This is a genomic window from Acidocella aromatica (assembly GCF_014201825.1).
GTDB lineage: Bacteria > Pseudomonadota > Alphaproteobacteria > Acetobacterales > Acetobacteraceae > Acidocella > Acidocella aromatica.
The window spans coordinates 1-56365 of record NZ_JACHFJ010000001.1; the positions used below are offsets into that span (position 1 = coordinate 1).

At 64.6% G+C, this 56365-nt stretch carries 55 protein-coding genes and 1 pseudogene (1 of these 56 cut by a window edge); 18 read left to right on the forward strand and 38 right to left on the reverse strand.

The annotated features are described in order from the left end of the window. Both HNP71_RS00005 and HNP71_RS00010 read left to right on the forward strand, forming a co-directional pair. A partial coding sequence (locus tag HNP71_RS00005; protein WP_221246548.1) for a magnesium transporter CorA family protein occupies positions 1-1055 on the forward strand: 1055 nt, incomplete at its 5' end. Then, positions 1052-1489 (forward strand): SufE family protein, encoded by a 438-nt coding sequence (locus HNP71_RS00010; RefSeq protein ID WP_183264812.1) that lies wholly within the window; start codon positions 1052-1054, stop codon positions 1487-1489. The genes HNP71_RS00005 and HNP71_RS00010, both read left to right, overlap by 4 nt. Before the next feature lie 4 nt (positions 1490-1493). Here the strand turns inward: HNP71_RS00010 and HNP71_RS00015 are convergent, their stop codons facing one another. The 6 genes from HNP71_RS00015 to ubiG all read right to left on the reverse strand — a co-directional run bounded on the left by HNP71_RS00015 (position 1494) and on the right by ubiG (position 8130). After that, entirely contained in the window at positions 1494-1817 is a 324-nt protein-coding gene (locus HNP71_RS00015) for a YXWGXW repeat-containing protein (RefSeq protein WP_183264813.1), read from the reverse strand. Positions 1818-1883: 66 nt separating this feature from the next. Further along, positions 1884-4103 (reverse strand): DNA topoisomerase IV subunit A, encoded by a 2220-nt coding sequence (gene parC / locus HNP71_RS00020; RefSeq protein WP_183264814.1) that lies wholly within the window; start codon positions 4101-4103, stop codon positions 1884-1886. Next, entirely contained in the window at positions 4093-4830 is a 738-nt protein-coding gene (gene recO, locus HNP71_RS00025; protein WP_183264815.1) for a DNA repair protein RecO, read from the reverse strand. Before recO ends, parC begins: the two co-directional genes overlap by 11 nt. Positions 4831-4833: 3 nt before the next feature. Next, positions 4834-5997, reverse strand: a complete 1164-nt coding sequence (locus tag HNP71_RS00030) for a class I SAM-dependent methyltransferase (RefSeq protein ID WP_183264816.1) — start codon at positions 5995-5997, stop codon at positions 4834-4836. Then, positions 5994-7127, reverse strand: coding sequence for an amidohydrolase (locus HNP71_RS00035; protein ID WP_246344001.1), 1134 nt, complete (start codon positions 7125-7127; stop codon positions 5994-5996). The genes HNP71_RS00030 and HNP71_RS00035 overlap by 4 nt, the downstream gene beginning before the upstream one ends. Before the next feature lie 295 nt (positions 7128-7422). After that, positions 7423-8130, reverse strand: coding sequence for a bifunctional 2-polyprenyl-6-hydroxyphenol methylase/3-demethylubiquinol 3-O-methyltransferase UbiG (gene ubiG, locus HNP71_RS00040; protein WP_183264817.1), 708 nt, complete (start codon positions 8128-8130; stop codon positions 7423-7425). A gap of 62 nt (positions 8131-8192) precedes the next feature. Here ubiG and HNP71_RS00045 point away from each other — a divergent pair, with 62 nt between their 5' ends. The 9 genes from HNP71_RS00045 (at position 8193) to HNP71_RS14385 (ending at position 18953) form a co-directional block, all read left to right on the forward strand. Further along, positions 8193-9407, forward strand: coding sequence for an aspartate kinase (locus tag HNP71_RS00045; RefSeq protein WP_183264818.1), 1215 nt, complete (start codon positions 8193-8195; stop codon positions 9405-9407). Further along, complete coding sequence (locus HNP71_RS00050; protein WP_183264819.1) at positions 9400-10434, forward strand: NAD(P)H-dependent flavin oxidoreductase; 1035 nt, start codon at positions 9400-9402, stop codon at positions 10432-10434. Before HNP71_RS00045 ends, HNP71_RS00050 begins: the two co-directional genes overlap by 8 nt. Beyond that, the gene (locus HNP71_RS00055; RefSeq protein WP_183264820.1) at positions 10418-12685 is read left to right on the forward strand and encodes a putative PEP-binding protein; all 2268 of its coding nucleotides are present in this window, start codon (positions 10418-10420) and stop codon (positions 12683-12685) included. The genes HNP71_RS00050 and HNP71_RS00055 overlap by 17 nt, the downstream gene beginning before the upstream one ends. Positions 12686-12719: 34 nt before the next feature. Next, positions 12720-13655, forward strand: a complete 936-nt coding sequence (locus HNP71_RS00060; protein WP_183264821.1) for a helix-turn-helix domain-containing protein — start codon at positions 12720-12722, stop codon at positions 13653-13655. A 10-nt stretch (positions 13656-13665) separates the two neighbouring features. After that, on the forward strand, positions 13666-14790 hold the full coding sequence (ispG, locus tag HNP71_RS00065; protein ID WP_183264822.1) for a flavodoxin-dependent (E)-4-hydroxy-3-methylbut-2-enyl-diphosphate synthase: 1125 nt from the start codon (positions 13666-13668) through the stop codon (positions 14788-14790). 70 nt (positions 14791-14860) lie between these two features. Continuing rightward, positions 14861-16084 carry a histidine--tRNA ligase gene (gene hisS / locus HNP71_RS00070; protein WP_183264823.1) on the forward strand — a complete coding sequence of 408 codons (1224 nt, stop codon included), beginning with the start codon at positions 14861-14863 and terminating at the stop codon, positions 16082-16084. Continuing rightward, positions 16081-17142: a peptide chain release factor 1 gene (gene prfA / locus HNP71_RS00075; RefSeq protein WP_183264824.1), complete on the forward strand. Its 1062-nt coding sequence runs from the start codon at positions 16081-16083 to the stop codon at positions 17140-17142. The genes hisS and prfA overlap by 4 nt, the downstream gene beginning before the upstream one ends. After that, positions 17139-17963 (forward strand): peptide chain release factor N(5)-glutamine methyltransferase, encoded by an 825-nt coding sequence (gene prmC, locus HNP71_RS00080; protein ID WP_183264825.1) that lies wholly within the window; start codon positions 17139-17141, stop codon positions 17961-17963. Before prfA ends, prmC begins: the two co-directional genes overlap by 4 nt. A gap of 150 nt (positions 17964-18113) precedes the next feature. Continuing rightward, entirely contained in the window at positions 18114-18953 is an 840-nt protein-coding gene (locus HNP71_RS14385) for a DUF4167 domain-containing protein (protein WP_408840358.1), read from the forward strand. A gap of 57 nt (positions 18954-19010) precedes the next feature. Here the strand turns inward: HNP71_RS14385 and infC are convergent, their stop codons facing one another. Continuing rightward, positions 19011-19550 carry a translation initiation factor IF-3 gene (infC, locus tag HNP71_RS00090; protein WP_183265246.1) on the reverse strand — a complete coding sequence of 180 codons (540 nt, stop codon included), beginning with the start codon at positions 19548-19550 and terminating at the stop codon, positions 19011-19013. A 223-nt stretch (positions 19551-19773) separates the two neighbouring features. On the opposite strand from infC, the gene HNP71_RS00095 reads away from it, so the two are divergent. Further along, positions 19774-20643: a DUF2189 domain-containing protein gene (locus tag HNP71_RS00095; RefSeq protein ID WP_183264826.1), complete on the forward strand. Its 870-nt coding sequence runs from the start codon at positions 19774-19776 to the stop codon at positions 20641-20643. Here HNP71_RS00095 and HNP71_RS00100 read toward each other — a convergent pair. Next, complete coding sequence (locus HNP71_RS00100; protein WP_183264827.1) at positions 20640-21602, reverse strand: glycosyltransferase family 2 protein; 963 nt, start codon at positions 21600-21602, stop codon at positions 20640-20642. The genes HNP71_RS00095 and HNP71_RS00100 overlap by 4 nt on opposite strands. Positions 21603-21867: 265 nt before the next feature. Between HNP71_RS00100 and HNP71_RS00105 the strand changes: the two genes are divergently transcribed. Further along, positions 21868-22128: a GlsB/YeaQ/YmgE family stress response membrane protein gene (locus HNP71_RS00105; RefSeq protein ID WP_183264828.1), complete on the forward strand. Its 261-nt coding sequence runs from the start codon at positions 21868-21870 to the stop codon at positions 22126-22128. Positions 22129-22202: 74 nt separating this feature from the next. Here HNP71_RS00105 and guaA read toward each other — a convergent pair whose 3' ends face one another. The 20 genes and pseudogenes from guaA to HNP71_RS00205 form a co-directional block, all read right to left on the reverse strand. Then, positions 22203-23753 (reverse strand): glutamine-hydrolyzing GMP synthase, encoded by a 1551-nt coding sequence (gene guaA / locus HNP71_RS00110; protein ID WP_183264829.1) that lies wholly within the window; start codon positions 23751-23753, stop codon positions 22203-22205. Positions 23754-23769: 16 nt separating this feature from the next. Then, positions 23770-24303: a GNAT family N-acetyltransferase gene (locus tag HNP71_RS00115; protein WP_183264830.1), complete on the reverse strand. Its 534-nt coding sequence runs from the start codon at positions 24301-24303 to the stop codon at positions 23770-23772. Next, positions 24300-25577: an RsmB/NOP family class I SAM-dependent RNA methyltransferase gene (locus HNP71_RS00120; protein ID WP_183264831.1), complete on the reverse strand. Its 1278-nt coding sequence runs from the start codon at positions 25575-25577 to the stop codon at positions 24300-24302. Before HNP71_RS00120 ends, HNP71_RS00115 begins: the two co-directional genes overlap by 4 nt. A gap of 30 nt (positions 25578-25607) precedes the next feature. Then, positions 25608-26051: a BLUF domain-containing protein gene (locus tag HNP71_RS00125; RefSeq protein WP_183264832.1), complete on the reverse strand. Its 444-nt coding sequence runs from the start codon at positions 26049-26051 to the stop codon at positions 25608-25610. 145 nt (positions 26052-26196) lie between these two features. Continuing rightward, a complete protein-coding gene (locus tag HNP71_RS00130; RefSeq protein WP_183264833.1) occupies positions 26197-26403 on the reverse strand; it encodes a cold-shock protein in 207 nt (68 codons plus the stop codon). 165 nt (positions 26404-26568) lie between these two features. Then, complete coding sequence (locus HNP71_RS00135) at positions 26569-27990, reverse strand: efflux transporter outer membrane subunit (protein ID WP_183264834.1); 1422 nt, start codon at positions 27988-27990, stop codon at positions 26569-26571. Then, positions 27987-31272 (reverse strand): annotated as a pseudogene (locus HNP71_RS14390) (efflux RND transporter permease subunit). Before HNP71_RS14390 ends, HNP71_RS00135 begins: the two are co-directional and overlap by 4 nt. Next, positions 31269-34364, reverse strand: coding sequence for an efflux RND transporter permease subunit (locus HNP71_RS00145; RefSeq protein WP_183264835.1), 3096 nt, complete (start codon positions 34362-34364; stop codon positions 31269-31271). The pseudogene HNP71_RS14390 and the gene HNP71_RS00145 overlap by 4 nt, the downstream one beginning before the upstream one ends. Further along, the gene (locus HNP71_RS00150; protein ID WP_343062168.1) at positions 34361-35512 is read right to left on the reverse strand and encodes an efflux RND transporter periplasmic adaptor subunit; all 1152 of its coding nucleotides are present in this window, start codon (positions 35510-35512) and stop codon (positions 34361-34363) included. Before HNP71_RS00150 ends, HNP71_RS00145 begins: the two co-directional genes overlap by 4 nt. A gap of 155 nt (positions 35513-35667) precedes the next feature. Continuing rightward, positions 35668-36939, reverse strand: coding sequence for a serine--tRNA ligase (gene serS / locus HNP71_RS00155; RefSeq protein WP_183264836.1), 1272 nt, complete (start codon positions 36937-36939; stop codon positions 35668-35670). Further along, positions 36932-37717, reverse strand: coding sequence for a twin-arginine translocase subunit TatC (gene tatC, locus HNP71_RS00160; protein ID WP_246344002.1), 786 nt, complete (start codon positions 37715-37717; stop codon positions 36932-36934). Before tatC ends, serS begins: the two co-directional genes overlap by 8 nt. 3 nt (positions 37718-37720) lie before the next feature. Then, positions 37721-38170, reverse strand: a complete 450-nt coding sequence (gene tatB / locus HNP71_RS00165; protein WP_183264837.1) for a Sec-independent protein translocase protein TatB — start codon at positions 38168-38170, stop codon at positions 37721-37723. Between the two features lie 19 nt (positions 38171-38189). Further along, complete coding sequence (locus HNP71_RS00170; RefSeq protein ID WP_183264838.1) at positions 38190-38858, reverse strand: gamma-glutamylcyclotransferase; 669 nt, start codon at positions 38856-38858, stop codon at positions 38190-38192. Next, positions 38855-39439: an SMC-Scp complex subunit ScpB gene (gene scpB / locus HNP71_RS00175; RefSeq protein WP_183264839.1), complete on the reverse strand. Its 585-nt coding sequence runs from the start codon at positions 39437-39439 to the stop codon at positions 38855-38857. The genes HNP71_RS00170 and scpB overlap by 4 nt, the downstream gene beginning before the upstream one ends. Continuing rightward, positions 39432-40181, reverse strand: a complete 750-nt coding sequence (locus tag HNP71_RS00180; protein WP_183264840.1) for a segregation and condensation protein A — start codon at positions 40179-40181, stop codon at positions 39432-39434. The genes scpB and HNP71_RS00180 overlap by 8 nt, the downstream gene beginning before the upstream one ends. Then, a complete protein-coding gene (locus HNP71_RS00185) occupies positions 40171-40854 on the reverse strand; it encodes a site-2 protease family protein (protein WP_183264841.1) in 684 nt (227 codons plus the stop codon). Before HNP71_RS00185 ends, HNP71_RS00180 begins: the two co-directional genes overlap by 11 nt. Next, complete coding sequence (gene nagZ / locus HNP71_RS00190) at positions 40851-41702, reverse strand: beta-N-acetylhexosaminidase (RefSeq protein WP_183264842.1); 852 nt, start codon at positions 41700-41702, stop codon at positions 40851-40853. The genes HNP71_RS00185 and nagZ overlap by 4 nt, the downstream gene beginning before the upstream one ends. Further along, positions 41702-42406 carry an SPOR domain-containing protein gene (locus HNP71_RS00195; RefSeq protein ID WP_183264843.1) on the reverse strand — a complete coding sequence of 235 codons (705 nt, stop codon included), beginning with the start codon at positions 42404-42406 and terminating at the stop codon, positions 41702-41704. The genes nagZ and HNP71_RS00195 overlap by 1 nt, the downstream gene beginning before the upstream one ends. Positions 42407-42408: 2 nt before the next feature. Next, the gene (gene argS / locus HNP71_RS00200) at positions 42409-44148 is read right to left on the reverse strand and encodes an arginine--tRNA ligase (RefSeq protein WP_183264844.1); all 1740 of its coding nucleotides are present in this window, start codon (positions 44146-44148) and stop codon (positions 42409-42411) included. A gap of 10 nt (positions 44149-44158) precedes the next feature. After that, positions 44159-45301, reverse strand: coding sequence for a deoxyguanosinetriphosphate triphosphohydrolase (locus HNP71_RS00205; RefSeq protein WP_183264845.1), 1143 nt, complete (start codon positions 45299-45301; stop codon positions 44159-44161). Between the two features lie 62 nt (positions 45302-45363). Between HNP71_RS00205 and erpA the strand changes: the two genes are divergently transcribed. Both erpA and HNP71_RS00215 read left to right on the forward strand, forming a co-directional pair. After that, entirely contained in the window at positions 45364-45690 is a 327-nt protein-coding gene (gene erpA, locus HNP71_RS00210; RefSeq protein ID WP_183264846.1) for an iron-sulfur cluster insertion protein ErpA, read from the forward strand. Continuing rightward, on the forward strand, positions 45686-46459 hold the full coding sequence (locus HNP71_RS00215) for an exodeoxyribonuclease III (RefSeq protein ID WP_183265249.1): 774 nt from the start codon (positions 45686-45688) through the stop codon (positions 46457-46459). The genes erpA and HNP71_RS00215 overlap by 5 nt, the downstream gene beginning before the upstream one ends. Positions 46460-46483: 24 nt before the next feature. Here the strand turns inward: HNP71_RS00215 and HNP71_RS00220 are convergent, their stop codons facing one another. The 9 genes from HNP71_RS00220 to HNP71_RS00260 form a co-directional block, all read right to left on the reverse strand. Further along, positions 46484-46852, reverse strand: coding sequence for a HesB/IscA family protein (locus HNP71_RS00220; RefSeq protein WP_183264847.1), 369 nt, complete (start codon positions 46850-46852; stop codon positions 46484-46486). Between the two features lie 10 nt (positions 46853-46862). After that, positions 46863-47228 carry an SUF system Fe-S cluster assembly protein gene (locus HNP71_RS00225; RefSeq protein ID WP_408840364.1) on the reverse strand — a complete coding sequence of 122 codons (366 nt, stop codon included), beginning with the start codon at positions 47226-47228 and terminating at the stop codon, positions 46863-46865. Further along, entirely contained in the window at positions 47221-47622 is a 402-nt protein-coding gene (gene sufU, locus HNP71_RS00230; RefSeq protein ID WP_183264848.1) for a Fe-S cluster assembly sulfur transfer protein SufU, read from the reverse strand. The genes HNP71_RS00225 and sufU overlap by 8 nt, the downstream gene beginning before the upstream one ends. After that, positions 47619-48857: a cysteine desulfurase gene (locus tag HNP71_RS00235; RefSeq protein ID WP_183264849.1), complete on the reverse strand. Its 1239-nt coding sequence runs from the start codon at positions 48855-48857 to the stop codon at positions 47619-47621. The genes sufU and HNP71_RS00235 overlap by 4 nt, the downstream gene beginning before the upstream one ends. Further along, positions 48854-49951, reverse strand: a complete 1098-nt coding sequence (gene sufD, locus HNP71_RS00240) for a Fe-S cluster assembly protein SufD (protein ID WP_183264850.1) — start codon at positions 49949-49951, stop codon at positions 48854-48856. The genes HNP71_RS00235 and sufD overlap by 4 nt, the downstream gene beginning before the upstream one ends. Positions 49952-49954: 3 nt before the next feature. Continuing rightward, positions 49955-50698, reverse strand: coding sequence for a Fe-S cluster assembly ATPase SufC (gene sufC, locus HNP71_RS00245; protein WP_183264851.1), 744 nt, complete (start codon positions 50696-50698; stop codon positions 49955-49957). Then, the gene (gene sufB, locus HNP71_RS00250; protein WP_183264852.1) at positions 50698-52134 is read right to left on the reverse strand and encodes a Fe-S cluster assembly protein SufB; all 1437 of its coding nucleotides are present in this window, start codon (positions 52132-52134) and stop codon (positions 50698-50700) included. The genes sufC and sufB overlap by 1 nt, the downstream gene beginning before the upstream one ends. Next, positions 52135-52584 carry an RrF2 family transcriptional regulator gene (locus tag HNP71_RS00255; RefSeq protein ID WP_183264853.1) on the reverse strand — a complete coding sequence of 150 codons (450 nt, stop codon included), beginning with the start codon at positions 52582-52584 and terminating at the stop codon, positions 52135-52137. An 83-nt stretch (positions 52585-52667) separates the two neighbouring features. Continuing rightward, complete coding sequence (locus HNP71_RS00260) at positions 52668-53297, reverse strand: HAD-IA family hydrolase (RefSeq protein ID WP_183264854.1); 630 nt, start codon at positions 53295-53297, stop codon at positions 52668-52670. Between the two features lie 94 nt (positions 53298-53391). Between HNP71_RS00260 and glmS the strand changes: the two genes are divergently transcribed. Both glmS and HNP71_RS00270 read left to right on the forward strand, forming a co-directional pair. Further along, the gene (gene glmS, locus HNP71_RS00265) at positions 53392-55209 is read left to right on the forward strand and encodes a glutamine--fructose-6-phosphate transaminase (isomerizing) (protein ID WP_183264855.1); all 1818 of its coding nucleotides are present in this window, start codon (positions 53392-53394) and stop codon (positions 55207-55209) included. Between the two features lie 193 nt (positions 55210-55402). Continuing rightward, positions 55403-55615, forward strand: coding sequence for a hypothetical protein (locus HNP71_RS00270; RefSeq protein WP_183264856.1), 213 nt, complete (start codon positions 55403-55405; stop codon positions 55613-55615). A gap of 54 nt (positions 55616-55669) precedes the next feature. Here HNP71_RS00270 and HNP71_RS00275 read toward each other — a convergent pair whose 3' ends face one another. After that, the gene (locus HNP71_RS00275) at positions 55670-56011 is read right to left on the reverse strand and encodes a hypothetical protein (RefSeq protein ID WP_183264857.1); all 342 of its coding nucleotides are present in this window, start codon (positions 56009-56011) and stop codon (positions 55670-55672) included. A gap of 280 nt (positions 56012-56291) precedes the next feature. Here HNP71_RS00275 and kdpF point away from each other — a divergent pair, with 280 nt between their 5' ends. Then, positions 56292-56365 carry the 5' portion of a K(+)-transporting ATPase subunit F gene (gene kdpF, locus HNP71_RS00280; protein ID WP_183265251.1) on the forward strand. The gene runs 13 nt beyond the window's last position, so the window shows 74 of its 87 coding nt (coding positions 1-74); the start codon lies at positions 56292-56294; its stop codon lies beyond the right edge, outside the window.

Below are 56365 nucleotides of genomic sequence, written 5' to 3' on the forward strand. Positions count from 1 at the left end.
TAATCTGCTCTTCAGAAAATCGGCTGCCCTTCATCGGTCTATCCCCCAGGAACAGACTCTACACAAAAACGGTCACATTCCAGGGGAGCACGTCAAACGCCTATGCCTGCGAAAATGGCAGGATTGTAAGCCTCGGCACCGAGGCGGCGCAACGCGCCGTGTGGTTCGACCTGGAAACTCCCGCGGCTGAGGAGCGCGCCTTTGTCACGCGCATTACGGGCCTGTCCCTCCCCGACAAAGCGGCGCTGACCGAGATCGAGGCTTCCTCCCGCCTCTCCGCCAGCGGGCAGGTGCTTACCATGTCTCTGCCTATCGTTACCCGCGACACCGAGGGCGTGCTGCAAGCCAGCGTCTGCGGCTTTGTACTCGGCCCCGACTATCTGGTCACGCTGCGCTTCTCCCCCAGCATCGTGTTCAGCCAATTCTGCGCCCAGCCGCATAATGTCTCCGACATCGCCTCCGCGCATATCTTCGCCGGGCTGCTGGAGGCGATCGTGGACCGCCAGGCCGATGCGCTGGAGCGGCTGCGTGACGAGCTGGACCATCTGAGCCACCGCGTGTTCCAGCGCCGGCTGAAAACCGAGCAGCGTATCCGCAACACCGAGGCCGAGCTGAAAGCCGCACTCGTGCTGCTTGGGCGCGATTACGACACCATTTCCTTCCTGCGCGACAGCCTTCTCGGCGTGGCGCGCATCGCGCCCTACGCCATTGCCTCGGCCGACTGGCTGCCCGCCACCGTGCGCCAGAGGCTGAAATCCGTGCAGAAGGATATTTCCTCGCTCAACGAATACAGCGTGCATCTGACCGACAAGGTGCAATTCCTGCTGGATTCCACGCTGGGGCTGATCAATATCGCGCAGAACACGCTCATCAAGGTGCTCACCATTGTCAGCATAGCGGGCATTCCGCCAACTCTCATTGCCGGGATCTATGGAATGAACTTCCATGTCATCCCGGAGTTGAGCTGGACCTATGGCTACGCCTATGCCTGGGTGGTCATGATCCTCTCCGCCGTGCTGCCTCTACTTTGGTTTCGTAAAAAAGGCTGGATATGACAGAGTATTTTCAACCCCAGGAGGATACGCCCGGGGCCGCTATCGAGGCGATCGGCGAAGATCTGGCGATGTTCGACGACTGGATGGACCGCTACGAATTCATCATCGAGCTGGGCCGCAAACTGCCCGCCTACCCCGCCGAATGGCAGAACGAGGCACATCGTGTGCAAGGCTGCCAATCGCAGGTCTGGCTGGCGGCGCATGAGGATGGCGGAAAGCTGTATTTTACCGGCGCGTCGGATGCCGCCATCGTCTCCGGCCTGGTGGCGCTGGTGCTGCGGGTTTATTCCGGGCGCACGCGGCAGGAGATCCTGGCCACCCCGGCGCAGTTTCTGCGAGATCTGGGGCTGATCGGCGCGCTCTCCACCAACCGGGGCAATGGCGTGGCCGCGATGGTGGAGCGCATTCAGGGAATGGCGCGCGCCGCCGCCTGAGGCATCACATCCAGTGGCCGGGGATCCATACCCAGATGCCACCACGCACGGCCCAATGGCCATCCACCCAGCGGTGCCAATGCGGGCCACGATGCACGTAATGGCCCGGCTCCCAGTGGTAGTTATAGCCGTCCCATGCCCAATGGCCGGGGCGCCAGATATAACCACGGCCCGGCGGCGGGGGCGGCATGGGTTCGCCGTGTAGAGGCGGGACCGGCCGGTAGCCGGGCGGATAAGGCGGAACCGGCTGGGCGCTGGCTCCAGCACCTGCCGCCAGGGAGGCGGCCGCGCCAAAAACCAGAGAGGCGAGAGAGAGACGTGTCGTCATGGCAATCTTTCCCCTAAGTGCTGAGCTGCGACCCTGCCCCTGAAATAGGGCAAATTTTTGCCTGTCTCAGTCGCCGAACTTATTGGAACGCGGGAAACCGTTGGGCGGCATCTTGCCCACGGAAGCACGAGCGCCCAGCCATTCGGTCAACTTCTGCTCCACGCGCAGCTTGTCGCCAATGCGCCAAGTAAGGCCCGCGGCTAGGCTGAAGGTCTTCACATCGGCCAGCCCGCCATCCTTATATTTTTGCAGCTGCACGCCAGTGCCCTTCGGCATTTCGGGGAGCTGGTCCAGCGGGAACACCAGCATTTTGCGGTTCTGGCCAATGACGGCGACATGATCGCCCCTCACCGGCACGCAGGCATGCCATTCCTCGCCGGGTTTGAGCACCAATATGGTCTTGCCCGCACGGCGCTCGGAGGCCAGCTCGGCACCGGGGAGCAGGAAACCACGCCCAGCCGAGGACGCCACCAGATATTTCTGCGCGGCATCGGGCACGAACAGCGCCAGCACGCCGTCTTCATTGGCCAGTTCCACCAGCAGTCGGATCGCCTGGCCATCGCCACGCCCGCGCGGAACATCCGAGGCCTTGATGGTGTAAACGCGGCCATTGGTGCCGAGCAGGGCGATCTTGTCCGTCGACTCGCAACGCAGCAGGAAGCCGAGCTTGTCGCCCTCCTTGAATTTCAGCTCCACATCGTCGGCCAGATGCCCCTTCTGCGCGCGGATCCAACCCTTTTCCGAAAGGATGACAGTGATCGGCTCGCGCTCCACCAGCGCCTCGGCGACGATCTCCACCACCGGGGCGGCGGCGGAGATGAGCGTGCGGCGCGCGCCCAGCGGGCCGGAGCCGAATTTCTCGCGCACCTCGGCGATCTCTTTGCCGATCTTCTTCCAGCGCTTGCCCTCATCGGCCAGCAGCGCGCGCAGATCAGCCTGCTCCGCCGAGAGCTTCTTGTGCTCGTTGCGGATTTCCATCTCTTCGAGCTTGCGCAAGGCGCGCAGCCGCATGTTCAGGATCGCCTCAGCCTGCACCTCGGTCAGCTCGAAGGTGCGGATCAGCACCGCTTTCGGCTCATCCTCGGTGCGGATGATGCGGATCACCTCGTCGAGATTGAGGAAAACCTTGATATAGCCCTCAAGAATCTCCAGCCGGCGGGCAATGGCGTCTAGCCTGTGGTTGGAGCGGCGCACCAGCACCTCGTGCCGGTGGTCGAGCCACGCGCGCAGAATGGCCTTCAGCCCCATCACGCGCGGGGTGCGCCCGGCATCCAGCACGTTCATGTTCAGGGCGAAGCGGGATTCGAGCTGCGTGGCGCGGAAGAGCGAGGCCATCAGCATCTCGGGGTCCACGGTGCGGCTCTTGGGCTCCAGCACCAGGCGGATGGTCTCGGCGGATTCGTCGCGGATATCGCCCAGCAGCGGCAGCTTCTTGTCGGTCAGCAGAATGGCGATCTGCTCGACGAGACGGGATTTCTGCACCTGATACGGGATCTCCGTAACTACGATGTTCCAGGTGCCGTGCTTACCCTCTTCCTTAGCCCATTTGGCGCGCGTGCGCAGGCTGCCGCGCCCGGTCTCATAGGCGGCGCAGATCGTCGCCTCATCCTCCACCAGCTCGCCGCCAGTGGGGAAATCGGGGCCGCGCATATGGGTCAGCAGCTCGGCGGTGGTGGCGTTAGGGTTGCCGATGAGATGGATGGCAGCGGCGCAGACCTCGCCCGCGTTATGCGGCGGGATGGAGGTGGCCATGCCCACCGCGATCCCCGCCGCGCCATTGGCCAGCAGATTCGGGAACGCGCCCGGCAGCACAACCGGTTCCTGCTCCTCGCCATCGTAGGTCGGGCGGAAATCCACGGCGTTTTCGTCGATGCCGCGCAGCAGCAGCTCGGCGATCTCGGTGAGGCGCGATTCGGTGTAGCGCATGGCGGCGGCGTTATCGCCATCGATATTGCCGAAATTGCCCTGGCCCTCGATGAGCGGGAAGCGGGAGGAAAATTCCTGCGCCAGACGCACCAGCGCCTCGTAGATCGAGCTGTCGCCATGCGGGTGGAACTTACCCATCACGTCGCCCACCACGCGGGCGCATTTCTTGAAGCCCGAGCGCGGGTCCAGCTTGAGCTGGTGCATGGCGTAGATCAGCCGTCGATGCACCGGCTTCAGCCCGTCGCGCACATCGGGCAACGAGCGGGACATGATGGTGGAGAGCGCATAGGCGAGGTAACGCTCGGAGAGCGCGTTGCTCAGGGGCAGGTCTTCGATCTGTCCGCCCAAATCATCCGGCATGGTTCTGCTTCTCCTCCAGGCTGCGCGAGAGACGCTCATAAAGACCGGCCCGCGCCGGTGGAAGGGGGCGGTGGCGGCCGCCGAACACGTCGCGCTCCAGGAAATGGCCGGTGATGCGCAGGGCCGCCACGCAATCGGCCAGGGTGGAGGGTGCGTCGCCGAGCAAGAAATCCGGCAGCGGGAGCAGCTTGGGGGCCCAGTCCCCGGCCTCGGAAAGTGTCACCGCCCTGCCGGTACGGGGCGAAACGTAAGCCAGCCGGTCATTGCTCCCGGCCGAGGTGGTGAAATCCAGCCCAAAACCTAGTTCGCGCAGCAGCGTGACTTCCCAGCGGGCGAGTTCGGGCAGCGGGAAACCGGGGATGTCGATGCCCGCGAACAGCCTTACCAGCCCGGCGAAGCTTTCGGGTGCGGCCTCCCGCTCGGGCAGCGCGCCCACCGCCAGGGCGCAGGCGGCGTTCAATATCTCCAGCGCCTCGGGCGAGGGCATGGCTAGGGCCGCTACCGGGCGCACCAGTTCGGCGGTGAAGGCGCCCAACTGCTCGGCCACCCGCGCCACCCAACGCACCGAGAGAATATTGCCCCGCTGCCATGTGGCCACCTGCCGCCGCGAGGCACCGCCCTTGGCCAGCCCCCGCCACAGTCCACGCGGGGTGAGCAGCGTGGCGACAAGATCGCCCTCGCCATGCAAGGCGGTCTCAAGAACGATGCCTGGCTCCTGCCACTCCACCGCTTACACGAAGGTCGCGGAGATGAACTCGGCCCAGGCGGCGTGATTGGAGGCGCCGTGCTCGGCCATCTGCGTGGAGAAGGCGATGCTGCACGGCCCCCGATACTCAGGCAGTTGCAGCACCACGCCGCGGGCCTTGCCGCCGGGCACCACCTCCATGGCCGAGGCCAGGATCGTCCCGGTCTCGCCGAGCATCTCAACCTTGAAACGCACCGAGGCGGATTCCTCACGCACCACACGCATGGAAACCTGCAATTCCGCGAAATCCAGATTGCGCTGTGTCATGGTAACGCGCGCCAGAGGGGCGCCATACGGGTTGGGGTGCAGGCGGAAGCCCTCACGCCCCACCTGGAAGAAACCCGGCGGATCGGCGCTGACATTCTCCAGCGTCAGGCGCTGGAGCGGGCCATCGGGCATATAAACAGGTGTGGCGCGCGGCGGTTCCGGCAGGACTTTTTGCAGCGCCCGGCGGTAGAACAGCACGTAATCGCCGGAGATCATGGTCAGGAATTCCGCCATCGGCAGCTTCGCCATGGTCTCGGGCGGCAGCGTGGCGCCGCCCGTCTCCACCGCCAACAGCCGCACACGGCGCGGCAAGGGCTGGTCCAGAATGCCGATCGAGGCGGCATCGGGGGTGAGAATAATGGTATCCACATCGTTCCAGCGCCGGTGGTTGAGCAGATGCGCCAGAGGCGTGGCGGTGATCTGTCCGGCCTCGTGGCGCATCAGCGCGGGGTATCCGGCCTCGCCCTCGCGGCCGAAGAAATCGTGGCGCGCGTTATCCGTGCCAATGGCGAGGTTGAGTACCGTGACGTTGCCATAAGGGACGGTGTTGAGCACCGCCACGCGCTGAAAGGCGGCATTGGGCTCGGTGGCGATGATCTCGGCCCCCGGATAGGCATGGGCCAGCGCCACGCTGCGATACCCCGCCCTGGCGCCAATCTCCAAGACACGGCGCGGCTCATGCACGAATTTGAGCCCGTTCATCTGCGGGTCGAAAGAGGCGGTGGCGGCGTCGGCATCGCCGGTGCCCGCGCGCAGCCAGAGCGGAAACGGCCTCTGCGCCACTGGTACCACCACAAGGCCTGACTTGCCAGCAACAGCGGAAGCGAAACGCTCTTCCAGCAGATCCGGCAATTCGGCGGACCAGGCTGTGCAGTGCGTCATGCCAAAGCAGCCTTGGCCACGGTGGCCATATACCGCGCCGCGAGTGGTAGGATGACATCGTTATAGTCATAACCCGGATTATGCAGCGGCGCGGTGGTGCCGTTGCCGATCCATGCATAGGCGCCCGGTAGAACCTCCAGGAACCGGCCGAAATCCTCCGCCGCCATGGAGCCACGCTGGGCCAGTTCCACATTCAGCCCCGCCTGCCGCGCCGCGCCAAGCGCCAGAGCCACCTCCGCCTCGCTGTTGATGGTCGGCGGCAGGTTGCTGAAGATATCGACATCCGCCGCCAGCTCATGCGCCTGCGCCGTATGGCGGGCGACATCGGCGAGCCGGGCCTGCAGCAATCGCATGGTCTGGGGTGTGAGGGCGCGGATGGTGCCCCCCAGCGTCGCCGAGCTCGGGATCTGGTTGCGCGCCTCGCCAGCCGAGAGCGTACAGGTGGAGATCACCCCGGCATCTTGCGGATCCTTGTTGCGGGAGGTGATGCTGTTGATCGCGATGATGAGATACGCGAGGCCCTGCACCGGGTCGGCGCAGTCATGCGGCATGGCTGCATGGCCCGCTCGGCCGTGCAGGGTGATGGAGAAATTCGCCGCCCCGGCCATCACCGGGCCTTCGTGCAGCAGCACCTTGCCTGCTTCCAGGCCCGGCCAGTTATGGTAGCCGTAGATGCTCTGCATCGGGAAGCGTTCCAGCAGACCGTCGGCCAGCATGGCCTCGGCACCGCCGAAGCCTTCTTCGGCCGGCTGGAAAACGAGGTAGATTTTACCCGACCAGCTATGGTCATGGCGCAGCAGCGCCGCGGCACCCAACAGCGAGGCCGTGTGCCCATCATGCCCGCAGGCATGCATCACCCCCACATGGCGCGAGGCATAGGCAAGCCCCGTGGTTTCGTGGATCGGCAACGCATCCATATCCGCCCGCAGCCCCACCGCACGGTCGCCGCCCCGCGAAAGCACGCCCACCACGCCGTGCCCGCCCACACCGGCGACATGGGGAATTTCCAGTTCGGTCAGCCGGGCGCAGACGTAAGCCGCCGTTCCCGACTCCTTGAGCGACAGCTCCGGATGCGCATGCAGATGATGCCGCCATAAAGTCAGTTGCAGGGCCAGATCGTCAGGCATCATGCGTCCCTTCCATTATTGCAGGGCGAGAGGAGGGAATCTCCCGCCGCATTCTTGCGCAAAATCAATTACAAAATCCCGGGCAACCGGAACATCCTCATCCCGATTCATTGCGACGATTCAGTAGGTTACAGTTACAACAGCACCCATGCCGGAAACCCAGATTTATGTCACGTTAATTGTCGCAAGGTATTTCTACCTATGATTGCGGAATTTCCGCCAACACAGCCCGGCGTGGCGTCAGAGAAATGGCGTAACATATTGTTGCCGCGAGCATTATCGGCTCTGGCGGAAGGCTTCAGCCCGCCACCGCCATCGCCAGATAATTCACCGACAGATCCCGGCTGACCTCGAAACGCCGGCGCGCGGGCGAGAAGGAAAGCCCTGCCGTATCGGCCAAGCGCAGCCCCGCCTCGCGGCAGTAATGGCCCAACTCCACCGGGGTGACGAATTTCTTCCAGTCATGCGTGCCCACCGGCAGCAGGCGCAGAATGTACTCCGCGCCGAGCTTCGCCGTGAGGAAGGATTTGGGGGTGCGGTTGAGGGTGGAGAGGAACAATACCCCATCCGGCTCCAGCAGGGCGGCGAGGCTGCGCAGGAACGCCACCGGGTCGGCCACGTGCTCGACGATCTCCAGCGCGGTGACGACCGGGAAGGTCCGCCCCTCGGCCACCAGCTCCTCGGCGGTGGCGTTGCGGTATTCCAGGTTCAGCTCCTGGCCCTGGGCGTGGCTGCGGGCGGCCTCGACCACCTCGGCCCCGGCGTCGATTCCCAGCACATCGAACCCCTGTTTCGCCAGCGCCTCGGAAAGCAGGCCTGCCCCGCAGCCCACATCCAGGATCTCCACCCCCGGCCCCACGAGGTTGCGCACACGCTCCCCCACCCAGGCGGCGCGGGGGCCGTTCATCATGTGCAGGGGGCGCATCGGGCCGGTCTCGTCCCACCACTGGGCGGCCAGGGCGTTAAATTGGGCGATTTCTTGAGGGATGACGGAAGGGTGCTGCATTGCCGAAACTTTTCTCCGCCGCTATGTGACGCCCCCGGCGGTTTTCCACAAGGGTTCATAGTATGGCGCGTATCGTTATGAAGTTTGGCGGCACCTCGGTGGCCGATCTCGACCGCATCCGCAATGTGGCGAAGCGGGTAAAGGCCGAAGTGGACAAGGGCAACGAGGTGGCCGTGGTCGTCTCCGCCATGTCCGGCACAACGAACCAGCTGGTCGCTTGGTGCCAGCAGCTCTCCCCGCTGTTCGACGCGCGGGAATACGATGCCGTGGTCGCCACCGGTGAACAAGTGACCGCCGGGCTGCTCGCCATCGCCCTGCAGGAGCTGGGCCAGGAAGCGCGCAGCTGGCAGGGCTGGCAGATCGCCGTGGAGACCGACGGCGCGCACGGCAAGGCGCGAATCCAGTCGATCGAGGGTGAGGAGCTGATCTCCCGCATGAAGCAGGGCCAGGTGCCCGTGGTCGCCGGATTCCAGGGCATCGGCCCGGATAACCGCGTCACCACGCTCGGGCGCGGCGGGTCGGACACCTCGGCCGTGGCGCTGGCCGCGGCGCTGAAGGCCGACCAGTGCGATATCTACACCGACGTGGACGGGGTTTATACAACCGATCCGCGAATCGTCCCTGGCGCGCGTAAGCTGAATAAGATTACCTATGAGGAGATGCTGGAACTCGCCTCCGTGGGGGCGAAAGTCCTGCAAACCCGCTCGGTGGAGCTGGCCATGAAGGAGCATGTGCGCGTGCAGGTGCTCTCCAGCTTCGCCGATATCCCGGGTACATTGGTTGTTGATGAGGAAGAAGTCGTGGAACAGGAAATCGTCGCAGGCATCGCGTATTCGCGGGATGAAGCCAAAGTCACCGTCCGCCGCGTGCCGGACCGTCCCGGCATCGCCGCCGCCGTGTTCGTGCCGCTGGCCGATGCGGGCATCAATGTCGATATGATCGTGCAGAACGTCTCCGCCGACGGCACGACCGACGTGACCTTCACCGTCGGTAAGACCGACTTCCTGCGCGCCAAGGCCGTGCTGGACGGCGTGCAGAAGGAGATCGGCTTCGCCGAGATCGTCTCCGACCAGAACGTGGCGAAGATCTCCGTCGTCGGCGTTGGCATGCGCTCCCACGCGGGTGTGGCGGGCACGATGTTCAAAACCCTGGCCGACCGCGGCATCAACATCCAGGTCATCTCCACCTCCGAGATCAAGGTGAGCGTGCTGGTGGCCGCCGAGTACACCGAGCTGGCCGTCCGCGCCCTGCACACGGCCTATAAGCTCGATGCTTGACGTGAACGCCTCCGCCACCGCCGAGTTCGAGGCGCTGACGCAACGGGGCCGGGAGTTTCTCGGCACCGAATACGCCATCATGGCTGGCGCGATGAGCTGGGTGAGCGAGCGCCATCTGGTCTCCGCCATCTCCAATGCCGGCGGGTTCGGCGTGCTCGCCTGCGGGGCGATGCCGCCCGAGTTGCTGGAGAAGGAGATCGAGGCCACCAAAGCGCTGACGGATAAGCCCTTCGGCGTGAACCTCATCACCATGCACCCGCAGCTAGCGGATCTGATCCAGGTCTGCGTGCGGCAGAAAGTCAGCCATGTGGTATTCGCGGGCGGCATTCCCTCCTCCGCACATATCAAGGCCGCCAAGGAAGGTGGTGCCAAGGTTATCGCCTTCGCCCCGGCCCTAGTGCTGGCCAAGCGGCTGGTGAAGTCCGGCGTGGATGCGCTGGTGATCGAGGGCTCCGAGGCGGGCGGGCATATCGGCCCAGTCTCGCTGACCGTGCTGGCGCAGGAGATCCTACCACATATCCGCGAGGTGCCGGTATTCGTGGCCGGTGGCTTGGGACGTGGCGAGGCCATTCTGGGGTATCTGGAGATGGGTGCGGCTGGCGCGCAGCTTGGCACGCTGTTCGCGGCGTCCAAGGAAAGCATCGCGCACGAGAACTTCAAGAAGGCGTTCCTGAAGGCCGCGGCGCGCGACGCGCTGCCGAGCGTGCAACTCGACGATCGCTTCCCCGTCATCCCCGTGCGCGGGCTGATGAACGAGGGCACCAAGCGCTTCATGCGGCATCAGGCCGAGGTGGTGCAGAAATTCCAGGAGGGCAAGCTGGACAAGACCGCCGCACAGCTGGAAATCGAGCATTTCTGGGCGGGCGCGCTGCGCCGTGCGGTCATCGAGGGCGATGTGGAACACGGCTCGGTCATGGCCGGGCAGTCCGTTGGTATGGTCACAGAGATCCTGCCGGTGGCCGAGATTCTGGCGGCGTTGAAGGCCCAGGCCATCGCCGCCCTGGCCGCGCGTGCCGCCCGAAGCTGAAACCACGCCCAAGCGGCGCAAACGCAAGCCGAAACTCGGCGATACGCGGCATCTTTTTGCTGCACTGCGGGAGCATCTTGCCTCCGGCACCGCCAGCCTGGCCGATTTTGCCAAGCTGGTGGCCGAGGGGCTGGCGACCGATTCCAGCGTCATCTACGTCACCCGGCCGGGCGAACAGCTTGAACTCGCGGCTACCTTTGGCCTGAACGTCAGTGCCGTGGGGCATACAAGGCTGCGGGTGGGCGAAGGCATCATCGGCATGACCGCCGCCTCCGGCGACATCATGAACCTCGCCGACGCGCAAAACCATCCGCGCTACGCCTACCGCCCCGAGCTTGGCGAAGAGAACATGGCCTCGACACTCGCCGTGCCGGTGAAGCGCGCCGGGCGCACGCTCGGAGTGATCGCCGTGATGTCGCGCGAGGCGCGCGTCTACACGCCGCTGGAGGTGGAGGCGCTGGCCACCGTGGCCATGCTGCTAGCCGAGATCCTGGCCAAGGCCGGGGCCACCGATGTCGGCGAGGAAGGCTTCTCCGAGACCCTGCCCCGGCGCTATCCGGGCTATGTACTGTCCTCCGGCATCGCGCGCGGCAAGATATTACCCTATGGCGCCGCCGCTCCCATCGCCCGCCTGCTCACCGACGACCCGGAAGCCGAGCTGAAACGCCTCGATAAGGCCGTGGAGGAGGCAAACAAGAGCCTCGATGGGCTGATCGCCGGTACCCTGCCCGGCGGCGGCACCCCGCGCGACGTGCTGGACGCCTACCGCATGGTGGCGCAGTCCTCTGGCTGGCTGACCCAGGTGCGCGACGCGATCAATGACGGCCTGACCGCCGAAACCGCCGTGGACAAGGTGGCGCGCAACCTGCGCGAGCGCATGCGCCGCATTGCCGACCCGTATTTGCGCGAGCGCCTTGCCGATATCGAGGACATGGTCGGGCGGCTGATGGTGGCCCTTGGTGGTATGGCGCCCAAGCCCGAGCGGGCGGATGGCTACATCCTGTTGGTGCGCCGCCTAGGCCCTGCCGATCTGCTAGACTGGCATTCGCGCGGCATCGCCGGTGTGGCGATCGAGGAAGCCAGCCCCTCCGGCCATGCTGCCATCCTGGCCCGCGCGCTGGGGCTGCCCGCGCTGCAGGTGGACCGTGGCGCCGTGGAAATCGCGCAGGAGGACGACCCGGCCCTGCTGGATGCCGAGGGCGGCACGCTGATCCTACGCCCGGAGCCGGAGGTGGTGCAGGTTTATGACCGCGCGCTGGAAGCCCGCACGGTACGCGCCGCGGCACTGGCGGCGTACCGGGATCTTCCGGCCATCACCAAGGATGGCACCGAATTCACGCTGATGCTGAATGTCGGGCTGGCTATGGAGTTGGACCAGCTGGACAAGACCGGCGCGGATGGCATCGGGCTGTATCGTACCGAGATCGCGGCGCTGGCGGCGGGGGGCATCCCCGATGTAGCGGGCCAGGCGGCGGAATATGGCCGGGTGCTGGACCGCGCGAACGGTAAGAAGGTGCAGTTCCGCACGCTCGACCTCGGCGCCGACAAACTGCTGCCAGGCGAAGCCTCCATGGGCGAGGAAAACCCGGCCATGGGCTGGCGGTCGTTGCGCGTGGCGCTGGACCGCCCAGCCATTCTGCGCCGCCAGCTCCGCGCTCTGCTGCTCGGCGCACAGGGGCGGCCGCTCTCCATAATGTTCCCCATGGTGGCCACGGTGGAAGAATTCCGTACCGCCCGCGACCTGCTGGAAGCCGAGGCGGCGCGTATCCGCCCCGCGCCTGAGCGGCTTGAGGCGGGCACCATGCTGGAAGTTCCCGCTTTGCTGTTCCAGCTCCCCGGCCTGCTGGCCGAGGCGGATTTCATCTCGGTGGGCACCAACGACCTGATGCAGTTCCTCTTCGCCGCTGATCGCGGCACGCCGGAACTGGTCGACCGTTACGACACGCTCTCCGCCCCGGTGCTGGAGTTGCTGGAAAAGCTGGTCACCTATTGCCAGGAAGCAGGGGTGCCGCTTTCCGTCTGCGGCGAGGCCGCCGGGCGGCCGCTCGACGCGCTGGCGTTCGCGGCGCTGGGAATCACCACGCTGTCGATGTCCGGCAACGCCATTCTGCCGGTGAAAGCCGTGCTGGTGGAGGCGGATTTGACCAAGCTGCGCCCGGTTCTGCGCGAGTTGCGCCGGGCGGGGGCAGCGGGTGGAAGCATCAGGGAACCGCTCGCGGCCTGGGCGCGAGAGCATAATCTGGCGATTTGAGAGTTGTGTTATTCAGGTATAGAAGCTGCACCACATGGCAGATGATCCGACCGATGTGATGGACCACGACCCGGGCGCCAGCGTGGCGCGCGTGGGGGCTGGCCTGCGCGAAGTGCGCGAGCGCCTGGGCTGGAAACTGCCCGATGTGGCGGAAGCCCTGCGCATCCGGCTTGAATATCTCGTGGCCATCGAGGAGGGCGACCTTACCCCCCTGCCCGGCCCGGCGTATCGCGTGGGGTTCGTCCGCGCTTATGCGCAGATTTTGGGGCTGGACGCCGAGGAAATCCTGCGCCGCTTCCGCCAAGCTGGCGGCCTGGGCGAGACGCAGAATGTGAGCCTGAAAGTGCTGGCCCCGGTGCCGGACCGAGGCGTGCCGCGCGGGGCTATCGCCCTGGTGGGCGTGGTGGCTGTGCTGGCCGGGTACGGCCTCTGGTACCATTTCACCGCCGATAACCAGCACCTGGCCTCCAAAGTGCCGCCCGTGCCCGCCGAACTCGCCCCCCTGGCCCTACCGCCCGAGGTGAAGCCCCCGGTCGCCGATACTCCCCCACCGACTACCGACAAGCCGGAAACCACTCCGGCCGCGCCTCAGACCGCAACCGCGCCCGCCCCCGAATCACCGGCAACGCCGCCTCCTGCCGCAACGCCCGCCTCCCCGGCTCTCCTCGTTGCCCAACCCGCTGCGCCAGGCGCTGGCATGGTAATCACCGCCACGCAGGATGCCTGGGTGCAGGTGCAGGATTCCACCGGCAACATCCTGTTCAGCAAGGTGCTGCACGCGGGCGATAGCTGGCCCGTGCCGCAGGAATCCGGCCTGACCATGACCACCGGCAATGCCGGCGGCACCGAGATCGTCACCAACGGCACCGCCGGTGCGCCTTTGGGCGCCGTGGGCGTGGTGCTGCATAATTACGCGCTGACACCGCCAGCCGCGACCGCCAGCGCGCCCGCCTCTGGCACAACAAAATGATGGAGTGTGCATGAACTACCGCGAATACCAGCAGATCGACCGCCGCAAGTCGCGCCAGATCAGCGTGGGCAATGTGAAGGTCGGTGGCGATGCGCCGATCTCCGTGCAGACCATGACCAACACGCTCACCACGGACGTGGAAGCCACGGTGGCGCAGATCCTGCGCGCCGAGAAGGCGGGCGTGGATATCGTGCGCGTCTCCTGCCCGGATGAAGAGAGCACCGCGGCACTCAAGCACATCATCAAGCGCGTGAACGTGCCGGTGGTGGCGGACATTCACTTCCACTACAAGCGTGGGATCGAGGCCGCCGAGGCCGGTGCGGCCTGCCTGCGCATCAATCCGGGCAATATCGGCTCACCGGAGCGTGTCCGGGAAGTCATCAAGGCCGCGCGCGACCATAACTGCTCCATGCGTATCGGCGTGAACGCGGGCAGCCTGGAGAAGCATCTGCTGGAGAAATACGGCGAGCCCAACCCCGACGCGCTGGTGGAATCCGCGTTGGAGCACGCCAAGCTCCTACAGGACCACGACTTCCACGAGTTCAAGATCTCGGTGAAGGCGTCGGACGTGTTCATGGCCGTGGCGGCGTATCAGCAACTCGCCGAGCAATGCGACCACCCGCTGCATATCGGCATCACCGAGGCTGGCGGCAAGCGCGCGGGTACGGTGAAGTCCTCCATCGGCCTGGGCTCGCTGCTCTGGGCCGGTATTGGCGACACGATGCGCGTCTCCCTCTCCGCCGAGCCGGAAGAGGAAGTGCATGTCGGCTGGGACATCCTGAAATCGCTCGGCCTGCGTCATCGCGGCGTGCGTATCATCTCCTGCCCCTCCTGCGCGCGCCAGGGCTTCAACGTCATCAAGACCGTTGAAACGCTGGAGGAGCGCCTCGCGCATCTCGAGACGCCGATCACCCTCTCCATCATCGGCTGCGTGGTGAACGGCCCCGGCGAAGCGCTGATGACCGATATCGGCCTGACGGGCGGCGGTGGCGGACGCCACATGGTGTATGCCGCGGGCAAGACCGACCACACCATCCCCGAGGAACAGATGATCGACCATCTGGTGGAGCTGGTGGAGACCAAAGCCGCGCAAATCGAGGCTGAAAAGGCCGCGGCCAAGCAAGCCGCGGAATAGTCCTCCCTTTTGCGTTTCATATCTTCCGGAGCGGGATGCCGCTCCGGATTTTTATTTTGATGGTGAACCTATGGCGAATATCCTGCAACCTGTCCGTGGCACGCGCGATCTGATCGGCGAGGATGCCGCGCGGCATTTCCATGTCGTGGAGACGGCGCGGCGGATCACCTCGCTATACGGCTTCTCCGAGTGGCAGACGCCGATCTTCGAGGATACTAAGGTGTTCTCCCGCACGCTGGGCGAGACCTCGGACGTGGTGACCAAGGAGATGTACACCTTCGAGGATCGCGGCGGCGATTCCGTCACGTTGCGGCCAGAGGGCACGGCTGGGGTGTGCCGCGCTCTCATCACCAACGGCCTGACGCAGACCCTGCCGCAGAAAGTGTTCTACGCGGGCCCGATGTTCCGCTACGAGCGCCCGCAGAAGGGCCGCTACCGCCAGTTCCACCAGATCGGCGTGGAGCTGCTTGGCCCGGCCACGCCGCTGGCCGACGCCGAAATCATCTCCATGGGCTGGCGCATCTTGCAGGAGCTGGGCATCGCCAAGGATGTGGTGCTGCACATCAACACGCTGGGCGACACCGAATCCCGCGCCGCCTACCGGGCCAAGCTCGTCGAGTATTTCAGCAAGTTCCTGGGCGACCTCTCGGAAGACAGCAAGCTGCGCCTGGAGAAGAACCCGCTGCGCATCCTCGATTCCAAGGATGAGGGGGATAAGAAGATCGTCGCCGATGCGCCGCAGATGCAGGATTGCATGACGGACGAGGCCAAGGCGTTCTACGAAACGCTGCTAGGCTACCTCACCGCCTTCGGCGTGCCACACCAGCACAACCCGCACATCGTGCGCGGGCTGGATTACTATAACCACACCGCCTTCGAGTTCGTGACCACGGCGCTCGGCGCCCAGGGCACCGTGCTGGCTGGCGGGCGCTATGACGGTCTCGTGGAACAAATGGGCGGCCCCGCCGTACCGGGCGTGGGCTGGGCGGCGGGCATCGAGCGCCTCTCCATGCTCATCGACGCCCCTGCCCGCGCGGCCCTGCCGGTGGCGGTGATCCCGATGGCAGGCGATTGCGAGGCCAAGGCGCTGGAGATTCTTACGCAGCTCCGCGCCCATAACATCGCCGCCGAGATCGCCTATTCAGGCAACGCCAAGAAGCGCCTGGAGCGCGCCAACAAGTCCGGCTCCGTGTTCGCCGTGCTGGTGGGCGAGGACATCAAGCTCAAGAACCTCGCCAGCGGCGAGCAGCAGGATGTGACGTCCGAGGCGCTGCCCGGCCTTTTGCGCGCATGAACGCCAATCTGGAGCAGAAACTCGACCGCATTCTCGCCCGGGCCGAGGAGCTGCGCTTCATGCTCTCCGGCACGCTGGCGGGCGATGCGTTCGTGAAGGCGTCGAAGGAGTTGGCCGAGCTGGAGCCTGTGGAGGAGAAGATCACCGAACTGCGCGGTGCCGAGAAGCAGATGAAGGAGGCCGAAGCGCTGCTGGCCGACCCGGAGATGAAGGATCTGGCCGAAGCCGAATACCATGAGCTGAAGGCCCGGCTGCCGGAGATGGAAATGGCCGTGCGCCTCGCGCTCTTGCCCAAGGATGAAGCCGATGACCGCGCCGGCATCCTGGAAATCCGCCCCGCCGCCGGTGGCGATGAGGCCGGGCTGTTCGCGGGCGAACTGTTCGCGGCTTACCAGAAATACGCGCAATCCCAGGGCTGGCGCTTCGAGGTGCTGGAATACGACGAGAACGAGCTGGGCGGCGTGAAGAGCGCCATGGCCGAGATCACCGGCAAATCCGTGTTCGCCAAGTTGAAATTCGAATCAGGCGTGCACCGGGTGCAGCGCGTGCCCGCCACCGAGACCCAAGGACGCATCCACACCTCCACCGTGACCGTGGCCGTGCTGCCGGAGGCCGAAGAGGTGGATGTGGATATCAACGAATCCGACCTGCGCATCGATGTCTACCGCGCCTCCGGCGCTGGCGGCCAACATGTGAACAAGACCGAGTCGGCGGTGCGAATCACTCATATCCCCACCGGTATCGTGGTGGCGATGCAGGAAGAGCGCAGCCAGCACAAGAACCGCGCCAAGGCGATGAAGATCCTGCGCTCGCGCATGTTCGAGCAGCAGCGCGCCAGCGTGGATGCCAGCCGCGCCGCCGACCGTAAGGGCCAAGTGGGCACCGGCGACCGCTCGGAGCGCATCCGCACCTACAACTTTCCGCAAGGACGCGTGACCGACCACCGCATCAACCTGACCCTGCACAAGATCGACCGGGTGATGCTGGGCGAGTTCGACGACATCATCGACGCGCTGATCGCCGAGGACCAGGCGGCCCGGCTGGCGGCGGAGAATTGATCCGCACCGCCGACGCGCTGGCCCAGATCACTGCCCGCCTGAAAGACGCCGGCATCGAGGAACCGCGCCGCGAGGCGAGGCTGTTGCTGGCCGCCGCCCTTGGCACCAGCGCTGGCGGACTGCTGGCTCGCGATGAGGTGGACGAAACCGCCTACGAGCCTTTGCTCGCCCGGCGCGTGGCGCGTGAGCCGCTGGCCTATATCACCGGGCACAGGGAGTTCTGGGGGCTGGATTTCCTCGTCTCCCCGGCAACCCTCATCCCCCGCCCGGATACGGAGACGCTGATCGAGGCCGTCCTCGATTCGGGACTGCAACCGCGCACAGTGCTGGACCTCGGCACCGGCACGGGCTGCCTGCTTCTGGCAACACTGCATGAATTCCGCGCCGCTTTCGGCGTGGGCGTGGATTTGAACCCGGAAGCTGCCGCCCTGGCCCGGCGCAATGCCGAGCACCTGGGGCTTGGCACTCGCGCGGTGTTCCTGGCCGGAAGCTGGGCTGACGCGCTGGATACGAAATTTGACCTTGTGCTTTCCAACCCGCCTTACATCGAAAGCGCTGATATCCCTGAGTTAATGCCAGAAGTAGCAGGTTACGAACCGGGCCGTGCCCTGGATGGCGGCGCGGATGGGCTGGATGCCTACAAGGCGATTATTGCCGTCCTGCCCCAGATTTTATCGGAAAATGGCATGGCGGTGCTTGAACTCGGGGCGGGACAGGCACCATCTGTAACCCTGCTATCCGAGGCGGCGGGGTTCACCTGCGCCACGAAGCAGGATCTGGCCGGTATCGAGCGCGCTGCATTGCTCAGATTTCGCAAATAAACAATTGGCAGAACGTCATAATACGGCTAAGCACAAGCTTGCGCGGGCTGTTTTGCCTCGAGTCTCCAAAAATCAAGGGGACGGCCACGAGTGGCGTATGACGCCGCAGCGCGCAAGTCAGCATACGAGGATAGACAAGAGCCTATGAATATGAAGCGCATGCGTGGCCGCGGGCATCGCCAGGGGGGCGGTGGCGGAAGCGGGTTTCGCAACCAGCAGAACGGCATTCCGCTCAACCGCAACCATGTGTTCGATAGCTCCGGCCCGGAAATGCGGGTACGTGGCACGGCGCAGCAACTCTACGACAAATACACCCAACTGGCGCGCGATGCCGCCAGCGGGGGCGACCGTGTGCTGGGCGAAGCCTATTACCAGCATGCCGAGCATTATTTCCGCATCATCAGCGCCATCAACCAGGCGCAGGGCCTGCCGCCTCCGGGCCAGGGCGGGCAGCAGCAGGGTGGCGAGTTCCAGCGCCGCGAAACAGCCGAGGGCGGCGAGACCCAGGGCGAGCACCGCGAACAGCAGCCGCGCCACGAGAACCGCCAGGAAGGCCGTCAGGACAACCGCGAGCACCGGGAACACCGGCAGCAGCAGGAACGACGCTTCGAGCCGCGCCAGCAGCGCCAGGAATTCCAGCCGCGCGAGCGCAACGAGCAGCGCGGCGAGCGCCAGTTCCGCCCGGCGGCACCGATCGCGGAAACGCCAATCGACATCAGCTCCGCCCTGGAAGCCGAGTTGCAGGCCGCCGCGGCAGCGCCCGCCGGTCTTGGCGAACAGCCTAACGTGCAAGCTGAACAGCCAGTAGTGCAGGCCGAGCTGCCGATCGTGCCGGAGCCGCGCGCCATCCCCATCATTCCCGATGCCCCGCCCGCCCCGATTGAAGCCGTGGCGGAAGAGGAGCCTGCCGCTACCCCCGCGCCGCGCCGCCCACGAGGCCGCCCGCGCACCAAGCCGGTGGCAGCCGAGACTGAGAAAGTCTCCGAATAAAAGAAAAGGCCGGGAAATCCCGGCCTTTTTCGTATCTGCAAGAAATCGTGCGGCGCCTTATTTGGGCGCCAGCACCATCACCATCTGCCGGTTTTCCATCTTCGGCATCTGCTCGACCTTGGTATCGGTCTCCATATCGCCACGGATGCGCTCCAGCACCTTCACGCCCAGCTCCTGGTGCGCCATTTCGCGGCCGCGGAAGCGCAGCGTGACCTTCACCTTGTCGCCCTCGCCGATGAATGACTTCATCGCGCGCAGCTTCACCTGGTAGTCGTTCTCGTCGATATTGGGGCGAACTTTCACCTCCTTGATCTCGACGATCTTCTGCCTCTTGCGCGCCTCGTTGCGCTTCTTCTGCTGCTCGAACTTGAACTTGCCGTAGTCGAGGATCTTGGCCACGGGCGGTTCGGCGTTCGGGCTAATTTCAACCAGGTCGAGACCCACGGCGTAAGCACGTGCGATCGCGTCCCGGGTGCTGAGCACGCCGATCATTTCGCCGTCCTGGTCGATCAGACGAACCTGCGGAATTCTGATTTCTTCGTTGACCCGGGGCCCCTCGCGGGATGGCGGGGCGGGTGGCGCTGGCGGTCTGGCTATTGGGAAGTCTCCTGTTACGGTTACGGAGTATGGCCTTAGGGCAAAATGGCCCGGAAATGCAATCCGCTCGAGTGCTGGGGGATGAAATCTTCCCCGCCATGGGTTGCCGCGGGAGATTAGCTCAAATTCACCCAAGGTTAAGGCAAAACCGCCGGAACCTGCGGGAATAATGCCTATGTCCGCGCAATAGCCAAGAACAAACGCGGCTACGGAGGATAAGGTCATGCATATCCGCAATCCCGTGGAGTGGGTTCTGGGGCAATTCCACGCCACAGAAATGCTCGGCAGCGCTGCGCCAGAGACATATTTCAGCACCACCGAATCCGGCCCGCCAATGGTGCGCCCTATCGGCTTCGCCGATGTCTTCCTCGCGCTGGGACAGGGGTGGGAGGATTTCACCGCGGCGCGCACCGACCTGATCATGCTCTGGCTGATCTACCCGGTGATGGCCGCGTATCTCGTCGCGGCGGATTTCTATGGCCAGCTTATCCCCCTGCTCTTCCCCGTAGCCTCCGGCTTCGCGCTGGTCGGGCCGTTATTTGCCATCGGGTTTTACGAGATGAGCCGCCAGAGGGAGCTGACCGGGCAAATGCACTGGCGGGATGGCTTTAACGTGCTGCGCTCCCCGGCCATCGGCGCCATTACCGGGATGGGGCTGACACTGATTGCCCTGTTCCTGGCCTGGCTGGCGGTGGCCGAGCTGATCTACGACGTCACCCTTGGCCCAGTGCAACCCACTGGCTGGCTGCCCTTCTTCAGCGCCGTGCTGACCACGCCCAGGGGGTGGGAGATGATTGTGCTTGGTGTCGGCATCGGGGCGGTATTCGCCGTGCTGGTGCTGGTTATCGCCAGCATCTCCTTCCCTCTGCTGCTGGACCGCCCAGCCACACTCGGAACCGCTATCCGCACCTCGGTGGCGGCGATAATGCTCAACCCCGCGCCGCTGGCGTTGTGGGGGGCAATCGTCGGGGGCGGGCTGGTGCTGGGAACAATCCCGGCTTTTGCCGGGCTGATCGTGGTGCTGCCCGTGCTGGGCCATGGCACATGGCATCTGTACCGGACCATGGTGCCACGGCCCGGTAGCGCAGCCTAAAACAGGAAGTCGCGCTTCGCGTTCCAAGTTTCCACCAGAGCGCGGGCCTGGGGCGATTCGTCGAGCAGGCGGCCATGCTGGATGGCCAGCCGCTCGGTGAAGCTGAGAAACATCTGTGCCGCCTTCATCGCCGGGTCTGTGGGCAGAGTGTGACACAGCGTCCCGCCCAGATAGTCGAGCGGCGCCTCAATAGCCTGGTCCAGCCCGAACTCGCGGGTGAAATAGCCGGAATTGCGGAACAGCTCGCCAGGCTTGTCGCGTATCGTCTCGAAGGGCGAACGGTAATGCTCGGAATGTCCGGCCTCGGCGGCGGGGTGCCCGGCGGCCAGGGCTTTCAGCCAGCCAGCGGCCATTTTCTGCAAAATCTGCCAGCCACTGCGGCGGGGGTAATGGGCAAAACTCACCAGATCGTGCCGCCGCGCGGGCAGGATCCCGCTGCCCAAAAAGGCGCAGTGATTACCCGCCCCGATGGAAACCCCCGGCAGCCCGGCGCGCAGGATCAGCTTATCGACATTGGTCTCCCCGGCCCAGCGATGGCGCAGCCGCAACGGCACGATCAGCTCGTTCGGGTCATCCAACTCAGTCTGGCCGTAATTGATGAGCTGAACGGTGATGGCAGGTGCATCCGCTGGCAGCAGCGTGGTGAGCGGGGCCGAGTCTTGGGTGGCGATGAACTCATCCGCATCGATGAACACCACCCAATCCGCGCCAAAGAGCTGCGAGGCGGCCTGATAACCCCAGCTGTTGAGGGAAACCTCGTCGAAACTGATCGAGTGCGTCTGCACCACGGAAAGGGGAAGCCCCTCGGCCTGGAGGGCGCGCAGGATGTCCAGCGTCCGGTCCGAGCTACCGTTATCGAGGAACAACATATGGCCGACATGCCGGGCGTTATGGCGGATAAACGCCTCGGCGATGTCATCCTCGTTGAGGATGCGGGTGACGGAAACGAGTTTGGGCAAGCGTCATTCCTGGTTCCAAACTTGTTTATGCCTCCGCCACGACAAGTATGTATAGATTGTAATCATACGATTAGCACAAGTTCACGCGGATTTGAGCCGACATCAGTCGTCCGAGGACCTTGGCACCAGCGGCAGTGTTTCCAGTATAAAATTTTATCTTTCGGCAATCGGCGCAGCACGCCAAGACAGGTAAAATTCATTTCACTAAAACAGCGATTTCATCGCCGAATAAAACATACTGACCACAGCAAGGGGGCGTGCTGCTATGATTCACTTTATCGTCTGGATCGTGATTTCGGGTATCGCCGGCTTTATCGCTAGCAATATTATCAACAAGAGCGGCTCAGGCCTGTTCATGGACATCATCCTGGGCATCGTCGGCGGCATTGTTGGCGGTTTTATCGTGAACCACATTCCGCCGCTGGCCAATCTTGGCGGCGGCCTGATCATCGAGGCAATCGTGGCGACACTCGGCGCCATACTCGTGATTTTCCTGTGGAACCTCTTGTTCCACAGGAACCGGTAACACCCATACAGAAAAGCCAGCCAAGCGGTGGATTCTCCGCTTGGCTGGCTTGCTTTTGGTAGCCTAGCCCCTGGTTATTCCCACTCGATGGTGCCGGGGGGCTTGCTGGTGATGTCGTAGGTCACGCGGTTGATGCCGCGCACCTCGTTCACGATGCGCCCGGCAACACGGGTGAGGAAGCCGACATCATACGGATAGACCTCGGCGGTCATGCCGTCCGTGCTGGTTACGGCGCGGAGCGCGCACACGTTGTCGTAGGTACGGCCATCGCCCATCACGCCGACGGACTTCACCGGCAGCAGCACGGCGAAAGCCTGCCAAATGGCATCGTACAACCCCGCCGCGCGGATTTCTTCCAGGTAAATGGCGTCGGCCTTCTGCAACACCGCCACCTTCTCGCGTGTCACCTCGCCCAGCACGCGGATCGCCAGCCCCGGCCCGGGGAACGGATGGCGGCCCACGATGGTCTCGGGCAGGCCTAGCTCGCGGCCCAGAGCGCGGACTTCGTCCTTGAACAGCTCGCGCAGCGGCTCGACCAGCTTCAGCTTCATGTAAGCGGGCAGACCGCCGACATTATGGTGCGACTTGATGGTGACCGATGGCCCGCCAATGGCGGAGACGGATTCGATGACATCCGGGTACAGCGTGCCCTGGGCCAGGAATTCCGCGCCACCGAGCTTCTGCGACTCTTCATCGAACACATCGATGAACAGCTTGCCGATGATCTTGCGCTTCTGCTCGGGGTCGGTAACGCCTGCGAGCTGGCCTAGGAACAGATCGGACGCATCGCGGTGGATCAGCTTGATGTTGAACTGGTCGCGGAACACGCGCACCACTTCCTCGGCCTCGCCCGCGCGCAACAGGCCGTGGTCCACGAAGATACAGGTGAGCTGGTCGCCGATCGCCTCGTGGATCAGCGCCGCCGCCACGGAGGAGTCGACGCCGCCGGAGAGGCCGCAAATCACTTGGCCGGAGCCGACCTGGGCGCGGATCTTGGCGATCTCGGCCTGGCGGAAACCCGCCATCGTCCAGTTGCCGGAGCAGCCGCAGACCTTATGGGTGAAATTGCGGATAAGCTGCGCGCCATGCGGGGTGTGCACCACCTCGGGGTGGAACATCGCGCCGTAGAAGCGGCGCTCGTCATTGGCGATGAGCGCGTAGGGCGCGCCCTCGGAGACGGCGACTGTGCGGAAGCCGGGCGGGGGAGCGGAGATGTGGTCGCCATGGGACATCCACACCTTCTCGCGCGCGCCCACGGACCACACGCCCTCGAACAGCGCGCAATCGGCCACCACATCCACATAGGCCGCGCCAAATTCGCGGATCTCGGCGCCCTTGGCCTCGCCGCCGAGCTGCACGCACATGGTCATCTGGCCGTAGCAGATGCCCATCACCGGCACGCCAGCCTCGAACACCCATTGCGGGGCGCGGGGCGAGCCTTCCTCGGCCACGCTGGCCGGGCCGCCGGAGAGGATGATGCCCTTGGGGGCAAAAGCCTGCATCCGCGCCACATCGGCGTTGAAGGGAATGATTTCGCAATACACGCCGCTCTCGCGCACGCGGCGGGCAATCAGCTGGGTAACCTGGCTGCCAAAGTCCAGGATCAGAATCTTTTCATCGCTCATGCGCTCACCTAGCGCATCAGGCCGTCACGTCCAAGAGAGTCGTAAGCGGATCCCAGGCATAAGCGGTCTGCGGGATATCTTCTCCGGCCACCTGTGTCGTCCCCGCCGCGATGCATTTACCACCCAGGCGCTGATAAAAGTAACGGGAGAGATTGTCGCGCAGCACCCAGGCATAGGCGGAGCGGCACCCCATCTGGGCCAGATATTTGGCCGAGGCGCGCAGCAACTGGCCGCCAAGGCCCCGGTCGCGGTAATCGTCCAGCACGTAGAGCATCTCCACCTCGCCCTCGCCCAGACGCGGATCGCGCCCGCGTCCGGCGGTGGCAAAGCCCAGCACCGGCGGCTCGCCCGGCGCGTTGTAGCTGGCGGCGACATGCACACCAAAGCCAAGCCGGATGAGATGCTCGTATTGCCGGGCGAGGCGGGAGATGGAGAGACCGGCCAGGTAGGCTTCCGGCAGAATATCCGCATAGGCGCTGCGCCAAGTGGCGACGTGAACCGCGGCGATGCCGGGTGCGTCAGCCAGCCTGGCGCGGCGCAGCGCGATCACGTTTCGCGCCGGACCAGCACGGCGGCGAAGAACCCGTCCGTGCCATGCACGCGGGGCGAAAGCCTCAACGCAGCCCCGCGCAACGCCGCAGGAGCCTCGATGGGAAGCTGCTCGAACATCGGGTATCGGGCCAGGAACGCCTCCACCTGTGATTCGTTCTCATCATTGAGCACGGAGCACGTCGCGTAAACAAGTTTTCCGCCCGGCTTCACCAATTTTTGTGCCTGATCGAGAATCATCGCCTGTTTCTGCGTGAGTTCGGCAAGGTCCGCTTCGGTCAGGCGGGTCCTGGCATCGGGGTTGCGCCGCCAGGTGCCGGTTCCCGAACAAGGAGCATCGACCAGCACGCGGTCGAATTTCTGGCCCTGGCGCTTGAGCCATTTATCGCCCGGCTCCAGCAGATGCCTCTCGGCGTTATGCACCCCGGCGCGGCGCAGGCGCTTGATCGCGCCCTCAAGGCGGGGAACTGAGACATCGCAGGCGACTATATGGCCTTTGTTCTCCATGGTCATGGCGATGGCGAGCGTCTTGCCGCCCGCCCCCGCGCAGTAATCCACCACGCGCATGCCGGGGTGAGCGTCCACGGCCAGGGCTATGAGCTGGCTGCCCTCGTCCTGGATTTCCACCAACCCATCCTGAAACGCCTGGCCCTGCGTGACCGACTGCCGGTTGGCAAGGCGCAGCCCCCAAGGGGAATAGGCGGTGGGCTCGGCCCGCAGCCCTTCCCGCGCCAGGGCGCCGATCGCGGCCTCGCGCGTGGATTTGAGCATGTTCACGCGCAGATCCAGCGGCGCGGGCTCGTTCATCGCCGCCATCTCGGCCTCCAGGGCCGAGCCGAACTGGGCCTTGAGCTTGGGCAGAATCCAATCCGGGATCTCGTATTTCACCGCCTCGGGCATCTCGGGGTGCTCCAGCGTGTGCCCGGCGAAGCGTTCCAGGACAGCCGATTCTTCCGGTGATAGCGGCGGCGGGCCATAGCGCCCGGAGGTGAAGGCGAGCGCGATCTTATGCGGCGTCTGGCCGGAGAAAATGGCCTGGGCGGCGAGCAGCAGGCGTGGCGTTTGCGGCGCGCGGAGCTTTTCCAGCCACCAGCCGAGATGCCGCCGCGCGCGCAGCACGCCCCAGACCAGCGTGCTGACGGCGCGCCTGTCTCCACCGCCGATGAAGCGGCGGTTGCGGAAGAAATGGTTGGCCACGGCGTCGGCCGGGCGCGGGTCGGCCTCGATCTCGGTCAGAAGGTCGATGGCGGCGGCAAGTTGTCCGGCGGGGGTCATGGGCGAGTGCTAAGAAGAATCATATCCCGGCTATAGCCGGGATGGTCCTGGCTTCATACCGGGTTCTTGGCGGGTGAATTCCAGCATCAGCTGGATCAGGCGCTGGCTCAGCCTTGCCGCCTGGGCCGGGGACGCGAGGGCAAAGAACGGCTCGATATAGTCATCCACATAGGTGGCATAGCCAGAATAGGCCATCGACCAGTTGGAAAAGCGGCGCACCGGCACCTCTCCCTCGGTCAAGATCTTGACCTCGGCATGGCGCTGGTCGCGCCTGATGCTACTCATCAGTTCGGCCACGGCGGGCTGCGCCCCCTCCAGCACTTGAGCAAAATAAGAGGGGGTGGAGATGAGGGCTCCCGTAACATCCAGCCCGGCGTTACGGGCCAGCGAGACGGCAACGATATTCTTCACCTCTGCATTCCCGGCGGGGAATTTCAGCAAGGTCCTGCTGACGTAAAGCAGCGAATACGGCATATGCCTCGTCCGTTGCGGAACCAGGACCACCACGGCGCTGGCACGCTGAAGTTGTTTCTCTCATGGTTCGTGGCCAGCGCAAGCTGCCAGGCACAAAAAAGGGCGGCGCGTTGCCGCACCGCCCTTTCCGTAAACTTTGAAAGCCTTAGATGGCCTTCAGGTTCTCGGCCGAAACCTTGCCCTGCTGGCCCGGCTTGGCTTCATACTGAAGCTTCTGGCCTTCGTTCAGCGAGCCGAGATTCGCGCGCTCGACAGCCGAGATGTGCACGAAAACGTCCTTGGAGCCGTCATCCGGCTGAATGAAGCCGTAGCCCTTGGTGGCGTTGAACCATTTCACAGTACCTGATGCCATGTCGCATCTCCTTAACAAACAGCGACCCGCAACATGCGGGCTAAAGAACTCTTCAGTTGTCAGGGAGGGGGCCGGACTGCGAAAGCAGGGGAAGCACGCAACTAGTGATAACGAAAAGCGCCGTGCACACTCTATACGCCCTTACGCAGCAAACCGCAAACAATATTACGGGGCAAATGGCAGCTTGGCCTGAATCTGTTCGGCGCTCGGCAGATCGGCGGCCGAGAACCCGCCGCCCAGGTCCTGAAACAGCGCCACGCTGGCCAGCAAACGGTTCTGCTGGATGGCGAGCTGGCTCTGCTGGTCCTGCAACAGCGTCACCTGCGCCTGCACCACGGTGGTGTAGGCCACGGTGCCAGCCTTGTATTCGTTAAGGGCAATCTGCACGGCGCGGGCGGCATCGGCCACGGCCTGTTCCTGCACCGCCGCCTGCTGCTCGTAGATCGTCAGGTTGGAGAGGTCGTTCTCCACACCCTGGAAGGCGTTCAGCACGGTCTGCCGGTAGGTCTCCACGCTCTGGTCATAGGCGTATTCGGCGGCCTTCACGTCGGCGGCGCGAATGCCGCCTTCGAACACCGTCTCGGAGACATCGGCGCCCAACGACCACAGCGCGCTGGACGTGTCGAACAGCCCCGTGATGGGGTTGGCGGCATAGCCGCCGAGGGCTGAAAGGGTGATGTCCGGGTAATAGGCGCCGACCTGCACGCCGATCAGCGCATTCTCCTCGGCCATGGTGCGCTCGGCCGCGGCGATATCCGGGCGGCGTTCCAGCAACGTGCTCGGCACGCCGGGCGGGGTGACGGGCACGTTGGCGATCTGGCCTCCCGCCGGAATGGAAAGCTCGGCCGGGGCATGGCCCGTGAGCACGGCGATGGCGTGCTCATACTGCGCCCGCGCCGCCCCGGCATTGATGAGCTGGGACTGCGCGCCCTCCAGCGCGGTGCGGGCGGTAAGCACGTCCGACGGCGCTGCCGTGCCTGCCGCCGCCTGATTCTCGGTGATTCGCAGGCTGCGCTGATAGGCCGTGACCGTCTGCTGGTACAAGACGATGGCGGCATCGGCGGCGCGGAGATCGACATAGTCGGCGGCCAGCGCCGCCTGAACGCTCAGCGTGGCATTGGCGAGGTCGGCGGCGCTCACCTGGGCGGCGGCAACATCGCCCTGCACTTGGCGGCGGATCTTGCCCCAGATGTCGATGGTCCAGGAGGCGCTGCCCTCGAACGTGCCGGAGGTGCTGGGGCCAACACCGCTGGAGCCGAACTGGCGCGTGGCGCTGCCGGTGAGGCCCAGGCTGGGAAAGAGGCTGCCGCGCTCGGCCTGGACGATCTGAATGGCCTGTTGATAGGCGAAATAATCCGCCTTGAGCGTGGCGTTGTTCACCGCCACCTGCGGTTCCAGCTGGTTCAGCACCGGATCGTTGAACACGCCCCACCATGCGCCCTTCGGCGCGCCGTCCTCGGGCTTTGCAGCCACCCAGCCGGGGGCGGTCTTGTAGGCGGTGGGCACCGGCAGCGCGGGCTTGTGGTAATCGGGCCCCACCATGCAGCCGGTCAGGGCCAATGCCCCCAGCACGCTCAACCACTTCATAACGCCTCCACAATACCGCCCTTGCGCGGCGCCGCCTTGTCCTGCCCACCGCGCAGCTTCATCGCGAGCCGTTCCAGCCACAGATACACCACCGGCGTGGTGTAGAGCGTGAGAGCCTGGCTCACGACCAGCCCGCCGATGATGGTAAGCCCCAGCGGCTGGCGCAGACTTGCCCCCTGCCCCAGCCCGATGGCCAACGGCAGCGCCCCCAGAATGGCGGCGAAGGTTGTCATGAGAATCGGCCGCAGGCGCAGGCTGGCGGCGCGGAAGATCGCCTCCTCCGGCGCCAGCCCCTCGCCTCGCTCCAGCTGGATGGCGAAGTCGATCATCAGGATCGCGTTCTTCTTGACGATGCCGATGAGCAGGATGACGCCGATGAGCGCGATGATGGTGAGCGGCGTGTTGAGCATGAGCAGGAACAGCGTGGCGCCCACTCCCGCCGAGGGGATGGTGGAAAGAATGGTGATCGGGTGGATCGTGCTCTCGTAGAGAATACCGAGCACGATATAGACCGTGGCGATAGCCGCCAGAATGAGCAGCGGCTCGGAGGCCGATGAAGACTGGAACGCGGCGGCGGTACCGGCGAAGCTGCCGGTAATCGTCAGCGGCACGTCGAGCTTGGCCATGGTGCTCTCGATGGCCGCGGCAGCGGTGCCGAGCGCAACACCCTGCGGCAGGGAGAAGGAGATGGTGGCGGCCACGCGCCCGCTCTGGTGGTTCACGGAGATTGGCGTGGTGCCGGGGCTGATCGTGGCGATGGCGGAGAGCGGCACCATGGTCTCGCTGTTGGTGCTCACCGCCGCGCCCGAGGACGCGCCGCCCCCGGTGCTGGTAGCGACGGAGTTGATCGCCGCGTTGGTCGCGGAATCCAGCGCGACGGTGGAGGTGGTGTTGGTGGTTTTGGTGTTCGTCACCACCGCGCCGGCGGCCAGCTGGCTGGAGGATGTGCCGCTCGCCTTGCCACCCGAGGTGCTGATGTAAATCCGCGCCAGATCCTGCGGTGTCTGCTGGTATTTCGGCGCCAACTCCATCACCACCTTGTATTGGTTCAGCTCGTTATAGATGGTGGAGACACCGCGCTGGCCGAAGGCGTCGTAGAGCGTGTTGTCGATCTCGCTGGGGGTGATGTTGAGCCGTGCCGCCATGGGGCGGTTGATGTGGATATCCGTCTCCAGCCCGCCTTGCTGCATGTCGGAGTTCACGTCCACCAGCCGCTTGTCCTGCTTCAGCGCGGCCACGATCTTTGGCACCCAGGCGTAGAGAGCCGCCGCGTCGTCGCTTTGCAGCGTGTACTGATATTCGGCATTGCCCTGCCGCCCGCCAACTCGCAGATCCTGCGCCGGAACCAGGTAGATTTGCGCACCGGGCACCTGCCCAAGCGGACGGCGCAGCCGCGCCACAATCTGCGTGGCGCTGACATGGCGCTGGGCCATTGGCTTCAGCGTAATGAACAGCATCCCGGTATTGGTGGTCCGCCCGCCGGTGAAGCCCGCGACGGATTCCACCCCCGGGTCCTTCTGCACGATGGTCTGCAGTTGCAGCAGCTTCTGCTTCATCGCGGCGAAGGAGATGGACTGGTCCGCCTGCACTTGGCCCATGATCAGCCCGGTATCCTGCTCGGGGAAGAAGCCCTTCGGCACCACCACGAACAGCACCACGTTAAGCACCACGGTAAGGATCAGCCCAAAGCCCACCAGCTTGGCATGGCGCAGCGCCCAGCGCAGCGAGTCCTCATACGCCGCGCGCGTGGCGACGAAACCGCGCTCCAGCGCCGTGAGGATGCAGCCCTCGGATTTCGCGGTTTCCTGGCGCAGCAGCAGGGCGCAGAGCATGGGCGTGGTGGTGAGCGAAACCAGCAGCGAGATGACGATGGTGAGCGACAGCGTCTCGGCGAATTCCTGGAACAATTTGCCCAGCAGGCCGGGCATCATCAGAATCGGCAGGAATACCGCGATCAGCGAGGCGCTCATCGAGAGTACGGTGAACCCCACCTCCGCCCCCCCCGCGTAGGGCGGCGTTCAGCGGGTCCATCCCGTCCTCCAGATGCCGTATGGTGTTCTCCGTCACCACCACCGCGTCGTCCACCACGAAACCGGTCGCAATGGTGAGCGCCATGAGCGAGAGGTTATCCACCGAGAAACCGAGCAGATACATCGGCCCGAACGTGCCGAGGATGGAGACCGGCACGGCAAGGCCAGGGATGAGCGTGGCGCGCGGCGAGCGCAGGAAGACGAACACCACCCCCACCACCAGCAGCACGGCGATGAACAGCGTGCGCTCGGTATCGTCCAACGCCGCGCGGATGGACTGCGAACGGTCCATGGCCACGCCGAAATTGATCGCTGGCGGCAAGGCGGCGCGCAGCTGCGGCAGCAGGGCTTTGATCTTGTCCACCGTGCGAATCACATTCGCCGTGGGGCTGGGATGGATGATGACCAGCACCGCGCGTTTGCCGTTATAATAGCCGGCATTCTGCAAGTTCTCGACAGAGTTCTCGACATCCGAGACATCGGAGAGCCGTACCGCCTGGCCGTTGCGGTAGGCGATGACCAGATCTTGGTACTGCGCGGCGAGCTTGGCCTGGTCGTTGGTGTAGAGCTGGTAGCGGGTGGAGCCGATGTCAAAATAGCCCTTCGGCGAATTGGCATTGGCCGCGGCCAGGGCGGCGCGCACATCCTCCAGCCCGATGCCGTATTTGGCCAGCGGACCAGGCTGCAACTCCACACGCACGGCGGGCAGCGCCGCACCGCCGAGCTCCACGTTGCCCACCCCCTCGATCTGCGAGAATTGCTGGGCCAGCACGGTGTCAGCAGAATCGTAAAGCTGACCGGGCGTCATCGTGTCCGAGGTCATGGCCAGCACGAGGACCGGCGCATCCGCCGGGTTGAATTTCTCGTAGCTGGGGTTGGCGCGCAATGTTGTCGGCAGATCCGCGCGCGCGGCCTGGATCGCGGCTTCCACGTCGCGCGCCGCGCCGTCGATATCGCGGTCCAGCCCGAATTGCAGCGTGATGCGGGTGACGCCGATGCCCGATTGCGAGGTCATCTCGGTAACGTCGGCGATGGTGCCCAGATGCCGCTCCAGCGGCTCGGCCACCGTGGCGGCCATCGTCTCCGGGCTGGCGCCGGCCATGTTGGCCTGCACCTGGATGGTGGGAAAGGCGATCTGCGGCAGCGGGGCCACCGGCATCTTCAGGAAGCCGAGAATACCCGAAAGCGCGATCCCGATTGTGAGAAGGATCGTCGCCACCGGGCGGCGGATAAAGATGCCGGGGATGTTCATGCCCCGGCGCTCCCCAGGCGCAGACCGGAGCGGCGGGCCAGAGCGTCGAACGCCAGATAGATGACCGGGGTGGTGAACAGCGTGAGCACCTGACTCACCAGCAGCCCGCCGACAATAGCCATGCCCAGCGGCGTGCGCAGCTCCGAGCCCATGCCGCCGCCAAAGATAAGCGGCAGGCCGGAGAACATGGCGGCGAGCGTGGTCATCAGGATCGGGCGGAAGCGCAGCAGCGCGGCTTCGTAGATGGCATCGCGCGGGGATTTGCCCTCAACGCGCTCGGCGTGCAGCGCGAAGTCGATCATCATGATCGCGTTTTTCTTGACGATGCCGATGAGCAGCACGATGCCGATGATGCCGATGACGTCCAGCCCCTCGCCCGAGAGCCAAAGGAAGATGAGCGCGCCGATGCCCGCCGATGGCAAGGTGGAGAGGATCGTCACCGGGTGGATGAAACTCTCATACAGCACGCCAAGCACGATATAGACAGCGATGATCGCCGCGATGAGCAGAAACACTTCGTTGCTCAGCGCGTTCTGGAACGCCGCCGCCGCGCCCAGGAAGCTCGTCCGCATGGAGGCCGGGAGGCTGAGCGAGGCCTCGGCTTGCTGAATCGCCTTCACCGCCCCGCCAAGCGAGGCACCGGGCGCGAGGTTGAACGAAATGGTGGTGGCCGGAAACTGGCCCAGATGCTCAACCAGCAGCGGCGCGGACTGAACGGTGAAGCTGGCGATGGCGGAAAGCGGCACCTGCCCGCCCGAGGCGGCGGAGGATGGCAGGTAGATATTCCCAAGCGAGGCGGCCGAGGTCATCTTCGCCGGGTCCACGGTCATGATCACACGGTACTGGTCAGTCTGCGTGAAAATGGTGGAGATGATGCGCTGGCCGAAGGAGTCGTAGAGCGCGGCGTCCACCGTCGCCGGGGTGATGCCGAAGCGCGCGGCGCTTGTGCGGTCGATATTCACGTACACGGATTGCCCAGCCGCCTGCAGCCCGTCGGCAACGCCCGTCAGCTCCGGCAGCGCCTGGAGCTTGGCCATGAGCTTGGGCACATAGGTTTGCAGATCGGCCTGGGCAGCTCCCTCCAGCGCGAACTGGTACTGCGTGGGCGAGATCGTGGTGTTGAGCGTGAGGCTCTGCACCGGTTGGAAATACAGCGCCACGCCCGGCACGCCCGCAACCTCCTGGCTCAGCCGGGGGATCATTCCCGCGGCGGAGAGGCTTCGCTGGCTCTTGGGCTTCAAGTTGATGAGGAACCGCCCCTGGTTGAGCGTGGTGTTACTGCCGTCGATGCCGATATAAGAGGTCAGGCTGACAACATCCTTGTCCTTCAATATCGCGTCGGCCAGGGCTTGCTGGTGTTCGGCCATGGCGGCGTAGGAGGTGCCCTGCGACGCCTGGGAGAAGCCCTCGATGACGCCCGTATCCTGCACCGGGAAGAAGCCCTTGGGGATGAACACGTAGAGCAGCACGGTGAGTACCAGCGTACCCACCGCCACGACCAGCGTGAGCCGTGCATGTTTCAGCACCCAGGTGAGCGCGTACCCATAAGCCGCCAGCAGGCGCTCGAACTGCTTTTCGTTCCAGCGCTCGAAGCGGTTCGGATGTTCCTCGGCCTTGGCGTGCAGCAGGCGTGAACACAGCATCGGCACCAGGGTCAGCGAGACCACCGCCGAGATGATGATGGTGAAGGCCAAAGTCACCGCGAATTCGGAGAACAGCCGCCCGACAACATCACCCATGAACAGCAGAGGGATCAGCACCGCGATGAGCGACACGGTGAGCGAGATGATGGTGAAGCCAATCTGCCCCGCGCCCTTGAGCGCCGCATCGAGTGGCTTCTCGCCCATCTCCAGATAACGGGCGATGTTCTCGATCATCACGATGGAGTCATCGACGACGAAGCCCGTGGCGATGATCAGCGCCATGATCGAGAGATTGTCGATGGAGAAGCCGGAAAGATACATGAAGGCCAGCGCGCCGATGAGCGAAACCGGCACCGAAATGCTGGGGATGATGGTCGCGCGCATGTTGCGCAGGAACACGAAGATGACGGCGACCACGAGCAGGATGGAGAGCGCCAGCTCGAACCCGGCATCGGAGACGGAGGCGCGGATGGAGCTGGTGCCGTCGCTCATCACGGCGACCTGCATAGCCGCCGGCAGCCCGGCGGTGAGCATGGGCAGCGCGCTCTTGATGGCATCGACCGTGGCGATGACATTGGCATTGGGCTGGCGCTGGATGTTGAGCACAATGGCGGGCGTGCGATTGGCCCAAGCGCCCAGCTCCGCATCCTGCGGCGCGGAGATGATCTTCGCCACGTCCCCAAGATAGACCGGGTTGCCATTCTTGTAGGCGATCACCAGCCGCGTATATTCGCTGGCCTCGGTGATCTGGTCGTTGGCGTTGATGGTGAAATTCTGCTTCGGGCCGGAGAAGCTGCCTTTGGGCGAATTGACGTTGAGATTGCCGATATCGGTGCGGATATTGTCAATCGAGATGCCATATGCGGCGAGCGCCTGCGGGTTCACCTCCACCCGCACGGAGGGCACGTTGCCGCCGCTCACCGTGACCAAGCCGACGCCAGGAATTTCCGACAGCTTAGAGGCAAGCCGCGAATTGGCGATGGTCTCGACATCGGTGAGGTTCATCGTCTTGGAGGTGATGGCAAGCGTCATCACCGGCGCGTCGGCGGGGTTCACCTTGGCGTAAACGGGCGGGGCTGGAAGGTCGGAGGGCAGCAGATTTCCCGCCGCGTTGATGGCCGCCTGCACCTCCTGCTCGGCCACGTCCAGGCTGAGGGAGAGATCGAACTGCAAGGTGATGACCGACGCCCCCGCCGAGCTGGAGGAAGACATCTGGTTCAGCCCCGTCATCTCGCCGAGCTGGCGTTCCAGCGGCGCGGTGACGGCGGAGGTCATCACCTCCGGGGAGGCGCCGGGGTAGAAGGTCTGCACCTGGATGGTGGGGTAGGTCACATCCGGCAGCGCCGAGACGGGCAGGTATTTGAACGCCACCAACCCGACCAGCACGAAGGCGATCATCAGCAGCGAAGTCGCGACCGGCCGGAGGATGAAAAGCTTGGACGGATTCACTGCGCGGCGGCGGTATGGTGGCGATGGCGCTGCGCTGCCGGGCTATCCGCCGAGGCCACGGCCGTGGTGTTGGCGACCTGCACCTTCATGCCATCCGAGAGGCGGTCCACACCATCCGTCACCACCACATCACCGGCGGATAGGCCCTTGGTGATGACGGTGTTGGTGCCATCCGTGGGCCCGGTGGTGACGGGCTGCACACGCACCGTGTTGTCCGGCTGTACCAGGTACACGTAAGTGCCGGGCGCGCCGGTCTGCACCGCCTGGGTTGGCACCAGCGTGGCGTTCTGGAGCGTGTTCACCAATAGATGCACGTTCACGAACTCATTGGGAAACAGCGCTCCGTCGGCGTTGGGAAAATCGGCGCGCAGCTTGACCATGCCGGTGGAGGTGTCGATCTGGCTGTCCACGGCGGAGAGTGTGCCATCCTCCAGCTTGGTCGTGTCGTCGCTGGAATAGGCGGTTGCCGGGAGCTGCGCCCCCTGCCCCAGCCGGGTGAGCACGGGTGCCAGATCGGTTTGCGAGACCGAGAAAATGACCGTGGTTGGCGAGATGCTGGTGACCACGGCAAGGCCGGTGGAGCTGCCGGAGGTGACGTAGTTGCCGATATCGACGAGGCGCAGGCCGACACGGCCGGTGATCGGCGAGGTGATGTGGCAATAAACGAGGTCCAGCTTGGCGCTGTCGATATTCGCCTGGTCGGATTTCGTGGCGGCCTCATCCTGCGCCACCAGGAATTGCTGGTCCGCCACCTGCTGCGCCGAGATGCTGTCCTGCGCCGCCAGCTTCTGATAGCGCGCAAGGTCGGAACGAGCCTGGGCCAGGGCTGCGCTGTCCTTGGCCAAGGCGGCCTGGTACTGCTCAAGCTGGATCTGGTAGGGGCGCGGGTCAATCTGGACCAGGAACTGCCCGGCGGTGACACTTTGCCCCTCGGTGAAGGCAACCTGGGTGATGTAGCCGCTGATCTGCGGCAGCACGGTCACGGTGGTGATGGGGGTGACGGTGCCAAGCTCGTCCAGCACCTCCGGCATGGAGCCGGAAACCGCCTTGGCCACGCCAACGGCAACTCCGCCACCGCCATGAGCCTGCGGCGCCGTGCCGCTATGCCGCCACCAGACAAACAGCCCCAGAATCAGCGCAAGCGCCACGAAAACCCAGCGTTTTCTGAACCGTCTGCGCTGCCCGCCCGCCTCTGCCACGCTCTTTGTCTCCCCATAAACCGGCCATGCCTATAGCCTTTTATGGATTGGATGTCCCGGTCACCCGGTTACCTGTTAATGACAAAGAGTAACCCCGTCGCTCGTCAAGCGGCGGTAATTTTTTCCTGCCCGCCCATATAGGGGCGCAGCGCAGCCGGGATGGTGATGGAGCCGTCCTCGTTCTGGTAGTTCTCCAGCACCGCGATGAGGGCGCGCCCCACCGCCACGCCCGAGCCGTTGAGCGTATGCACAAAATCCGGCTTGGCCTCGCCCGCGCGGTAGCGGGCGTTCATGCGCCGGGCCTGGAAGGCGCGGGTGTTGGAGCAGGAGGAAATCTCGCGATACGTCTCCTGCCCCGGCACCCAAACCTCGAGGTCATAGGTCTTGACGGCGGAGAAGCCGGTATCGCCCGCACAGAGCAGCATGCGCCGATAGGGCAGTTCGAGGCGTTCCAGGATCGTCTCAGCCGCGCGGGTCATGCGCTCATGCTCGGCCCCGGACTCCTCGGGCTTGGTGATGCTGACCAGTTCCACCTTGTGGAACTGGTGCTGGCGCAGCATGCCGCGCACGTCGCGCCCGGCGGACCCAGCCTCGGAACGGAAGCAGGGAGTGAGTGCGGTCAGGCGCATAGGCAGCTTGGCGGCGGGCAGGATTTCACCAGCGGCGAGGTTGGTGAGCGAGACTTCCGCGGTGGGGATGAGCCAGCGGCCATCTGTGGTCTGGAACAGATCCTCGGCGAATTTGGGTAGCTGGCCGGTGCCGAACATGGTGGCGTCGTTCACCAGCAGGGGCACGGTGGTCTCGGAATAGCCGTGCTCGGTGGTGTGGACATCGAGCATGAACTGCCCCAGCGCGCGTTCCAGCCGCGCCAGAGCGCCCTTGAGCACTGTGAAGCGCGCGCCCGCGAGCTTGGCCGCACCGGAGAAATCCATCAGCCCCAGGGCTTCGCCAAGCTCGAAATGCTGCTTCACGGGGAAGGCGAAATCGCGCTTCTCGCCCCAGTGCTTAAGCATCTTGTTGTCGGCCTCATCCCTGCCCTCGGGCACGGCGGCGTCGAGCAGGTTGGGGATCTTGGAGAGCATGTCTCGCAGCAGGGCATCGAGGCGCGGGCCTTCGGCGTCCAGTGCCTCCATCTCGGCGCGGATCTTCGCCCCCTCGGCTTCCAACTCGGCCGTGTCGGCCTTGGCGCGCTTGGCCTCGCCAATGCGCTTGGCCAGGGCGTTGCGGCTGGCCTGCAATTCCTGCTGCTTTGCCAGGGCGGCGCGGCGCTGTTCGTCCAGCTCCAGCAGCTCCTTGGAGACCGGCAGGATGCCGCGGTGGGCGAGCCCGACATCGAACCCGGCGGCATCGTCACGAATTGTCTTTATGTCATGCATTGTCAGCGTCCATCTTTGGCTCGACCAACTTCACCGAGAAGACCGAGATTTCGAACAGGAAGATCAGCAGGCCAGCCATCAGCACCTGGGAGGGCACATCCGGCGGGGCCATGATTGCGGCGAGGATGAAGCAGCCCACATAGGCGTAGCGGCGGTATTTGCGTAAAGCGGCGGCGTTGATGATGCCGACCTTGCCGAGTAGCGTGAGCAGCACCGGCAGCTCGAACGACAGCCCGAAGGCGAAGATCAGCTTCATCACGATGTCCAGGTAATCGCTCACCCGGGCCATCAGCGAGATTTCCACCCCGCCCGTCATCTGCTGGAAAGAGAGGAAGAATTTCCAGGCCACGGGAAAGAACACGTAATAGGCCAGCGCCCCGCCCGCGAAAAACAGGATCGGCGTGACGACAAGGAACGGCAGCAGGGCCCGCTTCTCGCGTTTATACAGCCCCGGCGCGATGAACAGCCAAAGCTGCGAGGCGACCACGGGGAACGAGATGAACGCGGCGGCGAAGACAGAGACCTTCACATAGGTGAAAAATGCTTCGTACAGCGCGGTGTAGATCAACTCCGGCTTCTCGCCCCTGGCTTCAAGCGCATGGGCCAGAGGGGCGGCGAGGAACTCGTAGATCTTGGGCGCGAAATGGTAGCAAACGAGGAAAGCCACGATGAAGGCCAGCGCCGACCAGATCAGCCGGCGGCGCAGTTCGGCCAGATGCTCCAGCAGAGGCATTTCCTTATCGTTGATTTCGTCGTTATCCGGCTTGGCGTCGGCCATCACTTAAAATCCCCAGCGCTTGGTACCGGGCGGAATGAAGCCCGGCACGGGCGGTTTACGGGCGGCATCGGGCGGGATGAAATCCGGCGCCTCGGGCGGCTCCTCCACCACCACGGGCGGCGGAGTGTAGGCCGGCGTGGCCGTGGTGGCCGCCTGAGTGGCCTGCCTCACCTCGCTCACGGTCTGGCGCAGCGCGCCATCCGGGTCCACGGCCTGCTCGGCGGCGGTTTTGAAGTCGAAGCGGCGGAGCTTGTCGATCTCGGTCTTCACGTCCGAGAGATTGGCCTCGCGCATCATCTCATCGACATGGCCCTGGAACTCGGCGGCCATGCCGCGGGCCTTCTTGATGAAGCCGGTAACGGTGCGGATGGCGACAGGCAGATCCTTCGGCCCGATGGCGATAAGCGCCACAGCCAGGATCAATGCGATCTCACCCCAGGACAATCCGAACATGGCGGTGTGCTAGCAGGCTCTAGCGTTTCGGCAAAGCTGCGGCGATGCGGGTGAGCCCCATATCGCGCACGCCGAGCTGGCGCAGATGCGCGATGGTGTTCTCCAGATACTCGCGGCAGGTGCCTAAATCGCCCTTGGCGGTGTCGATGATGGCGGCAATCTGCTCCACGGTCAGCTCGCGCGTATAACGCGGATGTGCATGGTTGATGACAAAGGTGAGCGCACGGAAGCTCTCCCCACCAGCCTGCAACGTGACCCAGCGGGAATTGTAGGACCCGCCATACATCTCACGCTGCCAGAGCAACCCCAGCTCCTGCGGCACTTTCGCCGCCTCGATGCGGAAGGCCACCCCCCGGCAGGCCCCGCCCCGGTCCAGCGCCAACATCAGCCCCGGATTTTCCGGCGTGCCACGCCCCATATACATCTTCAGGCAAAAGCGCCGGTGCCAGCCGCGCAGCAGGGCGCAGCGCCTCTCCACGAACTCAAAGGCTGGGTTCCAGATGAGCGAGCCGTAGCCGAACACCCAGAGATCCTGCCCCTCCCCCAACTCGGCCAGGGCCTGATGCAGCAGCCGGGCCATCTCGGCCTCGGTGCGCCAGTGCATATCCGGATGGGTGCTGGCATGGTGGCGCTGCATCTCCCGCACGGTGCCGTTGAGCAGCGTTTCCCGGGTGATGCGCAGGGTCATGGAGCTTCGTCTCGCGCCTCGGGCAGAAACACCGAGGCCGGTTGCGGCGCGGGGGCCGGCCCCGCGGGATCGATGAGCAGCTCCTCGCGCTTGGGCAAATCGCGCAAATCGTTCAGCCCAAACTGCGCCAGAAAGGCTGGGGTGGTGGCCCAGAGCGTGGGGCGTCCCGGCGTCTCCTTGCGGCCCTTGGGCGTGACCAGCGCATTCTCCAGCAACAGGTCCAGCGTCGCCTGGGAGAGCGCGGCGCCACGGATTTCCTCGATCTCGGTGCGGGTGACCGGCTGGTGGTAGGCGATGATCGCCAAAGTCTCCATGGCCACGCGCGGCAGGCGGCGCGGCAGTTCCACCACCTTGCGCAAATGTGGTGCAATGTCGGGCGCGGTGCGGAACTGCCAGCCGCCGCCCACCTGCACCAGATTTACCCCGCGCTCGGCGTAGGCCGTGGTGAGCGCGCCCATCACGGCGTCCACATCGGTGTTCTCGGGCAGGATCGTGGCCAGCATGCGCGGCGTGACCGGCTGGGTGGCGGCAAATACCGCCGCTTCCGCCACGCGCAGGGCCTGGATCATGTCGTTACTCATCGCCTGCCTCAAGCTCCGTCCGGTTGCTAACCAGAATCGGGCCGAATTTCCGGTCCTGGCGCAGATTCAAGCGGCCATCTTTGGCCATTTCCAAGCCCGCAATCAAGGTTGCTGCGATGGCGGCGCGTTTGGGGATGCCTTCTTCCAGCCCCTCGGGCAGGAATTGCTCCAGCGAGGCCCAGTCCGGCAACGCACCGAGCAGCTTGCCGATACGGTCCAACGCCTCACGCACAGAGAGATAGACCATCGGCTTGGGCCGGTAGCGCTGCTTGGCCCCGGCACGGCGGCGCGCGGCCAGATAGGCAGAGAGCAGGCCGGCGAGGTCGAGCTTGAGCTTGGAGCGGTCGGTCTCGGTAAAATCCTCCGGCTCGCCACGCGGGAATACGTCCCACCCCAGTTGCGGGCGCTGGCCCAGCCAAGCGGCGGCCTGACGCGTGGCTTGCAAGTCGATAAGCCGGGCGGCAAGCGTCTCGGCGGCCAACTCCACATCCTCGGGTTCGCCGAGCTGCGGCACCAGTAGGCGGGATTTCAACCAAGTGAGCCAAGCCGCCATCACCAGCCAATCGGCGGCCAGCTCCAGGCGGACGCGCCGCGCGCCCTCGATGACCGCCAGGAACTGCTCGACCAGTTGCAGGATGGAGATCTTGGCGATGTCCACCTTCTGCGTGCGGGCGAGTTCGAGCAGCAGGTCCAACGGGCCGTCATACCCCTCCAGATGCAGGACGAGGGCTTCAGTTTCCAACGTCGTTCCCCGTAAGCGCGAGGACCAAATGCTCGGCCCAGGGCAAAATCACGCTCATCGCGTCCTGGAACGGGTCGAAGGCGACGCCAAACTGCCCCAGCACGGCGGGCAGGATGAACAGCACCAGCAACACCAGCAGGATGCCCAGGCGCTCGGTACTGGCCAGCCGGATGGCCAAAGGCAGCGGCAACAGAGCCACGGCAACGCGCCCGCCATCCATGGGCGGTAGCGGGATGAGGTTGAACAGCCCCAGCACCAGATTGATCTCGATGAAATAGGCCAGATATTCCAGCCCCACCCCGCCATGAATGGCGAACCCGGCGGCGAGTGCGAGGGCAAAGTTCATCGCCGGGCCCGCGATGCCAACAACGCCCATCAGGCGGCGCGGGTTGTAGCGGCCCTTGATGTTGAGGTTCATCGGGTTGACCGGCACCGGTTTGGCCCAGCCATAGAGGAACTCAACATGACCGATGGTGGCAAGCTGCCCGAGGGCCAGCAGCAAAGGCAGGCCAATGGAGCCGAATGGGTCGATATGCTTGAGCGGGTTGAGGGTGAGCCGGTCGGCATTCTTGGCCGTATCGTCACCGAGCAGATGCGCGACATAGCCATGCGCCAGCTCGTGCAGGATGATCGCCGGAGCCAGCGCCAGCAGCAGAAGCATGGCGCCACTCATGCCAGGGCCTCCAGCACGGCGCGGTTGCCCTCCATGTCGCCGGGGCAATAGAGGGCGATGTCGCACCCCGCCGCCAGCGCGGCCAGCGCCCGCTCGGCCGGGGTGGCTCCAGAAAGCGCGCCCATGGCCAGATCGTCCGACACCAGCGTGCCGGTAAAGCCGATTTTGCCCCGGATGATCTCGCGGATGACGATGGGCGATAGCGTACCGGGGCGCGCGGGGTCGATGGATTCATAGACCACATGCGCGGTCATCGCCCAAGGCAAATGCTTGTTGCGGATGAAGGGCAGCAGGTCGTCGTTGGTCAGTTCAGGCACGCGGGGCAGCGAGACGTGGCTGTCCACCAGCGCGCGGCCATGGCCGGGGATGTGCTTCATCACCGGGGTGATGCCCTCGGCCATGATGCCCCGGGCGATCTCACCACCGAGCGCGGCCACGGTTTCGGGATCGCCGGTGATGGCGCGGTCGCCCACCACGTCCGACGCACCGGGGACACGTAGATCCAGCACCGGAGCGGCGGTCATGGTGAAGCCGGCCTCGCGCACCATAACGCCCAGGGCGCGGCCATGGGCGAAGGCTTCCTCCGCTGTGCGCAGGCTGCCTGCGGGGGGTAAAGCGGGCCAGTGCGGCGGCTTCAGTCGGGCCACGCGCCCGCCCTCCTGGTCCACCATCAGCACGGCCCCGGGCGGCAATGCTTCGCGCAGCTGGGCCATCAGCGTCGCGAGTTGAGCCGGGTCCACGATGTTACGGCCGAACAGGATTACACCGCGCGGGCGGTGCGCCAGGAACAGATCGCGCTCTTCCGGCATCAGCGCCGGGCCGGAAATGCCGAGAATGACAGGCTTCATCAGAACGCCGCCACCGCGCATTGCGCGCCCTTGGCGGTGAGCTGGGCACAGAAGGATTTCGCCTCGTCAGCGCTGGCAAAACCGCTGACGCGCAGGCGCCAAACGCTCTTGCCGTTCACCACGGCGGGAATGATCACGGGCTTCTTGTTCCCCAACAAATCCGGGTACTTCCTTTGCAGACTGGCCCAAGTGGCGGCGGCGCTGGGCTCGTCCGGCGTGGCGGCAAGCTGCACATCGGCGGGGCCGCCGGGCTTGGCGGGCGCGGGTACCGGGGGGCTGGCGGCCTGAGGGGCCGGGGTGGGTGCCGCGGCTGTAGGCCGCACCGGGGCTGACGGAGCGGGTTGCGGCGGCTGGTTCAGCCCGGCGGCCTGGTCCAGCTCGGCCACGGCGGGAGCCTGGGATGTTGGGGCCAGCTGTGGCGTACCCTGCGGCGCAGTCTGGCCGGACATGATGGGCACATCCGCCCCTGGCACCTCGAGCCCGCCTGGGCTCTGCGGTGCCACGCGCAGGGGCACATCCGGCGGATTGACCACAGGCGGCGGGCCGAACCCGCCGGTGCGGAGGCCGCTCCAGCCCAGCGCCACGACGATGACGAGCAGCGTTACCCCGCCCGCCCCAAGCACCATGCGGCGCAAGGCGGGGTCGAGGCGCTCGCCCCTCTCCCGATGCGGCTGGTAGAGAAAATCGTCGTCCGGGTCCTGCAAGCCTATCTCATCTCCTCGACCGGCTTCACGCCAAGCACGGCAAGACCCGAGCGAAGCACGATCGCCGTGGCGGCGACAAGCGCGATGCGCGCTGCGGTCTCGGTGGGCTTGTCCTCCTGCAGAAAGCGCAAGGCGGCATTGTCACGCCCGGCATTCCACAGCGCATGGAAATCACCCGCCAGCTCGTAGAGGAAGAAGGCCACGCGGTGCGGCTCGCGCGACTCGGCGGCCTGCTCGACCAGACGCGGCCACGTAATGAGGCGGCGGAGCATGGCCTGCTCCTCGGGCGCGCTGAGGCTGGAGAGATCGGCCGCCGGATTCACCCCGGAGGCCGCGCGCAGCACCGAGCGGCAGCGGGCATGGGCGTATTGCACATAGAACACCGGGTTGTCGCGCGTCTGCGCCACGGCGGCGTTAAGGTCGAAATCCATCTGCGCATCGGATTTGCGCATCAGCATGAGGAAGCGCACGGCATCCGAGCCGACCTCGTCGATCAGGTCGCGCAGTTCCACGAAGGTGCCCGCGCGCTTGCTCATGCGCACCGGCTCGCCATTCTTCATCACGCGCACGATCTGGCAGAGTAGCACGTCCAGCCGGGCCGGGCGGCCATCGGCCAGGGCTTTCACCGCCGCCTGCATGCGCCGCACATAGCCGCCATGGTCCGCACCCCAGACATCGATCATGGCGTTGAAGCCGCGTGCCATCTTGTCGGCGTGATAGGCGATATCGTTGGCGAAATAGGTGTAGGAGCCGTCGGATTTGGCGATGGGGCGGTCCACGTCGTCGCCAAATTCGGTGGCGCGGAACAGCTCCTGCTCGCGCGGCTCCCAATCGTCCGGGGTCTTGCCCTTGGGCGGCTCCAGCACGCCGCGATAGATCAGCCCCTGGTCGCGCAGGGATTGCAGCCCGCGCGCCACGCCACCGGCTTCCACCAGCGCGCGCTCGGAGGAGAATACGTCATGCACCACGCCCAGGGCGGCGAGATCCTCGCGGATCAGGTCCATCATCCGGTCCACGGCGAAGTCGCGGAAGGTGTCGAGCCAGTTGGCCTCGGGGGTTTCGGCGAACTGGTCGCCGTACTGCTTGGCCAGCGCCTCGCCGATGGGGATGAGATACGCCCCGCCATACTGCATGCCGCCTGGCACGGTCTCGATATAGGCTTCCGGCGAAAGCTTCAGCGCCTCAAGGTAGCGGACATAGACCGAGCGGGCCAAGGCCAGCACCTGCGCGCCGGCGTCGTTGATGTAATATTCCTTGGTGACGTCATACCCCGCCTTGGACAGCAGGTTGGAAAGAGCATCGCCCACCACGGCACCGCGGCAATGGCCAACATGCAGCGGCCCGGTGGGGTTGGCGGAGACGTACTCAACGTTGATCTTGTGGTCACGCGCGGCGCCCTGACCATAAGCCTCACCGGCTTTGAGAATGACGGGCAGCTGCGACAGCAGCAGTTCCGGGGCCAGGGTCAGGTTGACGAAGCCCGGCCCGGCGGCCTCGGCCTTGGCGATGCCCGGCTGCGCGGAAAGCCTCTCGACTAGCCCAGCCGCCAGCTCGCGCGGGTTCTTGCCTGCGGGCTTGGCCGCGATCATGGCCGCGTTGCTCGCCATATCGCCATGCGCGGGGTCCTTTGTCGGGGTCACCTCGATTCGGGCCAGCACATCCTCGGCCAAGCTGGGGGCCAGCTCGGCCAGCTCACGCAGGACAATGCCGCGCAGGGCGGCGTAAAGATTCTCTTCGCTCATGATCACGCTTTCAGGCAGGGACCGACGGGTCGGTCAACCGGGAAAATTCATCGAGGGCGTAGCGGTCGGTCATGCCCGCCACGTAGTCGCGCACCACTTCGGCTGCCTGGGCGGTGCCGCCCTTGCCCGCACGATCGCGCCAATCATCGGGCAACAGGTTGGGCTGGTGCAGCAGCAGGTTCGCCAGGGTCTTGGTCACATGCTCGGCCTTATGCGTCTGGCGGTTAACGCGCCAGTGCCGGTACATACGGGCAAACAGGAAGCGCTTGAGCGCCACGTTGGCCACGCGGATCTCTTCGGAAAAGCCGATGACCGGGGTGGCGGCGTTGCGGATATCCTCGGTACTTTGCGGGTTCAGCGCGGCAAGGCGGCGCTCGCTCTCCTTCAGCGCATCATGCACCAAAGTGTTGATGACCGAGCGGCTGAGTTCGTGGCGGATGCGGTTCTTGGCCGTGGTCAGCGCCTGGGCGCGGCGGACCAGATCGCCGATCACCGGCAGGTCCAGTAGATCCTCGAACTCGAACAGCCCGGCGCGCAGCCCGTCGTCGAGGTCATGGGTGTTGTAGGCCACATCGTCCGAGAATGCGGCCACCTGGGCCTCGGCGGAGGTCTGGCGGTTAAGGTCGAGCGGCATCGCCTCGTTAAAGGCGGCGATGGTCGGCGGCGGGTTCTTCAGCGGGCCGTTATGCTTGGCCAGCCCCTCCAGCGTCTCCCAGGAGAGGTTCAGGCCATCGAACGCCGCATAACGCTGCTCCAGCAGTGTCACCACGCGGAAGGACTGGTCGTTATGGTCGAACCCGCCGAACTCCTTCAGCGCCTCGTTGAGCCCGCGCTCCCCCGCATGGCCGAAGGGCGGATGGCCGAGATCATGCGCCAGGGCCAGGCATTCGGTCAGGTCCTCGTCCAGCCCCAGCGTGCGGGCGATGGAGCGGGCGATCTGCGCCACCTCCAGGCTGTGGGTCAGGCGGGTGCGGTAGAAATCCCCCTCGCGCGTGACGAAGACCTGGGTCTTGTATTGCAGCTTGCGGAAGGCCGAGCAATGCACAACGCGGTCGCGGTCGCGCTGGTAGGGGCTGCGATCGTCCGAATCAGGCTGGGCGTGCTGGCGGCCGCGCGAATCCCGCGCTTGCACCGCATAGGGGGCTTTTGTCATGCGCGGAGGCTTACCCCATCCGCGCCCTACCCTCCAAGGCCTTGGGCAACTATATAGGGGGCATGAGCTTTACCATCTCTTCCAATGCAGCCGCCCGAGTGGCGGAAATCCTGGCCAGCGAGCCCGGCGCGCAGGCGCTGCGGGTGGAGGTGCTAGCGGGCGGCTGCTCCGGCCTGCAATACCGCTTCGACCTCACCGACAAGCAAAACCCCGACGATCTCGTGGTGGAGCTGAACGGCGCGAAGGTGCTGGTGGACCCGGTGAGCCTCGACTTCCTCGGAGGCTCCGAGCTGGACTTCAAGGACAGCCTGATGGGCGCGCATTTCCTGGTGAAGAACCCCAACGCCACCGCCTCCTGCGGCTGCGGGACCTCGTTCTCCGTTGATTAAGGTCACAACCTGGAACGTGAACTCCGTGCGCATGCGCGAGGCGCATGTGGCGGATTTCCTCACAAGCGAGCAGCCCGATTATCTGCTGCTGCAGGAGATCAAATGCGAGGAACACCAGTTCCCCGCCCTCACCTTCCGCCAACTCGGCTACGAGGCCGTGATTGTCGGGCAAAAATCCTATAACGGCGTCGCCATTCTGCACCGCGCCCCGGTGGAGGTGACCTTGCGCAAGCTGCCAGGCATGACGGAGGCGGATGCGCATTCGCGCTATGTCGAAGTGTCGGCGCAGGGGATGCGCATTGGCGGGCTGTATCTGCCCAACGGCAATTCCGGCGGCGAGGCAGGCTATGCCTACAAGCTGGAATGGATGGAAAATCTGCGCCTGCACGCGGCGGCGATGCTGGAGGCGGATGAGGATTTCATCCTGGCCGGGGATTACAACGTCTGCCCGACCGACGCCGATTTTGCCCCGCGCGCTTTGCCGCCAGGGGACGCACTGATCCGCCCCGAGACCCGTGCCGCCTTCAACGCGCTCATCTATACCGGGTTGACCGAGGCCGTGCGCGCGCTGCATCCGCGAGAGACGCTCTACACCTTCTGGGATTATCAGGCCGGGGCGTGGGATAGGAATTCGGGGTTGCGCATCGACCATGCGCTGCTTTCCCCGCGTCTGGCGGAACGGCTGGTCTCGGTGACCATCCATAAGGATGAACGCGGCAAGCCACAGCCTTCCGACCATGTGCCGGTAACGGTGACGCTTTCGGCTTAGTTTAAAAGCCCGCTTAGCGGGCTTTTAAACGTGGAAGCTTTCGCCGCACCCGCAGCGGCCTTTCTCGTTCGGATTCTCGAAGGTGAAGCCGCGCGTCAGCTTGTCTTCCCTGTAATCCATCGTGGTGCCGATGAGGAACAGCGTCGCCTTGCGGTCTACCAGCACTGTGAGGTTCTGGCTCTTCACCACCTCATCCTGCGGCCCGGCTTCTGCCACCCAGTTCATCTCGTAGGACATGCCAGAGCAGCCCTTTGTGGAAACGGAAATGCGCAGCAGCTTGCCTGCCTCCGCGCCCTCATACAGCTTGCGCAGGCGCGTGGCGGCGGCCTCGGTGAGCTGCATCAGCGGCGGGAGTTCGCGCTTCGGCGTGGCGGGCGTGAAAGTCGTGCTCATAGCGTTTTCCTTAGAACATGTTCAGCATGAGGCGGGCTTCCTCGCTCATGCGGCTCTGATCCCACGGCGGGTCCCACACGGTATCCACCGTTATGTCGCCCACGCCATCGACACACGCCACGGCATTGCGCACCATCTCCGGCAGTTCCTGCGCTGAAGGACAGCCGGGCGCGGTCAGCGTCATCTCGATCTTCACATCGTTATTATCGTTGATCTCAATGGCGTAGATCAGCCCGAGTTCGTAGATATTCACAGGGATTTCCGGGTCAAACACCGTGGCGATGGCGCCGATCACGGCATCCTCGGACACATGCGGGTGCGTCTCGCCCTCGGGCGTCCAGGCGGTTACGGGAACCATTTTCTCAGCGTCAGACATGGTGCAGAGCCTCGGCCAGCGCGCTCCAGGGCAGCGTGGCGCAACGAATGCGGGAGGAATAGGCGGCCAGCCCGGCGAGCGCGTTCAACTCGCCTAGGTCCGGGTTTTCCTCGCCAGTGGTCACAAGCTTTTCAAAATCATGGTGCAGCTGCTCGACCTGCTCGGGCGTCTTGCCCGCCACGGCATCCGCCATCAGGTCCGCACTGGCATTCATGATGGCGCAGCCTTCGGTTTCGTAATACACATCCATGCCCTTACGGGAGACGTACACATGCACAGCATCACCGCAGATCGGGTTTTCCCCCTGCCCTTGTGCATCGAAATGCGCAGGCTTGCCGGCATGGAGGGGATGTTTGTGGCGCTCGACAATGAGGGCCTGATATGGATGGCTCATGCGAAGATCTGCCTGATACGTTGCATCCCATGCGCCAGCGCGTCGATCTCCTCCGTTGTGGTGTAGAGCGCGAAGGATGCACGCGCGGTGCTGGTAACACCCAGGCGACCCATCAGAGGTTCGGCGCAATGATGCCCAGCGCGCACGGCAATACCCTGGCGGTCAAGCAAGGTGGCGATGTCATGCGCATGAGCGCCGCGCATGGTGAAAGAGATGACACCACCACGGTCCTGCGCTTGGCCGAGGATGTTCACGCCTTCAAGAGTTCCAAGCGTGGCCAAGGCATGTTCCGTCAGCGCCCGCTCATGCGCCGCGATGGCCTCGAAACCAATGGCGTTGACATAGTCGATGGCAGCACCTAGCCCAATGGTCTCAATGATCGCCGGCGTACCAGCCTCAAAACGGAACGGCGGTTTGGCGAAGGTCGTTTTCTCGTAGCTTACGCTGGCGATCATTTCGCCACCGCCCATGAAGGGCGGCATCTCCTCCAGGATTTCCCGCTTGGCGTAAAGCACGCCGATGCCTGTAGGGCCGTAGAGCTTATGGCCGGAGAAGGCGAAAAAATCAGCGTCGATGGCCTGCACATCTATAGCGCGATGAACAATAGCCTGGCAGCCGTCGATGAGGATCTTCGCACCGTGCTCATGAGCGAATTTGGCAAGCCGCTCCACCGGCGTGTAGGTGCCGAGCACGTTTGACATCTGAGTGATGGCCAGCAACTTCACCTTGCCGTCGGCAAACACCTGCTCCAATGAATCGAAATCGATCTCGCCGGAATCGGTGATCTTGACGATCCGCAGCTCGGTGCCATGCGCGTCGCGCAGCATCTGCCAGGGGACGAGGTTGGCGTGATGCTCCATCTCGGAGACCGCCACCGCATCGCCGGGCTTCAGCGCCGTGCGCCCCCAGGTATAGGCCACAAGGTTGATGGACTCCGTGGCATTGCGCGTGAAGATGATCTCTTCACGCGAGGCAGCGTTGATAAACCCCGCCACCTTGTCGCGCACCGCCTCGAAGGCGTCGGAGGTTTTCTCCGACATATAATGCAGCCCGCGATGCACATTGGCGTATTGCGCCTCCATCACATGGCACATCGCGTCGATCACCGCGCGGGGCTTCTGCGCCGAGGCGGCGGAGTCCAGAAACACCAGCTTCTTGCCATGAACCTGCTGCTTGAGGATCGGGAAATCATCGCGGATGGCGGCAACGTCAAAAGTTTCCAGTGTGGCGCTCATTGTTTCACCCACCAATTATCGATGGCCTCTTCCAGCAGCGCCCGCGCCTCGGGCTGGGTCACAGGCTCCAGCGCCTCCTCCAGGAAGGCACGGATGAGCATGGACCGCGCCTGATCGTCGGGGATGCCGCGCGAGCGCAGATAGAAGAGCTGCTCGGCATCCAGCGCGCCGATGGTGGCGCCGTGGCTGCATTTCACGTCGTCTGCGAAAATCTCAAGCTCGGGCTTGATGTCCATCTCGGCGCCCGGCGAGAGCAGCAGCGCTTGGCTGAGCTGGAAGCCGTCGGTCTGCTGGGCCACGCGGTCCACCTCGATGCGCCCCTGGAACACCCCGCGCGCCGTGCCCGCGAGCACGGATTTCACCGTCTGGCGCGAGGGGCAGCCCGGTGCCTTGTGCGCCACCACCGTTGTAAAATCGCCATGCTGCGTGCCTGTGAGCAGTTGCGCGCCGTTGAGATGCGCTAGCGCCCCTGTGCCGGTGAGCGTGGCGCTGATCTCGGTGCGCGAAAGCTTGGCACCGATGGTGGCGGTAAAATGATCGTAGGCTGCCGCCTCGGCCACGCGCGCGCGGATAGTGGCGAGGTGGAAGGCCTCGCGACTTTCATCCTGCAGGCGGATATGCGCGAACTTCGCCCCTTGCTCCAGCGAGATATCGATGACCGGGTCGTGCCAGTACACGCCTTCGCCCTTGGCGATCTCAATCAGTGTCAGCTTCGCGCCCTCGCCCAGCGTGATGCGGTGGCGTAGATGGAACGCGAACGGTACCGAACCCGCCGCATAGGAGATGAGCAGCAATGTTCCCGCATCCACGCCCGCGGGAACGTGCAGTGTCATGCCGTCATGCGCTTTCTCGGCATTGATGAGCGCCAGAGGCTGCGTGGAGTCTTCAGCAATTGTCTGGAAATTGTGCACGTACTCAAACGGCGAGGACAGCTCCTTTGCCAACGTGCCGTTGAGGAACACGAGGCGCGGCAGATCGATATTGGGCAGCGTCGGAGCCACCACGGGCGGCGGCGCGGCGAATTCTATGCTGGCGAGCTGGCGCAGATCGGTATAGCGCCAAGCTTCCAGCTTTCTGGTGGGCAGGGCTGTCATGGCTTACGCGGCTTCCAGCCCGGCATAGCCATGGGCTTCGAGCTCCAGCGCCAGCTCCTTCGGTCCCGAGCGCACGATGCGCCCAGCCGAGAGCACATGCACCACATCCGGCACGATGTGGTCCAGCAGGCGCTGGTAATGGGTGATGACGAGGGCGGAGAATTTCGGCCCGCGCAGCGCGTTCACGCCATCGGCCACGATCTTCAGCGCGTCGATATCCAGGCCGGAATCGGTTTCGTCGAGAATGGCGAGGCCCGGCTGGAGCAGCGCCATTTGCAGCATCTCGTTGCGCTTCTTCTCGCCCCCCGAGAACCCGACATTCACGTTGCGCTTGAGGAAATCCTCCTTCATGTGCAGCGACTTCACCGCCGCACGCGCCTGCTTGAGGAAGGCGACGGCGTCCAGTTCCTCCTCGCCGCGCTTGCGGCGGATGGCGTTCAGCGCCGTGCGCAGGAAATTGGCGTTACCCACGCCGGGCAGCTCCACCGGGTACTGGAAGGCGAGGAAGATGCCGGCGGCCGCTCGGTCCTCGGGAGCCAGATCAAGAATGTTCTGGCCGTCATAAATCGCTTCGCCCTCGGTCACCTCATAGCCATCGCGCCCGGAGAGCACGTAGGAGAGCGTGGACTTGCCGGCGCCGTTCGGGCCCATGATGGCGTGGATCTCGCCATCCGGCACCACCAGATTCACGCCGCGCAGGATTTCCTTCTCGCCAATGCGCGCATGCAGATTCTTGATTTCCAACATCAGCCGACAGAGCCTTCCAGAGAGACAGAGAGTAGTTTTTGCGCCTCGACGGCGAATTCCATCGGGAGTTCCTTCAGAACATCCTTGCAGAACCCGTTCACGATCAGCCCGACCGCATCCTCTTGGCTCAGGCCACGGGAGCGGCAATAGAAGAGCTGGTCCTCGGCAATCTTCGAGGTGGTGGCCTCGTGTTCCACCTTGGCGGAGATGCTGCGGTTCTCGATATAGGGCACGGTATGCGCGCCGCACTGATCGCCTATCAGCAAAGAGTCGCACTGCGTGAAGTTACGCGCACCAGAAGCCGTGGCGGAGATCTTCACGAGGCCACGATAGGTGTTGTTGGAGTGGCCCGCGGAGATGCCCTTGGAGATGATCGTGCTGGTTGTGTTCTTGCCCAGATGGATCATCTTGGTGCCGGTATCGGCCTGCTGGTAATTATTGGTCACGGCCACGGAATAGAACTCGCCCACCGAACCGTCGCCCTGCAGGATGCAGGACGGATACTTCCAGGTGATGGCCGAACCGGTTTCCACCTGCGTCCAGGAAATCTTGGAGTTCCTGCCACGGCAGGCGCCGCGCTTGGTCACAAAGTTGTAGATCCCGCCTTTGCCCTCGGCGTCACCGGGGTACCAGTTCTGCACCGTGCTGTATTTGATCTTCGCCTCGTCCAGCGCGACCAGTTCCACCACGGCAGCGTGCAACTGGTTCTCGTCGCGCATCGGCGCGGTGCAGCCTTCGAGGTACGAAACGCTGGCGGCCTCGTCGGCGATGATCAGCGTGCGCTCGAACTGCCCGGTATTCTTGGCGTTGATGCGGAAATAGGTGGACAGCTCCATCGGGCAGCGCACGCCCTTGGGGATGTAGACGAAGCTGCCATCGGAGAACACGGCGGAGTTCAGCGCGGCGAAGTAATTGTCGCGCACCGGCACCACGGAGCCCAGATATTCCCGCACCAGCTCGGGATGCTCACGCACCGCCTCGGAGATGGGGCAGAAGATCACGCCCGCCTTGGACAAGGTCTCGCGGAAGGTGGTGGCGACGGAGACGCTGTCGAACACCGCGTCCACCGCCACGCCGGCAAGTGCCGCGCGCTCATGCAGCGGGATGCCCAGCTTCTCATAGGTCTTGAGCAACTCGGGATCGACCTCGTCGAGCGATTTGGGCTGCGCCTTGGCCGGGGCCGCGTAGTAATAAAGGTCCTGGTAGTCGATAGGCGGGTGATGCAGCTTGGCCCAATTGGGCTCCTCCATCTGCAACCAAGCGGCATAGGCCTTCAGGCGCCATTGCAGCATCCAGTCCGGCTCATCCTTCTTGGCCGAGATCATGCGGATGATGTCCTCGTTCAGCCCGCGCGGGAACGCCTCCATCTCGATATCGGTGGTGAAGCCGTATTTGTATTTCTGCTCGGCCAGGGCCTGCATGTCAGTCGTGGACATTTACGCAACCTCGTTGATCGGTTGGGACAGGCGCAGGCCCGGCGGCAGCGCCGCGGCGGCCATGTCAGCCAGGGTAATGTTGGACAATGCCTCGCGGATCGCCTGGTTCACCGGGTCCCAGCGCCCCGCCACGGGACAAAGAGACTGGCTCTCGCAGGTGCCGGAGCCTCCCTCGACGCAGGATGTGAGCGCTATCGGGCCATCGATGGCGCAGATCACCTCGGCCACCGCAATGCCCGAGAGCGGCCGCCCGAGCCGGTAGCCGCCTCGCGCGCCACGGGTGGAAATCACCAGCCCCTGCCCAGCCAGGGCCTTGAGCACCTTGGCCACGGTGGGCTCGGGTACGCCGATAGCGGCGGCGATGCCGGGGGAGGTTTCCACCCCTTCCGCCGCGCTGAGGCGCACCAGGGCCGCCACGGCGTAATCGGTCAGGCGCGAGAGTTTCAGCATTGACGCTCCAGTAAGCGGACCTGTTTGGTCCTGTTTGCCAAATGGGACATGCCAAGCCCCTCGTCAACCCCGATTCCTGTGGTTCAGCCCCCCAGTTTGGCGATGAGTCCGAGCAGCTCGCCGGGACTGTGCGCCACGAAGCTGGACTGTCCCTGTCCATAGCCCCAGGTGACGAAAATCCCCTGCACGCCGAGCCCCTCGGCGGCCAGCATATCGTTCTCGTGGTCGCCGATCATCACTGCCTCGCCCACCTCCATCTCCGCCAGAGTGGCGGCCAGATGGCGCGGGTCGGGCTTTTTATAAGGCGTGGAATCCCCGCCTGTCACGGCGGCAAAGAAAGGCGCAAGGTCCAGGGCAGCCAGAATCTTACGCGCGGGGCCGATGGGTTTGTTGGTGCACAGGCCAAGCAGATGCCCGGCCTCACGCAATACCCCCAGCGCCGGGAGGATACCGTCGTAAATCCGCGTTTCCACCACCGGGTTATCCTGGTAATCGGCGATGAAGGCGGCGAGATGCCGGGGCTCCGCCACTCGCCCATGCGCGGCGAAGGCACGTTCCAGCAATTGCTTGGCACCGTCGCCGATCATTCCCCGGATCGCGTCCAGCGAATGCGGGGCCAGATCATCCGCCGCCAGCACGCGGTTCACCGAGGCGGCGATGTCCGGCGCCGAGTCGATCAGCGTGCCATCCAAATCGAAGATCACAGCGCGCATGAAACACTCCGTCGTACAAATTGAATTTGCGCTCCTTTGACACGTAAGCGGCCCCGGGGCTACCGCAGGAGGAGGTTTACAGAGGGTTAGGCTGATGTGCGGAATCGTCGGGGTTGTTGGTCTTTCTGCGGCGGCGCCGTTGCTGCTGGATGGGCTGAAGCGCCTGGAATATCGCGGCTATGATTCCGCCGGAATCGCCACGCTGGTGGACGGACAGATCGAGCGCCGCCGCGCCGAGGGCAAGCTGAAGAACCTGGCCGCCGTGGTGGAGCGCCAGCCACTGGCCGGGACCACGGGCATCGGCCACACGCGCTGGGCCACCCATGGCGCGCCCACCGAGAGCAACGCCCACCCGCACGCCACCTCCCGCGTGGCGGTGGTGCATAACGGCATCATAGAGAACCACAACACCCTGCGCGCCGAACTGGAGGCCAAGGGGCAGAAATTCGCATCCGAGACCGACACTGAGACCGTGGCCCAGTTGCTCGACTTGCTGCTCGCAGAAGGGCTGCCCCCGGTGGAGGCGGCCAAACAAGCCTTTGCCCGGCTGGAGGGCGCTTACGCCCTGGCGCTGATTTTCACCGGCTACCCAGACCTCATCATCGCCGCTCAGCGCGGCGCTCCGCTGGCCGTGGGCTATGGCGATTCAGAGATGTATCTCGGCTCCGACGCCTTGGCCCTCGCCCCGCTGACCCGCGAGATCGCGTATCTGGAGGATGGCGACTGGGTGGTTGTAACCCGCGCCGGTGCCGTCTTCTACGACCACGACAATCGAGAGGTGACGCGCACCAAGAAGCTGACCAGCCTGACCGGGGCTGCCATCGGCAAGGGCAATTTCCGCCACTTCATGGAAAAGGAGTTGCACGAGCACCCGGTGGTGATCGGCGACGTGCTGCACCGTATGCTCGATGGCGGCACACCCCGCCTGCCCGCCCTGCCCTTCGACCTCGCGGCAGTGAAGCGTATCACCATGAGTGCCTGCGGCTCAGCCTTTTATGCCGGACTCACCGCCAAGTTCTGGCTGGAGAACCTAGCCCGCGTGCCAGTGGAGGCGGATGTCGCCTCCGAATTCCGCTACCGCGCCCCGCCTCTGGATGAAGGCGGACTGGGACTGCTGGTCAGCCAGTCCGGCGAGACAGCCGACACCCTGGCCGCACTGCGTTACATGAAGACGGCGGGGCAGAAAATCCTGTCCGTTCTTAATGTGCCGGAAAGCTCCATGGCGCGTGAGAGCGACGCCATTCTGGAGACCATCGCCGGGCCGGAGATCGGCGTGGCGTCCACCAAGGCCTTTACCGCCCAGCTCACCGTGCTGGCCGTGTTCTCCCTGGCCCTGGCCCAGGCCAAGGGCGTACTACCCTCGGCCGAGGTGGAGCGCCTTGCCGCCAGCCTGCTGGAGATCCCAGCCAAGGCGGCGGAGGTCCTGGCCAACGAAGCGCCGATCCGCCAGCTCGCCAAACGCATCGCCGAGGCGCGGGACGTGCTGTATCTGGGCCGTGGCGGGTGCTTCCCTATCGCGCTCGAAGGCGCGCTGAAGCTGAAGGAGATCAGCTATATCCACGCCGAGGGCTATGCCGCGGGCGAGATGAAGCACGGCCCCATCGCGCTTATCGACAAATCCGTGCCGGTCATCGCCATCTGCCCCTCCGGCCCGCTCTTCGAGAAAACCGCCTCCAACCTACAGGAAGCCGCCGCCCGTGGCGGGCAGATCGTGGTGTTCTCCGACAAGGAGGGCGCCGAGAAGCTCGCCCCCATCGCCGCCGAGACCATCCTGCTGCCGGAGATCGACCCGTTCGCCGCCCCCATCCTGCATGCTATTCCGGTGCAGATGCTGGCCTACCATGTGGCCGTGCTGAAGGGCACCGACGTGGACCAGCCGCGCAACCTTGCCAAATCCGTTACCGTGGAATGAGCCAGGGCCGGGGCTCGCGGCCAATTTCACGCGAAGCCCCGGCCCTCAACACCTGATTTTAAAAAATTTTTCCCCAAGCCGACAAAAAGGCGGCGGGAAATCTTGGTAAAAATCTGGCAAAACTGTGTTTTGTGATTTGAATTTAGAAGAGTTTTGTAGGTAATCTCTTGTTCCTAACAAGAGGAAATCCGAGATGCCACTGAACGGTGCACTGATTGGCCAAGCCCGGATCGTAGCCCTGCTGGGCGGTGCTGGACCTCATGTAGGTGCGGCGCAGGAGAAGTTTTATATCGAGGACGGCTGGGTGTTCCGGGAACACCACGGCAAATACGTCGAATGCATCTGCCGGAGCGAGGATATTTCCACCTCCCCGGCTCAACTCCTCCCTATCAAGCAACTGGCCTGACTTAAAACTGCCCGCGGCGTTGGAATGTCCTGCCGCGGGCGGAGCTTTATCTGCTTACTGGTTAATGCCGGGAATCTGCACCGCGGGAGCCGGCATCCCCACCGGAGATTGGGTGGTGCCACCAGGGCCGCTGATCTCGACTGGGGAGCCGATTGTCGCCGTCGGGTGCTGGGCAATTGTCGGCAGGGTCGGCACATTCCCGCCCAGGTTGCTGAAATCGGCCTGGTTACGCTTAAAGTGCTGCGGCGGCAAAGTGCCGGCCGGCGGCTTGGCGATGCCCGTCTGCCCCCCACTCTTGGTGGTCGCGCTGCCGGTGGTGGTGCTGGCCGAAGTCTGGGCGAAAGCGGCACCCGAAAGCGCCAGCACAAACACGCAGGCCAATGGTAGACGGGTCATATCCGTACTCCTGAAGTTCACGACTTTCAGTATATAAGAAGCAACGGGACGGCAATCATGCGACATGAGCAACCCAGGGGCCAGCAGCGTTAAGACGTTAGCACCTTTTTATCTACCCTTTACGCCCGCTCTGTCACTTCCGCATGTAAAGTTTACGTCCCGAGGCGCATCTCCCCAGGCTGAAAAGGAGGCTCCTTATGAGCGACATCATCGCCATCCTATCCGGTCTCGCGATCTTCGCGCTGCTCTTCCTCTACGTCCCCCTGGCGGAGCGCGTGTGATGCTGGACCTCACATTGGGCGGCATCATTTCCGCCGGACTGCTGGTTTACCTGATCTGGGCCATGCTGCGCCC

Bases quoted from the DNA above. Each gene is read 5' to 3' on its own strand.
- HNP71_RS00235 (WP_183264849.1), bottom strand. From the start codon at position 48,857: ATGAGCGCCACACTGGAAACTTTTGACGTTGCCGCCATCCGCGATGAT.
- HNP71_RS00105 (WP_183264828.1), top strand. From the start codon at position 21,868: ATGATTCACTTTATCGTCTGGATCGTGATTTCGGGTATCGCCGGCTTT.
- HNP71_RS00125 (WP_183264832.1), bottom strand. From the start codon at position 26,051: ATGCCGTATTCGCTGCTTTACGTCAGCAGGACCTTGCTGAAATTCCCC.
- glmS (WP_183264855.1), top strand. From the start codon at position 53,392: ATGTGCGGAATCGTCGGGGTTGTTGGTCTTTCTGCGGCGGCGCCGTTG.
- HNP71_RS00255 (WP_183264853.1), bottom strand. From the start codon at position 52,584: ATGCTGAAACTCTCGCGCCTGACCGATTACGCCGTGGCGGCCCTGGTG.
- sufC (WP_183264851.1), bottom strand. From the start codon at position 50,698: ATGTTGGAAATCAAGAATCTGCATGCGCGCATTGGCGAGAAGGAAATC.
- scpB (WP_183264839.1), bottom strand. From the start codon at position 39,439: ATGAGTAACGACATGATCCAGGCCCTGCGCGTGGCGGAAGCGGCGGTA.
- HNP71_RS14385 (WP_408840358.1), top strand. From the start codon at position 18,114: ATGAAGCGCATGCGTGGCCGCGGGCATCGCCAGGGGGGCGGTGGCGGA.
- nagZ (WP_183264842.1), bottom strand. From the start codon at position 41,702: ATGAAGCCTGTCATTCTCGGCATTTCCGGCCCGGCGCTGATGCCGGAA.
- HNP71_RS00010 (WP_183264812.1), top strand. From the start codon at position 1,052: ATGACAGAGTATTTTCAACCCCAGGAGGATACGCCCGGGGCCGCTATC.
- tatB (WP_183264837.1), bottom strand. From the start codon at position 38,170: ATGTTCGGATTGTCCTGGGGTGAGATCGCATTGATCCTGGCTGTGGCG.
- sufU (WP_183264848.1), bottom strand. From the start codon at position 47,622: ATGAGCCATCCATATCAGGCCCTCATTGTCGAGCGCCACAAACATCCC.
- HNP71_RS00270 (WP_183264856.1), top strand. From the start codon at position 55,403: ATGCCACTGAACGGTGCACTGATTGGCCAAGCCCGGATCGTAGCCCTG.
- HNP71_RS00220 (WP_183264847.1), bottom strand. From the start codon at position 46,852: ATGAGCACGACTTTCACGCCCGCCACGCCGAAGCGCGAACTCCCGCCG.
- guaA (WP_183264829.1), bottom strand. From the start codon at position 23,753: ATGAGCGATGAAAAGATTCTGATCCTGGACTTTGGCAGCCAGGTTACC.
- HNP71_RS00060 (WP_183264821.1), top strand. From the start codon at position 12,720: ATGGCAGATGATCCGACCGATGTGATGGACCACGACCCGGGCGCCAGC.
- HNP71_RS00260 (WP_183264854.1), bottom strand. From the start codon at position 53,297: ATGCGCGCTGTGATCTTCGATTTGGATGGCACGCTGATCGACTCGGCG.
- sufD (WP_183264850.1), bottom strand. From the start codon at position 49,951: ATGACAGCCCTGCCCACCAGAAAGCTGGAAGCTTGGCGCTATACCGAT.
- HNP71_RS00120 (WP_183264831.1), bottom strand. From the start codon at position 25,577: ATGACCCCCGCCGGACAACTTGCCGCCGCCATCGACCTTCTGACCGAG.
- HNP71_RS00095 (WP_183264826.1), top strand. From the start codon at position 19,774: ATGCATATCCGCAATCCCGTGGAGTGGGTTCTGGGGCAATTCCACGCC.
- HNP71_RS00035 (WP_246344001.1), bottom strand. From the start codon at position 7,127: ATGATGCCTGACGATCTGGCCCTGCAACTGACTTTATGGCGGCATCAT.
- parC (WP_183264814.1), bottom strand. From the start codon at position 4,103: ATGCCGGATGATTTGGGCGGACAGATCGAAGACCTGCCCCTGAGCAAC.
- HNP71_RS00135 (WP_183264834.1), bottom strand. From the start codon at position 27,990: ATGAAGTGGTTGAGCGTGCTGGGGGCATTGGCCCTGACCGGCTGCATG.
- HNP71_RS00170 (WP_183264838.1), bottom strand. From the start codon at position 38,858: ATGACCCTGCGCATCACCCGGGAAACGCTGCTCAACGGCACCGTGCGG.
- serS (WP_183264836.1), bottom strand. From the start codon at position 36,939: ATGCATGACATAAAGACAATTCGTGACGATGCCGCCGGGTTCGATGTC.
- HNP71_RS00045 (WP_183264818.1), top strand. From the start codon at position 8,193: ATGGCGCGTATCGTTATGAAGTTTGGCGGCACCTCGGTGGCCGATCTC.
- HNP71_RS00130 (WP_183264833.1), bottom strand. From the start codon at position 26,403: ATGGCATCAGGTACTGTGAAATGGTTCAACGCCACCAAGGGCTACGGC.
- erpA (WP_183264846.1), top strand. From the start codon at position 45,364: ATGAGCTTTACCATCTCTTCCAATGCAGCCGCCCGAGTGGCGGAAATC.
- HNP71_RS00015 (WP_183264813.1), bottom strand. From the start codon at position 1,817: ATGACGACACGTCTCTCTCTCGCCTCTCTGGTTTTTGGCGCGGCCGCC.
- sufB (WP_183264852.1), bottom strand. From the start codon at position 52,134: ATGTCCACGACTGACATGCAGGCCCTGGCCGAGCAGAAATACAAATAC.
- HNP71_RS00185 (WP_183264841.1), bottom strand. From the start codon at position 40,854: ATGAGTGGCGCCATGCTTCTGCTGCTGGCGCTGGCTCCGGCGATCATC.
- prfA (WP_183264824.1), top strand. From the start codon at position 16,081: ATGAACGCCAATCTGGAGCAGAAACTCGACCGCATTCTCGCCCGGGCC.
- HNP71_RS00050 (WP_183264819.1), top strand. From the start codon at position 9,400: ATGCTTGACGTGAACGCCTCCGCCACCGCCGAGTTCGAGGCGCTGACG.
- HNP71_RS00205 (WP_183264845.1), bottom strand. From the start codon at position 45,301: ATGACAAAAGCCCCCTATGCGGTGCAAGCGCGGGATTCGCGCGGCCGC.
- ispG (WP_183264822.1), top strand. From the start codon at position 13,666: ATGAACTACCGCGAATACCAGCAGATCGACCGCCGCAAGTCGCGCCAG.
- tatC (WP_246344002.1), bottom strand. From the start codon at position 37,717: ATGGCCGACGCCAAGCCGGATAACGACGAAATCAACGATAAGGAAATG.
- HNP71_RS00275 (WP_183264857.1), bottom strand. From the start codon at position 56,011: ATGACCCGTCTACCATTGGCCTGCGTGTTTGTGCTGGCGCTTTCGGGT.
- ubiG (WP_183264817.1), bottom strand. From the start codon at position 8,130: ATGCAGCACCCTTCCGTCATCCCTCAAGAAATCGCCCAATTTAACGCC.
- argS (WP_183264844.1), bottom strand. From the start codon at position 44,148: ATGAGCGAAGAGAATCTTTACGCCGCCCTGCGCGGCATTGTCCTGCGT.
- HNP71_RS00030 (WP_183264816.1), bottom strand. From the start codon at position 5,997: ATGACGCACTGCACAGCCTGGTCCGCCGAATTGCCGGATCTGCTGGAA.
- hisS (WP_183264823.1), top strand. From the start codon at position 14,861: ATGGCGAATATCCTGCAACCTGTCCGTGGCACGCGCGATCTGATCGGC.
- HNP71_RS00225 (WP_408840364.1), bottom strand. From the start codon at position 47,228: ATGTCTGACGCTGAGAAAATGGTTCCCGTAACCGCCTGGACGCCCGAG.